At 64.2% G+C, this 56,313-nt stretch carries 57 protein-coding genes and 2 pseudogenes (1 of these 59 only partly in view); 16 read left to right on the plus strand and 43 right to left on the minus strand.

Annotated features, from left to right (window positions below; genetic code table 11):
* Nucleotides 1-870 (minus strand): TonB-dependent receptor plug domain-containing protein (locus HLH36_RS02695; RefSeq protein ID WP_182984976.1); only part of this gene is annotated, 870 nt, incomplete at its 3' end.
* Between the two features lie 399 nt (nucleotides 871-1,269).
* Here HLH36_RS02695 and HLH36_RS02700 point away from each other — a divergent pair.
* The 3 genes from HLH36_RS02700 (at nucleotide 1,270) to HLH36_RS02710 (ending at nucleotide 5,535) form a co-directional block, all read left to right on the plus strand.
* Nucleotides 1,270-3,132 (plus strand): pyrroloquinoline quinone-dependent dehydrogenase, encoded by a 1,863-nt coding sequence (locus HLH36_RS02700; RefSeq protein WP_182984977.1) that lies wholly within the window; start codon nucleotides 1,270-1,272, stop codon nucleotides 3,130-3,132.
* Nucleotides 3,133-3,227: 95 nt separating this feature from the next.
* The gene (locus HLH36_RS02705; RefSeq protein WP_246376374.1) at nucleotides 3,228-4,172 is read left to right on the plus strand and encodes a transporter; all 945 of its coding nucleotides are present in this window, start codon (nucleotides 3,228-3,230) and stop codon (nucleotides 4,170-4,172) included.
* Nucleotides 4,173-4,551: 379 nt separating this feature from the next.
* Nucleotides 4,552-5,535 (plus strand): helix-turn-helix domain-containing protein, encoded by a 984-nt coding sequence (locus HLH36_RS02710; protein WP_182984978.1) that lies wholly within the window; start codon nucleotides 4,552-4,554, stop codon nucleotides 5,533-5,535.
* Nucleotides 5,536-5,635: 100 nt separating this feature from the next.
* Here the strand turns inward: HLH36_RS02710 and HLH36_RS02715 are convergent, their stop codons facing one another.
* The 7 genes from HLH36_RS02715 to HLH36_RS02745 form a co-directional block, all read right to left on the minus strand.
* Nucleotides 5,636-7,039, minus strand: coding sequence for an FAD/NAD(P)-binding protein (locus HLH36_RS02715; protein ID WP_182984979.1), 1,404 nt, complete (start codon nucleotides 7,037-7,039; stop codon nucleotides 5,636-5,638).
* Entirely contained in the window at nucleotides 7,036-8,406 is a 1,371-nt protein-coding gene (locus tag HLH36_RS02720; RefSeq protein WP_182984980.1) for an LLM class flavin-dependent oxidoreductase, read from the minus strand. Before HLH36_RS02720 ends, HLH36_RS02715 begins: the two co-directional genes overlap by 4 nt.
* Nucleotides 8,407-8,417: 11 nt before the next feature.
* Nucleotides 8,418-10,574, minus strand: a complete 2,157-nt coding sequence (locus tag HLH36_RS02725) for a TonB-dependent receptor family protein (protein WP_182985346.1) — start codon at nucleotides 10,572-10,574, stop codon at nucleotides 8,418-8,420.
* 269 nt (nucleotides 10,575-10,843) lie between these two features.
* On the minus strand, nucleotides 10,844-11,377 hold the full coding sequence (locus HLH36_RS02730; RefSeq protein ID WP_182984981.1) for a flavin reductase: 534 nt from the start codon (nucleotides 11,375-11,377) through the stop codon (nucleotides 10,844-10,846).
* 25 nt (nucleotides 11,378-11,402) lie between these two features.
* Entirely contained in the window at nucleotides 11,403-12,581 is a 1,179-nt protein-coding gene (gene ssuD, locus HLH36_RS02735; RefSeq protein ID WP_182984982.1) for an FMNH2-dependent alkanesulfonate monooxygenase, read from the minus strand.
* Between the two features lies 1 nt (nucleotide 12,582).
* Complete coding sequence (locus HLH36_RS02740) at nucleotides 12,583-14,025, minus strand: LLM class flavin-dependent oxidoreductase (protein ID WP_182984983.1); 1,443 nt, start codon at nucleotides 14,023-14,025, stop codon at nucleotides 12,583-12,585.
* A complete protein-coding gene (locus HLH36_RS02745) occupies nucleotides 14,022-15,251 on the minus strand; it encodes an acyl-CoA dehydrogenase family protein (RefSeq protein ID WP_182984984.1) in 1,230 nt (409 codons plus the stop codon). Before HLH36_RS02745 ends, HLH36_RS02740 begins: the two co-directional genes overlap by 4 nt.
* Before the next feature lie 411 nt (nucleotides 15,252-15,662).
* Here HLH36_RS02745 and HLH36_RS02750 point away from each other — a divergent pair, with 411 nt between their 5' ends.
* Genes HLH36_RS02750 through HLH36_RS02770 form a run of 5 tightly spaced genes read left to right on the plus strand, consistent with a single transcriptional unit; the run spans nucleotide 15,663 to nucleotide 21,732 of the window.
* Complete coding sequence (locus HLH36_RS02750; protein ID WP_182984985.1) at nucleotides 15,663-17,318, plus strand: ABC transporter substrate-binding protein; 1,656 nt, start codon at nucleotides 15,663-15,665, stop codon at nucleotides 17,316-17,318.
* Nucleotides 17,315-18,265: an ABC transporter permease gene (locus HLH36_RS02755; protein WP_220792687.1), complete on the plus strand. Its 951-nt coding sequence runs from the start codon at nucleotides 17,315-17,317 to the stop codon at nucleotides 18,263-18,265. The genes HLH36_RS02750 and HLH36_RS02755 overlap by 4 nt, the downstream gene beginning before the upstream one ends.
* A complete protein-coding gene (locus HLH36_RS02760) occupies nucleotides 18,262-19,128 on the plus strand; it encodes an ABC transporter permease (RefSeq protein ID WP_182984987.1) in 867 nt (288 codons plus the stop codon). Before HLH36_RS02755 ends, HLH36_RS02760 begins: the two co-directional genes overlap by 4 nt.
* Nucleotides 19,125-20,723: a dipeptide ABC transporter ATP-binding protein gene (locus HLH36_RS02765; RefSeq protein WP_182984988.1), complete on the plus strand. Its 1,599-nt coding sequence runs from the start codon at nucleotides 19,125-19,127 to the stop codon at nucleotides 20,721-20,723. Before HLH36_RS02760 ends, HLH36_RS02765 begins: the two co-directional genes overlap by 4 nt.
* Nucleotides 20,724-20,754: 31 nt before the next feature.
* Nucleotides 20,755-21,732 carry an aldo/keto reductase gene (locus tag HLH36_RS02770; protein WP_182984989.1) on the plus strand — a complete coding sequence of 326 codons (978 nt, stop codon included), beginning with the start codon at nucleotides 20,755-20,757 and terminating at the stop codon, nucleotides 21,730-21,732.
* 46 nt (nucleotides 21,733-21,778) lie between these two features.
* On the opposite strand, the gene HLH36_RS02775 is transcribed toward HLH36_RS02770, so the two are convergent.
* Both HLH36_RS02775 and nagA read right to left on the minus strand, forming a co-directional pair.
* Nucleotides 21,779-24,172 (minus strand): TonB-dependent receptor, encoded by a 2,394-nt coding sequence (locus tag HLH36_RS02775; protein ID WP_246376378.1) that lies wholly within the window; start codon nucleotides 24,170-24,172, stop codon nucleotides 21,779-21,781.
* Between the two features lie 325 nt (nucleotides 24,173-24,497).
* Nucleotides 24,498-25,607 carry an N-acetylglucosamine-6-phosphate deacetylase gene (gene nagA / locus HLH36_RS02780; RefSeq protein WP_182984991.1) on the minus strand — a complete coding sequence of 370 codons (1,110 nt, stop codon included), beginning with the start codon at nucleotides 25,605-25,607 and terminating at the stop codon, nucleotides 24,498-24,500.
* A gap of 171 nt (nucleotides 25,608-25,778) precedes the next feature.
* Between nagA and HLH36_RS02785 the strand changes: the two are divergent.
* A pseudogene (locus HLH36_RS02785) lies at nucleotides 25,779-26,819 on the plus strand (L-idonate 5-dehydrogenase).
* Between the two features lie 147 nt (nucleotides 26,820-26,966).
* Nucleotides 26,967-28,682: a YbaL family putative K(+) efflux transporter gene (gene ybaL, locus HLH36_RS02790; protein ID WP_182984992.1), complete on the plus strand. Its 1,716-nt coding sequence runs from the start codon at nucleotides 26,967-26,969 to the stop codon at nucleotides 28,680-28,682.
* On the opposite strand, the gene HLH36_RS02795 is transcribed toward ybaL, so the two are convergent.
* From HLH36_RS02795 to HLH36_RS02805, 3 genes are all read right to left on the minus strand, one after another.
* Nucleotides 28,672-28,845 carry a hypothetical protein gene (locus tag HLH36_RS02795; protein WP_182984993.1) on the minus strand — a complete coding sequence of 58 codons (174 nt, stop codon included), beginning with the start codon at nucleotides 28,843-28,845 and terminating at the stop codon, nucleotides 28,672-28,674. The genes ybaL and HLH36_RS02795 overlap by 11 nt on opposite strands.
* On the minus strand, nucleotides 28,842-29,045 hold the full coding sequence (locus HLH36_RS02800; RefSeq protein ID WP_182984994.1) for a hypothetical protein: 204 nt from the start codon (nucleotides 29,043-29,045) through the stop codon (nucleotides 28,842-28,844). Before HLH36_RS02800 ends, HLH36_RS02795 begins: the two co-directional genes overlap by 4 nt.
* Before the next feature lie 540 nt (nucleotides 29,046-29,585).
* On the minus strand, nucleotides 29,586-29,882 hold the full coding sequence (locus HLH36_RS02805; protein WP_182984995.1) for a hypothetical protein: 297 nt from the start codon (nucleotides 29,880-29,882) through the stop codon (nucleotides 29,586-29,588).
* 444 nt (nucleotides 29,883-30,326) lie between these two features.
* Here HLH36_RS02805 and HLH36_RS02810 point away from each other — a divergent pair.
* From HLH36_RS02810 to HLH36_RS02820, 3 genes and pseudogenes are all read left to right on the plus strand, one after another.
* A pseudogene (locus tag HLH36_RS02810) lies at nucleotides 30,327-31,549 on the plus strand (B12-binding domain-containing radical SAM protein).
* Between the two features lie 92 nt (nucleotides 31,550-31,641).
* Nucleotides 31,642-34,053, plus strand: coding sequence for a heavy metal translocating P-type ATPase (locus HLH36_RS02815; protein WP_182984996.1), 2,412 nt, complete (start codon nucleotides 31,642-31,644; stop codon nucleotides 34,051-34,053).
* A gap of 37 nt (nucleotides 34,054-34,090) precedes the next feature.
* On the plus strand, nucleotides 34,091-34,297 hold the full coding sequence (locus HLH36_RS02820) for a heavy-metal-associated domain-containing protein (RefSeq protein WP_182984997.1): 207 nt from the start codon (nucleotides 34,091-34,093) through the stop codon (nucleotides 34,295-34,297).
* Between the two features lie 5 nt (nucleotides 34,298-34,302).
* Here the strand turns inward: HLH36_RS02820 and HLH36_RS02825 are convergent, their stop codons facing one another.
* On the minus strand, nucleotides 34,303-34,653 hold the full coding sequence (locus HLH36_RS02825) for an ArsC family reductase (RefSeq protein WP_182984998.1): 351 nt from the start codon (nucleotides 34,651-34,653) through the stop codon (nucleotides 34,303-34,305).
* Between the two features lie 147 nt (nucleotides 34,654-34,800).
* Between HLH36_RS02825 and HLH36_RS02830 the strand changes: the two genes are divergently transcribed.
* On the plus strand, nucleotides 34,801-35,466 hold the full coding sequence (locus HLH36_RS02830; protein ID WP_246376380.1) for a preprotein translocase subunit YajC: 666 nt from the start codon (nucleotides 34,801-34,803) through the stop codon (nucleotides 35,464-35,466).
* Between the two features lie 134 nt (nucleotides 35,467-35,600).
* On the plus strand, nucleotides 35,601-37,259 hold the full coding sequence (gene pgm / locus HLH36_RS02835; RefSeq protein WP_182984999.1) for a phosphoglucomutase (alpha-D-glucose-1,6-bisphosphate-dependent): 1,659 nt from the start codon (nucleotides 35,601-35,603) through the stop codon (nucleotides 37,257-37,259).
* A 42-nt stretch (nucleotides 37,260-37,301) separates the two neighbouring features.
* Here pgm and HLH36_RS02840 read toward each other — a convergent pair whose 3' ends face one another.
* Entirely contained in the window at nucleotides 37,302-38,324 is a 1,023-nt protein-coding gene (locus HLH36_RS02840) for an isoaspartyl peptidase/L-asparaginase family protein (protein WP_220792688.1), read from the minus strand.
* Nucleotides 38,325-38,484: 160 nt separating this feature from the next.
* Nucleotides 38,485-39,840 carry an 8-oxoguanine deaminase gene (locus HLH36_RS02845; RefSeq protein ID WP_182985000.1) on the minus strand — a complete coding sequence of 452 codons (1,356 nt, stop codon included), beginning with the start codon at nucleotides 39,838-39,840 and terminating at the stop codon, nucleotides 38,485-38,487.
* A gap of 280 nt (nucleotides 39,841-40,120) precedes the next feature.
* Between HLH36_RS02845 and HLH36_RS02850 the strand changes: the two genes are divergently transcribed.
* The gene (locus HLH36_RS02850) at nucleotides 40,121-41,395 is read left to right on the plus strand and encodes a phospholipase D-like domain-containing protein (protein WP_182985001.1); all 1,275 of its coding nucleotides are present in this window, start codon (nucleotides 40,121-40,123) and stop codon (nucleotides 41,393-41,395) included.
* Here the strand turns inward: HLH36_RS02850 and HLH36_RS02855 are convergent.
* The 27 genes from HLH36_RS02855 to rplD all read right to left on the minus strand — a co-directional run.
* A complete protein-coding gene (locus HLH36_RS02855) occupies nucleotides 41,392-41,958 on the minus strand; it encodes a cytochrome b (RefSeq protein ID WP_246376382.1) in 567 nt (188 codons plus the stop codon). The two genes, HLH36_RS02850 and HLH36_RS02855, sit on opposite strands and share 4 nt — an antisense overlap.
* The gene (locus HLH36_RS02860) at nucleotides 41,955-43,040 is read right to left on the minus strand and encodes a catalase family peroxidase (RefSeq protein ID WP_182985002.1); all 1,086 of its coding nucleotides are present in this window, start codon (nucleotides 43,038-43,040) and stop codon (nucleotides 41,955-41,957) included. The genes HLH36_RS02855 and HLH36_RS02860 overlap by 4 nt, the downstream gene beginning before the upstream one ends.
* Nucleotides 43,041-43,253: 213 nt before the next feature.
* Nucleotides 43,254-43,679, minus strand: coding sequence for a 50S ribosomal protein L17 (rplQ, locus tag HLH36_RS02865; RefSeq protein ID WP_182985003.1), 426 nt, complete (start codon nucleotides 43,677-43,679; stop codon nucleotides 43,254-43,256).
* 24 nt (nucleotides 43,680-43,703) lie between these two features.
* A complete protein-coding gene (locus HLH36_RS02870; RefSeq protein ID WP_114727510.1) occupies nucleotides 43,704-44,723 on the minus strand; it encodes a DNA-directed RNA polymerase subunit alpha in 1,020 nt (339 codons plus the stop codon).
* 120 nt (nucleotides 44,724-44,843) lie between these two features.
* Nucleotides 44,844-45,236 (minus strand): 30S ribosomal protein S11, encoded by a 393-nt coding sequence (gene rpsK / locus HLH36_RS02875; RefSeq protein WP_182966076.1) that lies wholly within the window; start codon nucleotides 45,234-45,236, stop codon nucleotides 44,844-44,846.
* 105 nt (nucleotides 45,237-45,341) lie between these two features.
* Nucleotides 45,342-45,719, minus strand: a complete 378-nt coding sequence (gene rpsM / locus HLH36_RS02880; RefSeq protein WP_114727509.1) for a 30S ribosomal protein S13 — start codon at nucleotides 45,717-45,719, stop codon at nucleotides 45,342-45,344.
* Nucleotides 45,720-45,945: 226 nt separating this feature from the next.
* The gene (locus tag HLH36_RS02885; RefSeq protein WP_182985004.1) at nucleotides 45,946-46,605 is read right to left on the minus strand and encodes an adenylate kinase; all 660 of its coding nucleotides are present in this window, start codon (nucleotides 46,603-46,605) and stop codon (nucleotides 45,946-45,948) included.
* Nucleotides 46,602-47,948, minus strand: a complete 1,347-nt coding sequence (gene secY / locus HLH36_RS02890) for a preprotein translocase subunit SecY (protein ID WP_182977371.1) — start codon at nucleotides 47,946-47,948, stop codon at nucleotides 46,602-46,604. The genes HLH36_RS02885 and secY overlap by 4 nt, the downstream gene beginning before the upstream one ends.
* A 181-nt stretch (nucleotides 47,949-48,129) precedes the next feature.
* Nucleotides 48,130-48,618 (minus strand): 50S ribosomal protein L15, encoded by a 489-nt coding sequence (rplO, locus tag HLH36_RS02895; RefSeq protein WP_182977372.1) that lies wholly within the window; start codon nucleotides 48,616-48,618, stop codon nucleotides 48,130-48,132.
* A 1-nt stretch (nucleotide 48,619) separates the two neighbouring features.
* Nucleotides 48,620-48,805, minus strand: coding sequence for a 50S ribosomal protein L30 (gene rpmD, locus HLH36_RS02900; RefSeq protein ID WP_114727505.1), 186 nt, complete (start codon nucleotides 48,803-48,805; stop codon nucleotides 48,620-48,622).
* Complete coding sequence (gene rpsE, locus HLH36_RS02905; RefSeq protein WP_182977373.1) at nucleotides 48,798-49,376, minus strand: 30S ribosomal protein S5; 579 nt, start codon at nucleotides 49,374-49,376, stop codon at nucleotides 48,798-48,800. Before rpsE ends, rpmD begins: the two co-directional genes overlap by 8 nt.
* A gap of 15 nt (nucleotides 49,377-49,391) precedes the next feature.
* Entirely contained in the window at nucleotides 49,392-49,754 is a 363-nt protein-coding gene (gene rplR / locus HLH36_RS02910; RefSeq protein ID WP_114727503.1) for a 50S ribosomal protein L18, read from the minus strand.
* Nucleotides 49,754-50,287 (minus strand): 50S ribosomal protein L6, encoded by a 534-nt coding sequence (gene rplF, locus HLH36_RS02915; protein WP_182977374.1) that lies wholly within the window; start codon nucleotides 50,285-50,287, stop codon nucleotides 49,754-49,756. Before rplF ends, rplR begins: the two co-directional genes overlap by 1 nt.
* 10 nt (nucleotides 50,288-50,297) lie before the next feature.
* Nucleotides 50,298-50,696, minus strand: coding sequence for a 30S ribosomal protein S8 (gene rpsH / locus HLH36_RS02920; protein ID WP_182949557.1), 399 nt, complete (start codon nucleotides 50,694-50,696; stop codon nucleotides 50,298-50,300).
* Nucleotides 50,697-50,708: 12 nt separating this feature from the next.
* On the minus strand, nucleotides 50,709-51,014 hold the full coding sequence (gene rpsN / locus HLH36_RS02925) for a 30S ribosomal protein S14 (protein ID WP_114727500.1): 306 nt from the start codon (nucleotides 51,012-51,014) through the stop codon (nucleotides 50,709-50,711).
* 104 nt (nucleotides 51,015-51,118) lie between these two features.
* Nucleotides 51,119-51,688, minus strand: coding sequence for a 50S ribosomal protein L5 (gene rplE / locus HLH36_RS02930; RefSeq protein ID WP_182985005.1), 570 nt, complete (start codon nucleotides 51,686-51,688; stop codon nucleotides 51,119-51,121).
* Nucleotides 51,689-51,698: 10 nt separating this feature from the next.
* On the minus strand, nucleotides 51,699-52,019 hold the full coding sequence (gene rplX / locus HLH36_RS02935; protein ID WP_182966062.1) for a 50S ribosomal protein L24: 321 nt from the start codon (nucleotides 52,017-52,019) through the stop codon (nucleotides 51,699-51,701).
* Nucleotides 52,019-52,387, minus strand: a complete 369-nt coding sequence (gene rplN / locus HLH36_RS02940; RefSeq protein WP_042059420.1) for a 50S ribosomal protein L14 — start codon at nucleotides 52,385-52,387, stop codon at nucleotides 52,019-52,021. Before rplN ends, rplX begins: the two co-directional genes overlap by 1 nt.
* A 14-nt stretch (nucleotides 52,388-52,401) precedes the next feature.
* Entirely contained in the window at nucleotides 52,402-52,680 is a 279-nt protein-coding gene (rpsQ, locus tag HLH36_RS02945; protein ID WP_182985006.1) for a 30S ribosomal protein S17, read from the minus strand.
* A 13-nt stretch (nucleotides 52,681-52,693) separates the two neighbouring features.
* Nucleotides 52,694-52,933: a 50S ribosomal protein L29 gene (gene rpmC, locus HLH36_RS02950; protein WP_114727496.1), complete on the minus strand. Its 240-nt coding sequence runs from the start codon at nucleotides 52,931-52,933 to the stop codon at nucleotides 52,694-52,696.
* 3 nt (nucleotides 52,934-52,936) lie between these two features.
* Nucleotides 52,937-53,353, minus strand: a complete 417-nt coding sequence (gene rplP, locus HLH36_RS02955) for a 50S ribosomal protein L16 (RefSeq protein WP_114727495.1) — start codon at nucleotides 53,351-53,353, stop codon at nucleotides 52,937-52,939.
* 56 nt (nucleotides 53,354-53,409) lie between these two features.
* Nucleotides 53,410-54,087 carry a 30S ribosomal protein S3 gene (gene rpsC, locus HLH36_RS02960; protein ID WP_182966057.1) on the minus strand — a complete coding sequence of 226 codons (678 nt, stop codon included), beginning with the start codon at nucleotides 54,085-54,087 and terminating at the stop codon, nucleotides 53,410-53,412.
* A 3-nt stretch (nucleotides 54,088-54,090) separates the two neighbouring features.
* Complete coding sequence (gene rplV / locus HLH36_RS02965) at nucleotides 54,091-54,495, minus strand: 50S ribosomal protein L22 (RefSeq protein WP_114727493.1); 405 nt, start codon at nucleotides 54,493-54,495, stop codon at nucleotides 54,091-54,093.
* 1 nt (nucleotide 54,496) lies between these two features.
* The gene (gene rpsS / locus HLH36_RS02970; protein WP_176638763.1) at nucleotides 54,497-54,775 is read right to left on the minus strand and encodes a 30S ribosomal protein S19; all 279 of its coding nucleotides are present in this window, start codon (nucleotides 54,773-54,775) and stop codon (nucleotides 54,497-54,499) included.
* 12 nt (nucleotides 54,776-54,787) lie between these two features.
* A complete protein-coding gene (rplB, locus tag HLH36_RS02975) occupies nucleotides 54,788-55,618 on the minus strand; it encodes a 50S ribosomal protein L2 (RefSeq protein ID WP_182966055.1) in 831 nt (276 codons plus the stop codon).
* Between the two features lie 16 nt (nucleotides 55,619-55,634).
* Nucleotides 55,635-55,931, minus strand: coding sequence for a 50S ribosomal protein L23 (locus tag HLH36_RS02980; protein WP_174787951.1), 297 nt, complete (start codon nucleotides 55,929-55,931; stop codon nucleotides 55,635-55,637).
* 35 nt (nucleotides 55,932-55,966) lie between these two features.
* Nucleotides 55,967-56,313, minus strand: partial view of a 50S ribosomal protein L4 gene (gene rplD / locus HLH36_RS02985; protein WP_182966053.1) — the 3' portion only. The gene runs 268 nt beyond the window's last position; 347 of the gene's 615 nt are visible here — the last part of the coding sequence; the start codon falls outside the window, past its right edge; it ends in the stop codon at nucleotides 55,967-55,969.

The raw sequence follows: 56,313 nt of genomic DNA on the forward strand, positions 1-56,313 counted from the left end.
CGCCATCTGGTTCGGCGCGGTAAACTGCGCCCTGGGATCGGCGCGCAGCAATTCCACCGGCGAGGTTCCCGGCCCGTTCAGCACCGAATTGGCCAGGTCGAGGCTGCCATGTACTTCCGTCGCCTGCCCCTTCCAGCCAAGGTCCGCATACAGGCTCTGGATGTCGGTACTTTGCAGGTCCCGCCAGCCCTCCTCATGCACCTCCCGGCCGGCGACATAAAAACCCCAATCGCCCCGGCGCGCGGCATAATCGCCCTGGGCCACGATCCGTCCGAACGAACCGCCGGACAGATCGGCCTCACCACCGGCGGCGGTATTGAATGCGTTCTTCATCCGGACATTCAGCGCACCGCCCAACGCGTTCAGGCCGAAGACGGGGTTCGGCCCCTCCACCGCCACCCGCTCGATCGCCAGATCCGGGATCAGGTCCCAGTTCACCGTGTCGCCAAAGGCCTGGTTGAAACGCACACCATCAAGATAGACCGCGACACCCTGCGACGTGCCCTGCAACGGCGACGCCTGGAAGCCGTTCATGACGATGGTCGGCTGATACGGATTCCCCGCCGGCGCATTGAGGCTGATACCCGCCAGACGGCTGTCCAGCGCATGCAGCATGTCGGCGGTCCCGGCCCCTTGCAGGTCACGCGCGGTCAGGATGGCGGTCGCGGCCGGCAGACGGTCGCGGTCGATGCCGGAACCGGGCAATGGCGAGGTTCCGATGACGGTGATGTCCTCCGCCTGCACGCCGGCGGACACGCCACCCGGGGCCGCTTCCGGCGCCGTCTGCGCCAGCACCGCGCGGGCGGGCAGAAAGCAGAGCGTGACCGAGGCCAGATACAGGACCTTCCGTCCGATCCTTTTTTCAAACATTCCTTATTACCCGATGCATTTCTAAATATGATAAAATGATCACACCGGCATTTTGCCATATCCGCCTTGCAAGCCGGCACGGAACGGCTGGCTTGGCTTTCCATCCTTGCACGATGTCGATTCGACCTCGTATCATTTCTTATCGTGTCATCAACAAATAGTGGGACCGGGTCTTTTCGTTAATCGCCGAACCCTATTCGAAGACCATTCCGATATCAGCTTTCCAGGTTTTCATAGTCACCATCCTTCACTTTCATCCATATCTGCCGGCATCACGTTCTTGTGTCTGAATTGATTTCTCATTCGAAGTAGAGAATTCCGCTTTCGATCTGCCGACACCTTGTTTGGCGGTCATTTTCCGCGTTGGTTTCATCACCAGTCGCAGGAAAGTCCAGAGAAATGTACATTTTTTCTAAAAGCAGCATGTCCACCAGAAAAAAGCTTCTAGCGACCGCCGCCGCGGCACTCATTAGCGGAGGAGGCATCGGAAGCGCACTAATCTACAAATATTGGTTCGATCTCGTGCCGCCGGCCGGACTCGTCATCAACTGGTTCCGGACGATCGGGCAAGCGCCCGGAACATTGGCAACCGAAACTGCATCGTCATCCGCCCCCGTATCCGCCCATGCGGATTCCACTGTGACGGAAGCCCTTCTCAAGCCCGACACGTTGGTGACGGAAACCGCCCAGGAGACAGCGTCGCCAGGCGCCACACCGGAAACGACGGAGGACTGGCCCAGCTACAATAAAACACTAACGTCCCAGCGCTTTTCCAGCATGACCCAGATCAACACAACCAATGTCAAAAATCTGAAAGTTCAATGCACGTACGATACCAAAGAATATACCAGCTTCGAAACGGGTCCCCTCATGGTGGACGGCGCTCTGATCGGTACAACCGAACATGACATATTTTCGCTCAATCCAGCGAATTGCCACGAAAACTGGCGCACGCACGAGGAATTTCCGGCTGCCTTGTTGCGGGTCAACCGTGGCGCCGCTTATGCGGACGGCATGCTCTACCGTGGCACATCGCATGGCGACGTGATCGCCTACGACTTCAAAACCGGAAAGCGGCTGTGGACAACGAATATCGGCAATGGCGCCGCCGGCGAGTCGGTTCCGGCAGCGCCGATCGTGTGGGGCGGGCGGGTCTATATCGGTAACGCCGGCGGCGACGTGAAGGGCGTAAAGGGCCGGATGTATGCGCTCGATGCCAAGACCGGCCATATTATCTGGGAATTCTACATGGTCCCCAGGGAGCCGAATGATCCCACCCGTGGCCCACAAGGCAAGACACCGCTCGACCTCTCGACGTGGAAGAACCCCCCAGGCATGCCGATTACCGGAGGCGGCACCTGGACATCGTATTCCCTCGATCCCGATACGGGCGAATTGTACATTCCCGGCGGAAATCCGGCACCCGACTACGTTACGGCCACGCGCGAGGGCAAGAATCTCTTTTCCGATTCCATCGTGGTGCTGGACGCCGCGACTGGCGAATATAAGCGTCATTATGAGCTTTCAAAAAAAGACTGGCATGACTGGGATGCCTCCAATCCTCCTGTCCTGCTTCAGACCCGGAACGGCAGGAAGCTTCTCGCCGTAGCGCCCAAGAACGGCTACCTGTACGGTTTCGACATAGCGACAGGCGGGCTCCTGTACAAGACTCCGGCAACGAGAATCGAAAATGCTGACGCTCCCTTCGAAGTCGGCAAGACAGTTCATTTCTGCCCCGGTTCTGTCGGAGGCGATGAGTGGAATAGCCCAGGCTACGATCCCAGGACCAATCTCGTCATGGTGGGCGAAGTCGAATGGTGCGGCAGCGTGACCGCACAGAGCGATGCACAACTGAAAAAAGTCAGCCCTGGCGAGCCATGGTCCGGAATGGACACCCATAACCCGTACCATATGTTCAGCGCACCGGATTCGGCGGGACAGTGGGCAGGATGGCTGTCCGGCATCGACGCAGACACTGGCGCATGGAAATGGCGCGTCAAGACCAACTATCCGATTCAAAGCGGAATTACGCCCACCGCGGGCGGGCTGACTTTCTTCGGCGACATGGGAGGCTATTTCTACGCACTTGATTCAGAGACCGGAAAGAAGCTCTGGGGCCAAAAGATCGATGGCGCCATCGGCGGCGGCGTGATCACCTATACCTTTGACGGGTCGCAGAAGATCGCCGTAGCAACTGGCTTCACCTCCATCCTCTGGCCGACCGTTCCGACCACGGGAAAGATCGTCATTCTCGGTCTGTAATCCCTCCCCGCCGGCCTGATCCCGCTGTTCCGCGGGATTCCAGGTCCAATAATAGGCGGCCCCTTCCGTGGCGTTGCTGAAAGTTGGAGATAACGATGGCATGCCATCTCGATATCGATACGAGCCGAAGAAGAAGGGATGCTCCCATGCACGCTCTACGTGCCAGACGGGGGAAGTGCGGCCTGCTGTGGCTTGCTGTCTCGTTAGCCGGCACGTACGAATTCCCTTCGGCCAGAGCGTCCGACATCACGCTCGATGTCATCGGACCGCATGAATACGAACTCCCGATCGATTTCAACAAGCCCTGGGATATCCTGGTACAATATGTCAATGGAAACGCTGCCGGGTCCGTCTACAATACCATGGGACAGAGACAGGCGCGGGGCGGTTCCCATACATGGCAGGGCATGTCGAAATGGGTACATTTCTGGAAATTCAGAGGCATCCCCAATGTTGGCTTTGGGTGGGAACTTATTCAGGTCGAAAACTATGTTTTAGCTGATGGGACCAATTACGGAGGCCTCGGTCCTACGATCTCGGGACCAGTTGTCTGGTTCAAGCCGAACAGGAAGAGCACGTTCGGAATGCAGGCGTTCATGCAAACTCCGTCCGGCACGCGCGATGCATTGTCTACCAATTACTGGTCGGTCAATCTCAACCTCGTATTTGATTATGAATGGAAAGATTTCAGCTTCGACGGTGATGTGGGAACGGTTGTCGGGGCGACTCTGCATGAGACAGATCGACACAGCTACACACCCGGCACGACCTTTTACACCAACCTTCGCTTCAGTTGGAAAGCCAGCAAGGTCGCCGAGCCATTTTTTGCCCTCGACTGGCAGAATGCCGGCGGCCTGTACGATCATACTGCCGGAAACTGGGTTTCGGATTCCAGCAGCCGCGAAATCGCGCTTGGCGTGGGAATGATGTTTCCTCTGACCCGGTCGCTCACCTTTACCACGCGCTATTCCCATTCCGTTGACGGACGGAACGTTCCCGAAACAAATGCATGGTTCGGAAAAATTATCTACGTTTTCTAACGACTATCCGCCCACAGTGGTTCATGGATCGGTCCCTCGTTTTATGCTTTGGCGGACGTCCTTATCCGATCAGCCGGCACCGGCTGATCGGAGGATGCTCCCATTACGATAAATATCCACCACTATCCGGACCTTCCCTTTCTTCTTTCGACATTTCAATACCGTACACACATTCGGCATTTCGCAACGAATTCTGCAGACTGGCGATGGCGTAAATACATGAAACATCAGATGGAATCCGCGAGATGGGATGCAACGATGAAGAGAGGCACCAGATATTCTAACGAGAGTTTGAAAAATCAGACATTGGCCACTCTTAAAAATAGCATATATAAGCATGCACAATAATATATACAGCTCGGCATTCTGGCGGTGCGGCATGTTCGATAACGCTCTGGAAGACAAAGAATCGCTCTATCGCGTTGAAGAAACTCGCGAATGGGAGGTAGCCCGTTCGTTCTGCGGCCTGACATACGCGCCTCTTGAGGCCATTCCCCTGATCAAGGGATCAAAGCCGAACGCTGTTCTTAAACGCCTGCAATGTAATGATATTACGTTCAGCCGTTTCTGCTTCGGCACCCCTACGCGAGTGGAAGATTTCGATCCAAAGGCAGGGAATATCATTGTCGTCAATACATTGCGCGGCAATGTTCGCCATCCTCTCACAGGTCAAACCCATGCCGATACAAAGGCGGGAGAAAGCTATGTCGTCGACAGCAGCCGAACGGATTATTGGAATATCGCAAGTGGGGATGATCTTCAGCTTAACCTGACCATACCGCATAGCTTGATGGAGGCGATTTCAGAACGATGGTACGGCTTCATTCCCGGCGACGATTTCTGGAAAAGGCGCATTGTCTTTGGGGGAAAAAGCTCCGCCTGGCTTTCCCTTCTGAATTATACGATCCAGTCGGTATCCACGCTTTCGGAGCCAGACGAACTCATCGCCAGGAAGGCCAACGAGCTGCTTTGTATCGACCTGTTGCATAATTGGGCAAAAGGAGCGGGACTCTGCCTTGAAAGCGGAGCACGTTCCGCCGCACCGCACTACGTACGTGACGCGGAAAAACTGATGACCCTACAGGCAAAGCAGAATCCGACCATTCTGGATATTGCCGCCCAACTGAGCATCAGCGCCCGCAGTCTGTCTGCTGGCTTCCGAGAGTTCCGCGGCATAACGCCCCATAGCTACATGCAGGCGAAAAGGCTCGAAGCATTGCACGAGGCCCTGGTCGAGGCGGCTCCGGGCGAGACAGTCTCCTCGATCGCCAGATCCTTCGGCTATGTCAATATGAGTGCGATGGCCGTTGCCTATCGCAAGCGTTTTGGGCGCAATCCCCTCCATACATTGCGTCGCAGATAAGAATGCCCCCGGAGCGCTTTTGGTCCTGAGAACAGGTCCACATCTCACCTTGACATGCCCAGGCTGTTCCGCTGCGGCCCTATTTCACCACGACCTGACATCATCCGATTAGGTAGCGACCGGCCTCCTTCCCCACCCCCAGAATGGCCGCCGCAATCCTCTCCGCATTCGCCGTCACTTCCGGCAACCCCATCAATTCCCCAAACGCCCCCCGCGACAACGGCCCGGCGACGAACAGGCTCGCCACCACGTCCCCCGCCGCCGACACGGCATGTCCCTCCCGATCGGTCTCCACCCCCAGTCCCACCGGGTCGGCCCGCAGCACCCCCCGCCGGGCCAGACCGGCCAGAAAGGGCTGCGAGGACAGGATATGCGCATGATCCGGCCCGGTAGTCGTCACCACCCCGTCGAACGATACGACTTCCGGCTCCCCGCCCCGCGGGCGCAGCGTCACGGCAAATCCCTCCCCCTGCCGGGCAGAAGCCTCGATCCGCCCGGCCAGCACATGCAGCGTTCCCTCGGCAATCCGCCGCTGCAGCACCCGCTCCACCTGCGGCGCGATACGAAAGCGCCGCGTATCCCAGAACGGCCGCACATGCCGCACCAGCCGCCGCCGCTCCACCACCGGCAACGCCGCCCAGATCGCCCCGGCCTGCCGCCGCACGGCGTTGAAAATGGTCTGCCACGGCCGGTCGGGATCGTCGCGCAACGCCTGCCGCACCCGGCGCAGCACGCCGCGCGCCGTCGGTGCCGGATCGGTGGAAAAATCCCCCCACGCATCGGTCACATCGCTCAGATCCGCCTGCGACACCTGCCCCCGGCGCGACAGCGCCACGATCTCCCCCCGATGCCCAGCCGCATCCAGCGACGCCACCACATCCGCCATGCTCAACCCGGTGCCCACGATCAGCACCCGGTCATCGGCCCCGATCGCCTCCAGCGCCCCGACCGCCCAGGGATCGACGACCAGCCCCTCACACCCCACCAGCCCGGCCAGCGCCGCCGGCGGCGCCGGCGCGGGGTGCGAGGTCGCGATCACCACGATCTCGGCCTCTTCCCGCGCGCCATCGTCGGTCGCGATCCACCATCCGCCCTCCGGCCGGGGCGCGACCTCCGCCACGCGGGCCCGCCGATGCACCACCTGCCCGCCGGCCAGGCGCGGCGCCAGCCGCGCCGCCACATAGCGGCCGAACACCGACCGCGCGGGATAGGCCGCCCCGTTGGGCAGCACGGCATCCGGGTCAGCCTCCAGCGCGCCATCCGCCCGCAGCCAGGCGTGGAAATCATCCGGCACCGCCGTCGTCAGGCTCATCCGCGCGGCCGGCACATTGATGCGGTGGCGCGGATCGCGCGCGCCATACGCCACACCCTGCCCCAGCGCCTCGCGCGGCTCGAACACCGTCACCGGCGGCAGGCCGGCCGCCTTGTTCGTCAGATGCCACGCAATGGCGGCGCCGCTGAAGCCGCCGCCGATAATGGCAATCCTGGGCAATGTCTCGCTCATGCCGTCTCCGTACGACGCACGCGGCCGGCCGGATGGTCCGCCCCCAGCCGGTCCCCGCGTCCGAACAGTTTCTCACGCAGGCTGCCGGGACGATAGGCCCGCTTGTAGATGCCGCGCCGCTGCAATTCCGGCACCACGAATTCCACCACATCGGCAAAGCTCTCGGGGGTGACGGCATAAGCCAGGTTGAACCCGTCGACACCGGTGCGGACAACCCACTCCTCCAGCAGGTCGGCAATCCGCTCCGGCCCGCCGACTATGGTGGTGCCCATGCCGCCGATCGCCGCATGCTCGGCCAGTTCGCGCACCGTCCACACCTTGCCGGGGTCCTGCACCGTCAGCGCATCGACGGCGGAATGGATCGCATCATTGCGGATATGCCGCACCGGATCATCCGGCGCGTAGCGCGAGAAATCGATCCCCGTCCACCCCGCCAGCAGGGTCAGCGCCCCCTCAAGGCTGACATGGCTGCGATACTCCCGCCATTTCGCCTGCGCGGCCTCGTCATCGGGGCCGGTAATGATCGTCAGCAGCGAGAAGATCAGCGGATCGCCCGCATGCCGCCCTTCCTGCCGGGCCCGCGTCCGCAGATCCGCGACACTCCCCGCCACCACTGCCGCCGAAGGCCCGGCCACGAACACGCATTCCGCATGCCGCGCGGCAAAGGCACGGCCGCGGGAGGACGCCCCGGCCTGATAGAGAACCGGCGTGCGCTGTGGCGAGGGCTCGCACAGATGAATGGCATCCAGCCTGAAATATTCGCCTTCATGCACGATGCGATGCACCTTGGCCGGATCGGTGAAGATCCCCCGCGCCGCATCGCGCAGCACCGCATCGTCCTGCCAGCTTTCCTCCCACAGGCGATAGACCAGATGCAGATATTCGTCGGCAATGTCATAGCGCGTGTCATGCGCCACCTGCCGTGCCTGCCCCGTACCCCGCGCCGCGCTGTCCAGATAGCCGGTCACGATATTCCAGCCGATCCGCCCCCCGGTGAGATGATCCAGCGTCGACATCCGCCGCGCGAACGGATAGGGCGGCTCGAAAGACAGGGTAGAGGTCAGGCCGAAACCCAGATTCTCCGTCACCGCCGCCATGGCCGAAATCAGCATCGCCGGATCATTGACCGGCACCTGCGACGCATTGCGCAGCGCGGCGTCCGCATTGCCCCCATACACATCATACACCCCCAGCACGTCGGCCAGGAACAGCCCGTCGAACAGGCCGCGCTCCAGCAGCCGCGCCAGATCGGTCCAGTAGCGGATGGTATTGTACGTCCCCGACCGGTCGCGCGGGTGTCGCCACAGGCCGCTGGCCTGGTGCGACACGCAATTCATATCGAAGGCATTCAGCCGGATCTCGGTCATGGCCCGGCCCCTCAGTTGAAGCCCAGCGACAGGCCGGCAAACACGCCCAGCCCATCACCCGGCTGCATCACCGCCAACTGCTTGCCCGCCGCGATATAGCCGGGCACGACGATGGCCGCGTAATGCGTGTTGGCAAGGTTATTGACGCTGAGGAAGACCTGCCGATGCTTGCCCGGCCACTCATAGCCGACATTCAGATTGTAGATGTGATAGGACGGCGCGAAATAGGTCTCGTCATACGCGGCCCCGACCTTCGACGACACCTGGGCGTTGAACCCGGCATAGAATCCGGTCTTGGTGTCGAGATGAATCTCGCCCTGATAGAAATGTTCCGGAATGCCCGGCAGGCGGTTGCTGCCGAACACCGCATCATGGCGGAAGCGGAAATCCTGCCACGTATAGGCCTGCCGCAGCGACAGCGTATTGCCCGCCCATGCGTACAGCGTGGTTTCCAGCGAGGCCTCGACACCCTGATGCGTGGTGGGCGACGCATTGCCGTAGATCGAGGCCCCGATGGCCTGCGATGCCGGCGTCATCACCGACAGCAATTCGTTGCGCACGTCGGAATGGTAGTAGGTCAGGCTCCACTTGTTCCGCCACGCGTGCCCGGTGGTGCCGATCTCATACGTCGTGGCCGTCTGGTTGCGCAGCTTGCCGGCGCCGGAATTCATGCCCGCCTGCGGGATGTTGCCGGTAAAATACGGACCGGCATAATTCAGGTTCCAGTCATTGGGCGGCTGAATGCTGCGGCTGACATTGCCATACAGCTCCACATGCGGGCTGATGACGTAGCGGAACCCGCCACGCGGCACAAAATTGACCGATGATTCCTTGAAGTTCGCCCCGGCCGCCGTATACGGATACGGCACGCCCGACGATTTCTGGATAAACGCCACCGCGGCCGCCGTCGTCAGCCAGAAATCATGGAACAGTTCGGTATTGTTCCGAAGATGGAAATAATTCTCCGTCCCGCCATAGGTCACATGCCGCAGCACCTGCCCCATCGGCAGTCCCGCCAGATGCCCGGTCGCGACCCGCACCCGATTGGTCTGCCACGCCTCCAGGTCCGACGTGTCCATGAATCCCAGTTGCGTATCGCTCTTATGCCCGGCCAACACGTCATGGCGCGTATAGTTCAGTGTCGCGGCCACCGTCTTGTAACCCCAGATCTGGCTGAAACTCGTATTCTGGATGTCGATCGGCGCGTCCTGGTAATCGAACCCCAGTTCCAGCTTCGACCGGTCGTCGATCCGGATCGTGGTCATGTTGCCGTAGAATTTGCTGCCTGGCTGGATACGCACCGAATGCCAGGCCCGATAGGGCGCCTGCGCCTGCTTCGGATTTGCCAGAATCTGGTCCCGCGTCAGATAACCCGGATACCCGTTCCGGGTCTGCCGGTAGCGGAAGAAGAAGCGCGTCGAAACCCGGTCGTTGAAACGATAGCCGAAATTGGCATTCACGCCGAAACTGTTCGCCTGCGTCTCGGTCTGGTACCCGCCCCGGTAGGAATTGGTCACGCTGATATAATAATCGGCCTTGCCGATCACCTTGCCCGAGCTGAGCTGTTCCTTGTTGTAGCCGAAACTGCCGGCCTCGACGCGCGCCTGATAGGTCTGCGCATCATAGCCGGTCTGGGTCACGTAATTGATGCCGCCGCCCAGTTGCAGCCCGCCATAATCGAACGCATTCGCGCCACGCAGCACTTCCGTATAGCGCAGCCCCAGCGGCTCGAACAATTCATAGGGCGTGCCGGCAGGCGTGGTCACGGGCAACCCGTCGAACATCATCAGGATGCCCGAGCGGAAATAATTGGTGCCGACCTGAATCCCCGACCCACGGATCGAAAGCCGCAGCCCGTCCCCCCCGCCCGAGGACTGGGCGAACACGCCGGGCTGAAACGCCAGCGCGTCCGCGTTGGTCAGGTTCCGCCCGCGCAGCACCTGCTTGGCATCGATCACCGTCGCGGCCCCCGGCAGACTGTCCAGTTGCGCCCGTGCCTGATCGGCGGGGGACAGGCGATGGGTCGCGACAACGATATCCTCGCCCTTCACAGGGGTCGCCGCCGGCGCCGTTTTCCGAGCGGGCGCCGCATGGGGCGCATGGTCCGCGGCCCGGCGCGCATGGCCGTCGTCAGCCCATGCGCTGGCCGCCAGCGGGCCGGCCTGCATCAGGGCCAGCGCCGATGGGCCCAGCAATAACCTGGCGGATTGCGAAAACCGGCCCGCCCGCCGGGGCCAGGCGGAACGATGCGAAAAGGAACGGGGCATGATACTCGATATCCAGACTCTGAAGGAATGATCGCAGGATTTCGAATTTACGCACTCATTGTCGTCGTTATTTCTCTTGCGACAAAAAGCACATATCTTCTTTGTTTCTTTTTATATTCGCGATTTTTATCGTGGATTACGGACGCGCGCTGTCCGCACCAGGCCTCCGGTCAACAGGATGCCGGCAACACGGCATAGCGCCGGGCAAACCACACCAGCCCGTCCGTCTGCTCGCCCGCCAGATGCACATCCAGCACCTGGGCAAACACCACCGTATGCGTGCCGGCTTCCACAACCCGCTCCACCCGGCATTCGAAGGTCGCCAGCGCACCGTCCAGAAGCGGCGCCCCGGTCACGCCCCGCTGCCAGCGCGCGCCGGCAAACCGCTCATCCATTGTCTTCGACCGGCTGCCGAAGGCCGAGGACAGCGCCTGCTGCGCCCCGCCCAGCACATTCACCGCCAGCACCCCATGATCGAGAACGTGCGGATGCGCGCTGGTGGTGCGATTGATGCAGACCAGCAGCGTCGGCGGCGCGTCCGACACGCTGCACACGGCCGTCGCGGTAAAGCCATGCCGCCCATTCCCGCCATCGGTGGTGACGATGGTCACGGCCCCGGCCAGCAGCGCCATGCCGTCGCGGAAACGCTGCGCGGATTCGGCTTCAAGGGCGCCAGGCACCGGCGCCTTTACGGAAATGTTCATGTCACGCGATCCTTCGGGTCAATGTTCAGGCCGCGCGATGGCTGGCGCCGCCGCCGGGCCGATGATCGCCGGCAATCGTCTCGCCGAACGGCCCCATATTGCTGATCGAAGCTGCCCCCCGCACCGGATGCGCCGTCGGCAGCAACGGCAGCACCAGTTCGCCGAACTGATAGGCTTCCTCCAGATGCGGATAGCCAGAGAAAATAAAACTATCGATGCCCAACCTGCGATATTCGTCGATCCGTTCGGCCACCGTCGCCGGATCGCCCACCAGCGCGGTGCCCGCGCCGCCGCGCACCAGCCCCACGCCCGCCCACAGGTTCGGACTGATTTCCAGCCTGTCGCGCCGGCCGCCATGCAGGGCGCTCATGCGCGCCTGCCCCACGGAATCCATCCGGGCAAAGACCTTCTGCGCCTCCGCAATGGTCGCATCGTCCAGATACGAGATCAGCCGGTCCGCCTCCGCCCACGCCGCCTCGTTCGTCTCCCGCACGATCACATGCAGCCGGATGCCGAACGACACCTGGCGCCCCTGCGCCTCGGCCCTGCGCCGCACATGCGCGATCTTCTCGGCCACCTGCGCCGGCGGCTCGCCCCAGGTCAGGTATTTGTCGATATGCGTCGCCGCCACCTCCACCGCCGCCGGCGACGACCCGCCGAAATAGAGCGGCGGCCCGTTTTCCTGAAAAGACGGGAACAGCAGGCGCCCGTCCTCGATCCGGAAATGCGGGCCCGCGTGATTCACCGTCTCCCCCCGCAGCAGGGCGCGATAGATCTCCAGGAACTCGTCGGTGATCGCATACCGTTCGGCATGGTCGGCAAAGAACCCGTCGCCGGCATTCTCCTTCGGGTCGCCGCCGGTCACGATATTGATCAGCAGCCGCCCCTGCGAAATCCGGTCCAGCGTCGCCGTCATCCGCGCCGAAAGCGTGGGCGATTGCAGGCCCGGCCGCACCGCGATCAGGAATTTCAGCCGTTCCGTGCTCGGCGCCAGCGCCGACGCCACCACCCAGCTATCCTCGCAGCTACGGCCGGTCGGGATCAGCACCCCGTAATAGCCCAGCGAATCCGCCGCCCGCGCCACCTGCTGCAGATAGGGCAGGTCGACCGGCCGCCCGCCCTTCTGCGTGCCCAGGTAACGGGAATCGCCATGCGTCGGCAGAAACCACAGGACGTTAATCTTCTCGGGGATCGCGACACTCATGTCAGGATGCCTTGTTCTGGATCAGGTCTGGAAAAAGCGGCGGTGTCGGCGTGGCCAGCGCCGCCGGGTCGCGATAGCGCCCGGCGGCATGCCGGGCCGGCAGGCGCGCCTGCCCGGCACCGAACAGCCGCTCGCGTAATGTCTCGTCGGGCGCATAGGCGGTGCGATAGCGCCCGCGCGCCTGCAACTCCGGCACGATCAGGTCGATGAAATCCCGCGCGGTGTCGAAGGAATGGTACTGGCGCAGATTGATGCCGTCGATGCCATCCACATCCAGCCAGGATTCGATCGCATCGGCCACCCGCCCCGGTTCGCCGGCAATGAAATAGCGCCCTTCGTCGAACCGGCCGATCTGCTCCAGCGCGCTGCCCACCGTCTGCTCGGGCCGGAACCGCCGGCCCATATTGCCGAAGCGCGCACCCTCGCGCTTCAGCACGCTCTCGATCGTATCGTTCGGGTCATAGCGACGCAGATCCACTTCCGACTGCGCATGGATCAGCGCGCCTTCCAGGCTGTAGAATTCCCGATAGGCCCTCAGCTTTTCCTGCGCCGCCCGCTCGGTCGGCCCGGTGATGATGCCGGCCTGCACGATAAAGCGGATATCGTCTGGCCGGCGGCCAAAGGCCTGCGCCCGCCTGCGGGTGGCCGCGATGTTGCGGCGCACATCCTCGGTCGTCTGTCCGCCGATAAACACCACTTCCGCATGGCGCGCGGCATATTCCAGCCCCGCCGCCGATCCGGTGGCCTGAAACAGCACCGGCGTGCGCTGCCGCGACGGCTGCACCAGATGCGGCCCGGCCACCTGGAAATGCGCACCGTGATGATCGATGGCCCGCACCCGCGACGGATCGGTAAAGATGCCGGCCGCCCGATCGGCGACGATCGCGTCGTCGTCCCAGCTTCCCTCCCACAGCTTGTAGAGCACATCGATATATTCGTCGGCGATCACATAGCGCTCGTCATGCGGGATCTCGTCCTCCAGCCCGAAATTCCGCGCGGCGGATTGCAGGTAGGAGGTCACGATGTTCCACCCGACGCGCCCGTTCGTCAGCACGTCCAGCGTCGCCATGCGCCGCGCGAAGGCAAAGGGCGGCTCATAGGTGGTCGAAAAGGTCACGCCGAACCCGACATGTTTCGTCACCGCCGCCATCGCCGGCACCAGCATCAGCGGGTCCAGGTTCGGGATCTGCACCGCCTGCCGCAGCGCCGCCGCCGTGCCGTCGCCAAACCGGTCATAGGTCCCGACCACATCGGCCAGGAACACGGCATCGAACAGCCCGCGCTCGGCAAGCTGCGCCACCTCGGTCCAATACGACAGTTCGGAAAAACGATGGCGGTTATTGCCAGGTGCGCGCCACATGCCATGCACGATATGACCGACGCAGGCCATCTCGAACAGGTTGACGTGCAATTGCCGCCGCGCGGGAGTCTCCTGCGTGCTCATGCCGTGCGCTCCGTCGTCGGCGAGGCAGGCCGCCAGATCGCATCCAGCGCCGTGCCGTTCAGTTCCAGGTCCCCCAGCGCCCGCGCCCGCTGCACCGCCGGATTGTGCGAGGCCAGCACACGCGCATTGCGCCAGTGCCGGTCCAGCCCCAGCGAGGACGCGGTGGCCGAAGCCCCGCCGACCTCGAACAGGCGCGTCGTCGCCTCCAGCGTCTGCTCCAGCACGATCTGCTGCGCCTGGAAGGCGATGCGCTCCGCCTCGTCATAGAGCGGATGTTCCGTCACGCCGGCATCCCACGCCTCGGCGCCACGCTCCAGCGCGCGCGCCACATCCTCGACCAGCGCCGAGGTCGAATAGGCCAGCGCCGACAGCCGGCCCACCACCTGCTGCACCAGCGGATCATGGCGCTGGCTGACCTTGCCCGGCACGCCGAAGGTCCGCGTGCGCGGCCGCACGAACGCCACCGCATCGCGCAGCGCCGCCCGGCCGATCCCCGCCAGCGTCGCCAGATGGAACAATTGATAATAGGCGGTCAGGAAACTGCTGCTCGGCACAAGGTCGAAGGACGACCGCGCCAGGATCTGCCCGTCCGACACCGCAACCCCGTCGAAGCGCGTGGTCCCGCTGCCGGTCAGCCGCTGCCCGAACCCGTCCCAATCGTCGTCCCGGGTCACGCCGGGCGCCGTGGCCGGCACCGCCAGACGCACGCGCTCGCCCGCCTCGTCGGCCACGACGATAATCCAGTCGGCATAGAGCGTGCCGGTCGAATAATATTTGGTCCCGTCCAGGCGCCAGCCCTCACCCTGCCGCGTCAGCGTGGTGCTGGTGCCCGTACTGTCGGTCAGTTCCGCCATCGCCGCGCCGAACAGCGCGCCATCCACGATGCGCGCGTACCAGGATGCCGAGCGCGCCCGGTCGGGCTCGTGCCGCAATCCCTCGATAAAGGCGAAATGGGCCCGCACGATCTGCGGCAGGTTGGAATCCGCCGCCGCCAGTTCCGTCAGCAGGCGAAAAATCTCGACCAGCCCCACCCCTGCGCCACCGGCCTCGCGTGGCACCCGCAGGGTCCCGAACCCCACCTCACGCAGCCATGCCACCGCCTCGTAGGGAAGAACGCGCCCTTGCTCGCGCGCCACCGCGCCCTTGGCGATCCGCGCGAACACCTCCCGCAATCCCCCCTCCGTCGGGGCGACCGGGGCCGGCGCATCCTGTGTCAATGCGTCCATCGTCTTCCGGGACCTTCCGCCATAAACAACGACTTTTTTGCGTAATTAATTTACGCATGGCGGAGGATTATAAACGATTCACAATGTGTCAATACACATATCACGAAATCGCTATCGACACCGACGATGGTGTCATATAACAAACTGAAATATAATACTTAAATTATTCTTATCACTTTTTTCTTCCGCCCCCTTCCATCCCTTCCTCATCCATTTCAGATCGGCAGCGGCACCAAGGGAGCATACTCCTTGTCGCAGGACATGCACCTGCCACCCCCACAACCCCGCCCCAAATTACACACAAAAACATGATATATTCCACTTGAGATTGCCGAATAACACGATAGAAATCGTCAAAGTCCGATGGAACTGACGATATTGCGGGGCGCCCAAGCCCTTGGAAGCCTGTCGATGCGCCCCTTGCCCTTCCCCGCCCTGCCACGCCGCGCATTATGGCTCGGGGCTGCCGCACTGCTGCTGGCCACGACAGGCTGCCGCCGCCATCAATCCCGCACCACGGCGCACGAACCGGTCCAGGGTGGCACCCTGATCTACGCAACCGACCGCGAGCCGATCTGCCTCGACCCGCACGTACAGGGCGACATGCCGCAGGTTTTCCTTGCAGAACAATATCTTGACTCACTGGTGGCGATGGACCGATCAGGCCACATCCTGCCGTGGCTCGCCACCGCCTGGACGGTGTCCGATGACGGGCGGACCTACACATTCCACCTGCGCCACGACGTCACCTTCACCGACGGCACGCCCCTGACCGCCGAAGCCGTGCGCGCGAACCTCGACCACATGGCCGACCCGCACACCCAATCCAGCACCGCCGGCGGCTACATCAAGCAATATGCCGGCACCGACATCATCGACACCTACACCGCCGCCGTGCACCTCAGGACCCCTTACGCCGCCTTCCTCGAAGTGCTGGCACAGGGCTTCCTCGGCATCGAATCCCCCCGCGCCCTGGCCCGCCCGCGTGACGAAAACTGCCAGAATCCAGTCGGCTCAGGCCCATTCCGCATCATACGCTGGGACCATCAGAGCCAGATCGTCCTGGCACGCAACCCGGCCTATCACTGGGGGCCGCCCACCGCCCTCCATACCGGCCCGGCGCGGCTGGACGGCATCGAATGGCGGATCATCCCCGAAGCCTCGGTGCGCTTCGCAGCCCTGCAGGCCGGCGAGGTCGATGTCATCGACTCCCTCCCGCCCGAAGCCGAAACCCCGGCCCAGCGCAATCCGGACCTCTGGCTGCTGATGGCCGACCGGCCCGGCAACCCGACCAACGGCACGCTGAACATCAAGCGCGTACCGTTCGACGATATCCGGGTGCGCGAGGCCTTCATCCGCTCCGCCGACATCGACGGCGCGCTGGCCAGCGTCTTCTTCCATCACTACCGCCGTGCCGGCGGCCCGCTCAGCCCGACCACGCCATTCTATAGCCCGGCCTTCGAGCATCACGCCGACTACGACCCCGACCGGGCGCGCGCGCTGCTGGACCAGGCCGGCTGGACCGGCCGCACCGCGGAGGGCATCCGCACCCGCGACGGCCGCCCCCTGGTGGTCCACATCCCGCTCAAAGCCTCGCTCTCCGCCGCCGAACGCACGCTGTGGGAACAGGTACAGGCCACCGCCCGCGCCACCGGCTTCGACGTCAGGCTGGAAAACGGCGACGACACCACAATCCTCGAACGCGAGGGGCATTGGGATTACGACGTTCGCATCGGCTACTGGAACACCAACACCGCCGACGTGCTGCGCATCGTCTTCTCCTCCGCCTTCCTCGGCGCCGCCGGCGTCGGCGGCCACCACCAGAACGAGGCCGGATTCAGCGACCCCGCCTTCGACCGGATCGTGAACGACGCGCTGCTGACCACCGATCCTGACAAGCGGCGCGCGCTCTATCTGCAAGCCCAGACCATCGCGGCACAGAATTTCCTGCAGATCACGACCTATCCGCAAAGCACCCGCCTCGCCTTGTCGCGCGCGGTACACGACGTCCGGCTCGAACCGTCGCTGAACGTGACCAGCCTCTATGATTCATGGGTGACGCGATGACCCACCTTCTCCACCGCGCTGTCCCGCGCTTCCTCGGGCGCCTGCTGGGCGGCCTTCTCGTCCTTCTGGCAGCCGCCAGCCTGACCTTCGCCTCCCTGCACCTCACGCCGGGCGATCCGGTCACCGCCATTCTCGGCGGCGCATCCGCCAACCCGACGCCGGAGGCCATCGCCGCCGCCCGTCACGAATACGGGCTGGATCGGCCGATCATGGTGCAGTACGCCCTCTACATCGCCCGCATCGCGCGCGGTGACCTCGGCCAGTCCTTCTCCCAGCATATGCCCGTCATCGCGGTGCTGCGCGCCCAGGCCCCCCCGACACTGGCGCTGATGGCGTCATCCCTGGCCGTGGCGTGGCTGCTGGCGCTGCTCTCGGTGGTGCCCACCGCCCGGCGCGGCGTGGCGGCGGCCATCGCCTCGACGCTGGAGACGATCGGTGCCGGGCTGCCGCAATTCTGGCTCGGCATCCTGCTGCTGTGGGGGCTGGCCTTCGAATGGCGGCTGCTGCCGCCGGCCGGCAATCACGGCCTGCCGGCGCTGGTGCTGCCTACTCTATCCCTGGCCATCCCGCTGGCCGGCTTCATCGCGCAGGTGATGCGCGAATCCTTCGATCTGGCGCTGGACCAGCCCTTCATCCTCACCGCCCGCGCACGCGGGCTGGGCGATGGCGCGGTCCGACTGCGCCACGCTTTGCGCCACGCGCTGCTGCCCTGCGTCAGCCTCTCGACCTGGGCCGTGGGGGCGCTGGTCGGCAACGCGGTCGCGATCGAGATCATCTTCTCGCGGCAGGGGCTGGGGCGCGAGCTGTTCCTGTCCGTCGCCACGCACGACATGCCGCTGGTCTCGGGCATCGTCCTGTTCATCGCGCTCACCTACATCCTGGCCGGCGTCGCCGCCGACACACTTTATGTCCTCATCGACCCCAGACTGAAGGGAACGCGCCCATGACGAGCCTGTCCCTCGCCCCCTCCATGGCCCGCCTGCCATCCCGGCGCCGCCTGCCGCGCCCTGGCCAGCTTGGTCCGGTGGCCGCGATCCTGTTCCTGATGCTGCTGGCCATCGCCGCCCTGGCCCCGCACCTGCTCGCCCATGCCGACCCGCTGGCCATCGCCCCGCGCGACGCCTTCCAGGCCCCTTCAGCCGCCCATCCGTTCGGCACCGACCAGTCCGGCCGCGACATCCTGGCGCGGGTGGTCTATGGCGCCCGGCAGTCATTGGCGCTGGGCTGCGGCGCCATCACGCTGTCGCTGAGCATCGCCACCATTCTGGCCCTGATCGGCGGTCTGGGCGGCCGGCTTGCCGAACAGGGCGTGCGCTGGCTGATCGATATCCTGTTCGCCTTTCCCGTGCTGGTGCTGGCGCTGCTATGCACGGCCACGTTGGGCAGCGGCATCGGCCCGCTGATCGTCGCCATCGGGGTGGGCAGCGCGGCAGGCTATACACGCATGGTGTTCGGCCAGGTGCTGTCGGTGCGCGACGCGGGCTATGTCGAGGCCGCGCGGGCGCTGGGCCACGGTCCGGCGCGGATCGTCGTCCGCCATATCCTGCCCAATGCCTTCCGCCCGCTGGTCGTCACCGCAACCATGGGGATCGGGCAGACCGTCGTGTGGTCGGCCGCGCTCTCCTTCCTCGGGCTGGGCGCGCCGCCGCCGGCGGCGGAATGGGGCACGATGCTGTCGATGGGCCGCGATTTCATCGCCGAAGCCTGGTGGATGACCTTCTTCCCAGGCCTAGCCATCGTGCTGACCATGCTCTCCACCACCGTCGCCGGCCGCGCCCTGCAACGCGCTATCGAAGGACGCGGGCCATGACGCTGGAAGTCGAAAATCTCTCAGTCTCCTTCCCCACCCCCACCGGCGAGCATGTGGCGGTGCATGACCTGTCCTTCTCCCTGCGACCGGGGCGCGTGGTGGCACTGGTCGGGGAATCCGGCTCCGGCAAGAGCGTCACCGCCCGCAGCCTGATCGGCCTCGCGGGGCCGACGGCCCGGGTATCGGCGCAGAGATTGTCGCTGGGCGGGCAGGATCTCCGCCGCCTGTCGCCGCGCGACTGGCGCGCATTGCGGGGCCGGGATATCGGCATGGTGTTGCAGGATGCCCTGGTGGCGCTGGACCCGCTGCGCCCTGTGGGGCGGGAAATCGCGGAATCCCTGTCCGCGCACAAATGGGGCGCACGGGCCGGACGAAACCAGCGCGTGCAGGACCTGCTGGAACAGGTCGGCATCCCCGAACCGGCACTGCGCGCCCGCCAGCGCCCCGGCGAACTGTCCGGCGGCCTGCGCCAGCGTGCCCTGATCGCCAGCGCCATCGCGCTGACCCCGCCCTTGCTGATCGCGGACGAACCGACCACGGCGCTGGACCCGTCGGTGCAGGCGCAGATCCTGCGCCTGCTGGGCCGGCTACGCGAAGGCGGCACCGGCCTGCTGCTGATCAGCCATGATCTGGGCTTCGTCTCCCGCCTGGCCGACCATGTGGTCGTGCTGCACAATGGCATGGTGGTGGAACAGGGCGAGACCGCGCGCGTCCTAGGTCGTCCCGTCCATGCCTATACAAGGACGCTTCTGGACGCCGACCCAGTGCGCCACCCGCCCCGCATCGTCACACCGCAAGGCACGGATACGCCACCGCTGCTGACGGCCCACGACCTGTCGCTCAGCCGTCGTGGCCCGGACGGGGTGGCACGACGCATTCTGTCCGATGTCGGATTCAGCCTTCACCCGGGCCGCACGCTGGGCCTGATCGGGGAATCGGGCTCGGGCAAGACCACCATCGCCCGCATTGTCATGGGCCTGACCCAACCCGATACCGGGGGGGTGACGTTCATGGGTGAGCGGTGGGTCCGGGGCGGGCGCCATGGAGTGCCGGAAGGGGCGCGCCGCCCGCGCCGCCGCGCGATGGCCATGATCTATCAGGACCCGCTGGGCTCGTTCGACCCACGCTGGACAGTACGCGAGATCCTGGCGGACGCGCTGTCGGCAGGCGGCGACCCCTCCGGTGATCGCGACCACGCCATTGCCACCCTGCTGGACCGCGTCCGCCTGCCCCCCGCCATCGCCGCACGACGACCGGCCGGCCTGTCGGGCGGACAGCGCCAGCGGGTGGCGATCGCGCGTGCGGTGGCGGTACGCCCGGCGCTGATCGTCTGCGACGAACCGGTCTCGGCGCTGGACGTTTCCGTGCAGGCCCAGGTGCTGGACCTGCTGGAGGAATTGCAGCGCGAGCTGGGCATGGCCTATCTGTTCATCTCGCATGATCTGGGCGTCATCCGCCGGATGTGTGACGATGTGCTGGTGATGCAGGCCGGCCGGATCGTCGAGGGCGGCCCGGCGGCGCAGATCCTGACGGCCCCTCGCCACGTCTTCACCCGCACCTTGCTGGACGCCGCGCAAGACCTGTCCGCCGCCTGACCGGCGGCGCAACCGAGAAGGAACCTCCGGCATGGATTATATCCGACTGGGCCACACCGGCCTGCAGGTCTCGCGCCTCTGCCTGGGCTGCATGACCTACGGCCTACCCGATCGCGGCAACCATTCCTGGACGCTGGACGAGGAGCGCAGCCGCCCCCTGATCCGTCAGGCGCTGGAAGCCGGGATCAATTTCCTCGACACCGCCAACAGCTATTCCGACGGCACGTCCGAGGAAATCGTCGGCCGTGCGATCCGCGATTTCTCGCGGCGCGAGGATGTCGTGCTGGCAACCAAGGTCTTCTTCCCCACCTGCCCCGGACCGAACGGGTCGGGCCTGTCCCGCCGCGCCATCCTGGCCGAGATCGACAACAGCCTGCGCCGCCTGGGCACCGATTACGTCGATCTGTACCAGATCCATCGCTGGGACCCGCATACGCCGATCGAGGAAACGCTGGAGGCCCTGCACGACGTCGTGAAGGCGGGCAAGGCGCGCTATATCGGCGCCTCGTCGATGTTTGCCTGGCAGTTCGCCAAGGCGATCTATACCGCCCGCCTGCATGGCTGGACCGAATTCGTCAGCATGCAGAACCATCTGAACCTTTTGAACCGCGAGGAAGAGCGCGAGATGCTGCCCTTCTGCCGCGATCAGAAGATCGGCATCCTGCCCTGGAGCCCATTGGCGCGGGGCCTGCTGGCACGCGACTGGCGCGAGCGTACCACACGGCAGGAAACCGACAATGTGCTGCATAATCTGTATAACCACACCCAGACCGCCGACCGGATAGTGATCGACGTGGTCGGCCGCATCGCCCAGACGCGCGGTGTGCCGCGCGCCCAGGTGGCCCTTGCCTGGCTGCTGCAAAAGCCCGGCATCACCGCGCCCATCGTCGGCGCATCGAAACCCGACCATCTGGACGACGCGCTCGCGGCACTGGACCTGAGGCTGGACCATGCCGAAATCGCGGCGCTGGAAGAGCCCTACATCCCCCACCCCGTCGCCGGCTTCTGAAACCTGCCAGAACATCCGCGCCGGTGGCGATCCGGCGCGCGCTTTCCTAAAAGCCGGTCGTGGCCGTTACCATCATCGCGAACGTGCTGGCGATCAGATAAGCCGGGGCGCCGGAGGAATCGATCATGTTGCCGCGCACACCCATGGTCGGGTTGGTGTTGTTCGACAGGCTCTGAATGCCCGACCGGTAATGCCAGCTTGCCAGATTATACATGTTCAACTGGATCTGCGGATGCTTCAGCCGCCACATATCCGGCAGGCGATAGCCCAGCGTCATGTCGATCTGGCCATGGGCCGGCAGGGACTCCTGATCCATGAAATCGGAATATTGGCGCCCGATCCAGCGATACATGAAATTGCCGAAGATATGGCTGTCATCGTAGCTCAAGGCAGCGCTGGTCGTCCATTCAGGGGCCATCGGCGCCCGCTTGCCGGCGGTGGGCAGGTAATCGAGCGCGCCGTTATCCGCCGTCGCGGGCAGATTGTTATCGGTCCGGGCATAGAGATACTCGCCCGACATGTACGGGCTGAAATGATGCCATGGGCGCAGGCCGAATTCCACATCGGCGCCGCGCACGGTCTGGCCGCCGGCATTCATCGAAACACCGGCGAAGGAGCTACCATTGACGATGGTATTGGTGGTGATGTTGCGGTTGGTAAAATTGTAATTGAACAGATTGATCGTCAGGTTGTACAGGCCGAAATGCCGGTAGCCGAGTTCCTCGGAAATTGCGAATTCCGGCTTCACCGACCCGCCGATACCCATCGTGTTTCCCGGCACGCCCGAGAAATAGGAATTGGTCGTCGGCATACGAAAACTCGTCGCCACGTCGAAAAAGACCTGATCATGGTCGTCGATCATGTAGCTGCCTGACAGGCGTGGCAGCGGCGTGGCGTAATTCGTACTCACATCATAGGGCACCGCATTGTCGTAATTGTTGGTACCCGCGCGATTCATCATGACATATTTGAACCCGGCATTCAGCTTCAGGCGGTCGTTCAGCCATGAAGTGGAATCGCTGACATACAATCCGACGGATTGCGTGATCATGTGATAGTTCAGGAACAGATTATATTCATACCCGTTCGGAAATTTCAGTCCGTAGGAACCCCATGTGTTCGGCGGATCGCCGTTCGGCCCCAGCTGGCTGATATTGGTCACCTCGGCATCATCGTAATAATCGTAGAACGCGCCTAGGCTGAGCGTCTGATGGCGGCCCACCTTGTAATCCAGATGGCCGGTGATGCCCGGATGATATTCCCGCATCAGGTAATACCCGTCACCATGGAAGGATTGCGTTCCCGAATCGTCATAAGCCAGACCCGGATAAGGCAGGACCAGATTCTCGTTCTGTCCCGTGGAAGGATTGTAATTGTTGACCGGCATGTCCCACTGACCCATGCCGCTGCCGCCGCTGCCCCAGTACAGATAGGGCGTGATATGCAGCGACAGGTTACGCGTCAGCGTGAAATGCATGGGCGCCACCAGGATCAGGCTGCGCCAGTCGCCGACCTCGGTCTGCCAGTAGCTGCCGGCCTCGTTCGTCTCGAACGGATTCGCGGTGTAATTGAAGCTGTTGCCCGATTGCCGCCATTGCTGCGCCGTCACCGGAGCATAGACCGGCTGATTGTTCTCATTATAGGCCTCGACGAAGGAAATTGAATTTCCCTGTCCCCACTCCTTCATGAATTTCGAATCGATATGCCGCCTCTGTCCCCGGCCAGGACCACGCCAGGTGCCATAGGTCGCGTTGGAATAGGAGATATAGCCACGTAAGCCTGTATTGAGGATATCGCCTGTATTCATGCGGATGAATCCACGATTCGTCTTGTGCGATCCATAGGAATAATCGACCAGCCCGCCGAAATTGTGCGACGGATCGACCGTCCGGATATTCATCTGCCCGCCGGTGGCGCTGACCAACGGTGCGTTGATGTCCGATGTGCCCTGGGAGAGCTGCACTTCCTGATAGTTCTCGGTGTCGCCCCATTGCGAGGTATAGGGATCGTAGGCCGAAATGTCGGCGATCGGCGCGCCGTCGTACAGATAGCCGAGTTCCGACTGGTTCATGCCGCGCACATTGACCGATGTCTGGTCCGACAGGCCGAACGGGTCGGATGAGGCGATATTGGTACCCGGCGCGAACTGAATCATCTGCGCGGCCGAGGTGATGGGTGCCAGCTTGGCGATGAAGTCACGCCCGACGGTGGTGATGGCCTTGGCCTCGGTCTGCTCGCTCATCATTCCGCCGCCGGGCGCCCGGCCTGTCACGCCGTCGGCGCTCTCTACGGGATTGCTGCCGGTGACGGTAATGGTCTCCGTCTTCGGGCGGGGGGCTTCCACCACCGGGCGCTTCGCGGGCTGGTCCTGCCCGGCCACCGCCGTCTGGGCCCAAGCACGCGAGGTACCATTGGCGGAAAGCGCCGTACCGGCGATCAACAGAGAGAAAACAAACCTCGACGACAATCCAATCCCCTTCCCAGCTTCCAGCAGGACGACACGATCCCCGCTTTATGACGAAATCCGACGCCCTTCGCGTCGCCACATCGCGACCCGACGGCGAATAAACTTCTCTGTGTCCGCCTGGAAACACTCTCGGTCCGGCCGCCGCGCGCATTCGGGCAGGCACGCAGAGAGCGCTTGAAAAGCCGGTCTGCCTGGGGTTTCCGAACATCGAGGTGAATGCGGGCTCATGGGCCATGAATACCGAAGCACCTGGTAAGCCGCGTCGGGTCGCCGGCTGAGCGGCTTTGCAAGCACTCTTTCAGGTGCAGCGTTGGCCGGCTACCCAGACTTCCCTTACCGTGAAATCGCCATCCATGACGACGAAATCGGCCCGCAGGCCCGGCACCAGCGCCCCGCGATCGGTCAGGCCCAGATAACGCGCGGCATTGTGGCTGACCAGCTTTGCCGCATCGACCAGACTCGTGCCCGCCGCCAGCGCATTGCGCAGGGCGGCGTCCAGCGTCAACACGCTGCCGGCCAGCGTGCCGTCGGGCAGGCGGGCAATGCCTTCGCTGATCATCACTTCCTGCCCGCCCAACTGGCTGGGGCCATCGCCCAGCCCAGCGCCGCGCATGGCATCCGTCACGAACAGCAGGCGCTCGCCCATCAGCCGGTGCGCCAGGCGGAAGCTGGCGGGGTGAACATGATGCGTGTCGAAGATCAGTTCGGCATGGCCGGCGTCGCTGCACATCAGCGCGGTGGCCGGGCCTGGGCGGCGTCCCTCGATCCCGCCCATCGCGTTGAACAGGTGCGTGGCGCCCACGGTGCCCCCGGCGGCGCAGATCCGGCAGATTGCCTGTTCGGTCTGTTCGAAGCCGGCGACGGTATGGCCGATGCTCACCCGCACGCCGGCGGCAGCGAACGCGGCGATCGCGGTTTCGGCATGTTCCAGTTCCGGCGCCAGTGTCACCACCCGTACCACGCCGGTCGCCAAGGCCTGGGCGACATGATCCGGGTCCGGCGCGATGGCGAAGGGCGGCTGTGCGCCCAGCCGGTGCGGGCTGACGAACGGGCCCTCGAGATGCGCGCCATGGATCGCGGGGCCGCCCGGCAGCCCTGCGTGCCGCACCTCGGCCACCGCACGTAGCGCATCCATCACATCCGACCAAGGACGGGTGATGGTGGTGGGCAGGATGGTCGTGGTGCCGTGCGCCATGTGGAAGCGTGCCAGGCGGCCGATTGCCGCGACGCCCTCCATCGTATCGGCCCCGTCGCCGCCATGGACATGCGTGTCGATGAAGCCGGGCAGGATGTAGCGGGTGGCCTCATGCGCCACCGGTCCGGATTCGATGGCCCGGATCGCTCCGTCAAACGTCACGCGCCCCGGGGCCAGCCGGTCCGGCAATACGAGCGTCCCATCGAGGATCATTGGCCATTCCTTTTCCGGCAGATCACGTGTGCCACCGCCGGGCATCCGGCAACCCTGTCCGGCGTTAGCAACCGTATGGACCGGCTGCAAGCCATCACGGGGCGCGATCGGCTGGATCCGCTACGCTCGCCCCCCCCGCATGTTCTCTCCCACGCACAGAGTATTGCTGCGATGTCCGATATTTCACGCTCCACTGAGGCTCTGGTGATCCACGACAGGGAGGATCTGCGGCTCGACACGGTGTCGGTGACCGAACCCGGACGCGGCGAGGTGACGGTGCGGGTCGCATGGGGCGGGATCTGCGGCTCCGACATGCATTATCTCAAACATGGCGGGGTGGGCGCGTCGGTTCTGCGCGAGCCGATGATCCTCGACCATGAACTCTCGGGCTTTGTCGAACGGCCCGGCCCCGGCGTCAACGAACTGGCGCCGGGCACCCCGGTCGCGATTCATCCAGCTCTCCCCTGTGGGAACTGCCCCGAATGCCGGCGGGAGTTGCGCCATCTGTGCCGCGAGACGCGCTTTCTGGGCAATGCCGCCTTCCTGCCGCACACAAATGGCGGCTTCCGGCGCCTGATGACCGTCACCGCCAGCCAGGTCTACGCGCTACCGCAGGGTCTGGACGTGCGCAGTGCCTGCCTGGCAGAGCCGCTATCGGTGGCGCTGCATGCCATTGCCCGCGCCGGAGACGTGCGTGGCAGGACCATCTTGGTTCAGGGCGCCGGTCCCATCGGGGCGCTGATCGTGGCCGGCCTGGCGATCGCGGGAGCCGGGGCGGTCGTCGCTACCGATCTTCAGGATTTTCCGCTCTCGATTGCCCGCCGGATGGGCGCCACATCCGTCATCAACACCGCATCAGCTCCTTAATCTTGCGGAGCATGACATCGTGTTCGAAGCCTCGGGCGCCGCCAGCGCATTGCCGACGGCCATCGCCTGCACCGCCAAGGGGGCATTCTGGTCCAAGTGGGCATGTTCCCGCCCGGCAATGTCGGTATCCCCCTGGGCCAGATCACCGCGCGCGAACTGGATTATCGCGGTTCATTCCGGTTCGATACCGAATTTGGCACGGCCCTCGACCTGCTGGCCGCCCATCCCTGGATCGCAGACGGGCTGGTGACCCACAGTTTCGGGCTGACGGCGTTCGACGAGGCATTCGCAACATCCCTGAACCGGCATCAATCCTCGAAAGTACTGTTTGACATGAACGGATAGACCGGAAAACGCTTCCGGCGGTGCCTGTTCCGAAACGTCAGATATGCGCAGATGCGACCACGGCATCGCAAAAACATCTTAAAAAAAGAGAGTGCTCCCGGATCGGGGACAAGCCATTGTCATGGCCTCAGACAGGAGTCTCCGGCCATGCCGCATGCCAGCCCACTGATCACGATTCTGGTCATCGGCCTGACATTGGCCTTTCTGCTGGGGATGGTGGCCACCCGGCTGGGGATCTCGGTACTGGTCGGCTATCTGCTGGCCGGCGTGATGGTGGGGCCTTTCACCCCCGGCTTCGTTGCCGACCAGGGGCTGGCGCCGCAATTGGCCGATGTCGGCGTCATCCTGCTGATGTTCGGTGTTGGCCTGCACTTCTCGGTCAAGGATCTGCTGGCGGTCCGGGCGGTCGCCCTGCCGGGCTCGATCGCGCAGGTCGCGCTGTCGACCGGTGCCGGCATGGGGCTGGGGCTGCTGATGGGCTGGGGCGTGCCGACCGCCCTGATCTTCGGTCTCTCGCTCGGCGTCGCCAGTACGGTGGTGCTGATGCGCGCGCTGGAAGAGCAGCGGCTGATGGAGACCGAACGCGGCCGACTGGCGATCGGCTGGCTGGTTATCCAGGACGTGATCACCGTGCTGGCGCTGGTCATGCTGCCCGCCCTGATGCCGTTGATGAAGAACGGCGCCACGCATGCCCCTGCCCTGCTGGACCTCGCATGGACTCTGGGCCTGACGCTGGGCAAGGTCGCGGCCTTCGTGGGGCTGATGCTGCTGGTCGGCCGCCGCGTCATCCCTGCCGCCCTGCATTACGTGGCGCGAACGGGCTCGCGCGAACTGTTCCGGCTGGCATTGCTGGCAGTGGCGCTGGGCGTGGCCTTTGTGGCGTCGGGCTTCTTCGGCGTGTCGTTTGCGCTGGGGGCCTTCGTGGCCGGCATGGTGCTGAGCGAATCCGCCCTGAGCCAGCACGCGGCCGAGGAAACGCTACCGCTGCGCGACGCCTTCGCGGTGCTGTTCTTCATCTCGATCGGCATGCTGTTCGATCCCTCGGTTCTGCTGCGCCATCCCGGCATCCTGCTGGCCGCGCTGGCGGTCGTCTGCGTCATCACGCCGATGATCGTCTTTGCGATTCTGTGCCTGCTGGGGGAGCGGCGGCAGACGGCCCTGACGATGGCGGCAGGACTGGCACAGATCGGCGAATTCTCGTTCATCCTGACCACGCTGGGGGCTGATCTGGGACTGGTGGATTCATCGACACGCTCGCTGATTCTCGCGGTTTCGATCTTGTCGATCCTGATGAACCCGCTGGCATTCCTGATCGTCGGGCTGCTGACGCCATGGGCGGAACGGCGCGATACCGCGCGGGCCGGCACGACGGCACCTGACGCAGCGGCCCATGCCGCCGGACCGCTGCGCAACCATGCCGTCGTGGTCGGCTATGGCCGGGTCGGCGCGCTGGTGGCGGAGGGACTGCTGCGCCGGCACTGGCCGCTGCTGGTCATCGAAACCGGGGACAGCGCGATATCGGCCGTACGCGCTCAGGGAGGCGAGGCCATTCTGGGCAATGCCGCCGATCCGGCCATTCTGGCCGAGGCGAACATCGCGGTGGCACGATTGCTGGTGGTGGCGATCCCCGAGGCTTTCGAAGCCGGACAGGTGGTCGAACAGGCGAGGACGGCAAACCCGAAGATTACCATCATCGCCCGCGCGCATTTCGACAGTGCGGTCGATCATCTGCGCCAACTGGGGGCGGATGTCGTCATTATGGGTGAGCGCGAAATCGCCCATGCGATGCTGGATTATGCCCTGCATGACATGAAAACGCAGTCTCCGCCCGCCCCACCCCCGACCGGGACCTTCAGGAGGTGAACAGAACCGCCGTCGCCTCCGAAAGCGTCGACATATCCATGGCCCCTGCCCCAGCCAGGACCGCCAGGATGCCGACGCAGAGCAGAACGATGACAAGGGCATTCCCGCCCTCCGCCCCGCAGGATTCGGACGGAAGCACCACCCGGTCGCAATGGTCACTCATGTAGCCGCCGGGCCGCCCTGACCCGCGCGGAACTGCCGGGTCACTGTCCGCAGCAGCACCGCGAGGTCCGGCGAGGTCTCGTTATGCAGGGAACGGACCTTGTCATGGGCCGCGTAGAAACGCCGCGCGTTGAAACCATCCACCAGAATGGCGGCACCGACGAAAATACCGTCGACTTCGATGATCGTGGAACTCAGCATGGCGGAAAGCCCCTGAACCTTGATATGCAGGCTTGCTCCGGCCTGCTTCATAACGTGACAGGCGGCCCTCAGGCGGGGCCGCTACAGTCCTCGGGACATCGCTCCCCGATCCAGATCCGTTTCGTCATGCCCGCCGCATTCAATATTCCACCACACAAAATAGTGTGTATTTCATAATACAACATCAGTCACCGAGTCAATTGGACCCACCTTGACCACACGTTGTTTTCAACACGTCTGGAGAGCACTGCCATAAGCTGAATGGATGGCGGGCGCCCGATACCGGAAACAATCGCGGCACACTTGGTCAGCGGGCAGGCAAAGCCGCCCGACCAGGCTGTTTTCAGGATCGCGATGCGGGAGATTTCTGGCGCCGGACCGGCGGGTATCTTGCGCTCTCGGCGCATGCCTTGTCTGGGGGGAGCCGTTCGGGCGCGGAAGGGGCGATCGGCATCAGGAACGCACGGTCGCCACTATCATATCCGTAAGGGGCAACGACCTGTCCCGCAGGAGGCGGCTTCTTCCGAAACCGCCGGATCGTCAGCGGGTGTAGCTGTAGCCGTACTGGTCGGCCAGGGCCTGCAGGTCCGGAGCGCCACGCAGGTTCAGCGGCAGGGGCTTCGGGTTCTTCGTGCCGAAGACGAAATTATGGTCCGTCATGCGCTGGCAGGTATTGGCCGCCAGTGGGAAGCTCAGCTTCAACTCCGCGCCCATCTGGGCCCGCAGGCAGGAGATGTCGGTATCCGTGGGGCGCCGCCCGATTTCCGACGAACACCCCGCCAGGAGGATCGCGGCACCGGCAACCCAACCAAGAGCCATTCCGTTCTTATGCTTCATTCCGACCGCCGCAGCCCCTTTTCGGAGCCGTCCATACCGTGATTCGCGCCCGATACCGCCTGAAAGGAACGATATCGAGACACTTTGTTTCCAGTCAGCTTGCCATGGATCGTCCGCCCGCGATAGGGCGCCGGGTGCATGACAGAATGGCATGGCCCGTTCACGTCTTCATGAATTCATCGCCAACTTGTCGACCATGCAACAATATCCAACCGCATTCCTCCCAGAAATCCAGCACTAATCGGATTCGACCTGCCACGGGATGGGAGTCATCCCCCTGCATGCATAGGTGTCATTACCCACAATTCGGATGACGGACCCGGCTCCTTCTGAAAAAAATATTGGGGCCCAGGACAGGCCATTGCCCAAGCGAGCCGCCGTATCCTTCGGCATGGCCGCCACGTCATTCCGCCACGCTCGGGTGGCGAAAAGCGAGGTGTCGGAATGAGAATACTCGCCGTCCATCCCAGCGCGTTGATGTACACCAAGGCCTTCCTGCGACTGGAGCCGCTGGGCCTGGAGTTGGTGGCAGGCGCGGCCCGACAGGCCGGGCATGAGGTGAGGATCATCGACCTTCAGGTGGAAAACCATCGCGACTATTGGCGCATGATCGAGGTTTTCCGGCCGCACGCCGTCTGTTTTTCCGGAAACTATATGGCCAACGTGCCGGAGATCGTCGATCTGTGCCGCGAGACGCGCGCGCATGCCGACCGTTTTCCTGTTCGTCGGCGGTCATTCGGTCTCGTTCATCGCCCGCGACATCCTGGAACTGGCCGAGGGCGCGATTGACTGCATCCTGAAGGGCGAAGGTGACACCAGCGTCGGGCAGTTGCTGGACACACGGCAGGAAGGCGGCGACATCACCACCGTCCTGAGCGTGGTGACATTGACAGGCGAAGGGCCGCCGCCGATCTTCGTCCCGTCACTGGACGCGATCCGCCCGGCGCGCGACCTGCTGCGCTATCGCCGCAAATATTTCATCGGCACGCTCGACCCGGCGGCCTCGATCGAAGTGGACGAGGAGGGGCTGAAACATTTCCGCAAGCGCGTGTCGCTGGACCGGAATTTCGAAGCCCTGGAATCGCCCGCTCGCTGGGCCTGATCGTCGCGATCAACATCATTGCCGATCCGTCCTGGGACCGGAAGCGCTTCGAGGTCGTCCGGCAATGGTGTCTGGAGATCCCAGACATCGTGAACATCTCGGTCACCACACCCTATCCCGGCACCGAGATCTGGCACCGCGAGGCACGGCGGTTGACGACGCAGGACTATCGCCTGTTCGACATTCAGCATGCGGTGCTGCCCACGACCCTGAAGCTGGAGGAATTCTACGAGGCATTGGTCAAAACCCAGCAGGTGCTCAACCAGAAACATCTGGGCTGGAACGCGATCAAGGACACGACGGGCCTTGCGCTTCGCCTGGCGCTGCGCGGACAGACGAACTTCCTGACCATGATCTGGAAGTTCAATGCGGTCTTCAATCCCAAGCTGCAATTGGCCGATCACCGACGCAAGCCGCGCTATGAAATGCCACTGCAACCCGAGGCCGAGGATAAGGTCGACCGCAAGGCGCTGTATGTCCACAACCCACCGGGCGCCGCAGCCGCGCCATCGATGATGCGACCGAGATTTTCGTAGATGAATCCCGGGCTGCCCCTGTCGATTAAAAGAGCCGGTTGACGGGACCTGTCTGGCGCCACACCTTTTACGTGGCATCCGTCCATGGACGGGCGCATGAACAGGAGACCGCATCGCGCCCATGACATCCGCGCACCCCCTCACCCTTCCACTGGAAGGCATGACCTGCGCCGCCTGTGCCACGCGCATCGAAAAAGTGCTGAACCGCCTGCCAGGGGTCACCGCGTCGGTCAATTTCGCCGCCGCGACCGCCACGGTGGAGCGCGCGGACCAGACCACGCCGGTCGATGTGATCGTCGGCACGATCCGCAAGGCAGGTTTCGACGTACCGACCCGCCATATCGCCCTGGCGATCACAGGCATGAGCTGCGCCGCCTGCGCCACCCGCATCGAAAAGGTGCTGAACCGCCTGCCGGGGGTCACGGCGCAGGTCAGTTTTGCCGGCGAGCGGGCAGAGATCGATTATCTGCCCGGCCTGGCCGATCCGTCCACCGTGATCCGACAGGTGGAAAAGGCCGGTTACAGCGCCGCCCCGCCCCGCGACTCCAACGATGTGGCCCAGGACGATGCAGCCCGCAGCCGCACCGCCTGGCGGCGGCAAGTGGGGCTTTTCGCGCTGTCACTCGTCCTCACCCTGCCGCTGTTGGCCGGCATGGTGACGATGGCGGCCGGCTGGCCCGACCTGTTGCCGATGTGGACGCAATGGCTGCTGGCCACGCTGGCACAATTCGTCTGCGGCCGGTCGTTCTATCGTCAGGCGTGGAACGCGTTGCGCGGCGGCGGTGCCAACATGGATGTGCTGGTGGTGCTGGGTACCAGCGTCGCGTGGCTGTCCAGCACTACGACCCTGCTGCTGGGCTTGTCCGGGCCGTTCTATTTTGAATCGGGCGCCACCGTCATCACCCTGGTCCTGCTGGGCCGCCTGATGGAAAGCCGAGCCCGCCACCGCACGCGCGAAGGGGTCGAACGACTGATGCGCCTGCAACCGCAGATCGCGCATGTCGTGGTGGACGGTACCGTCGAAGACCGACCGGTGGAGAGCCTGCGCGTGGGCGATGTGTTCGTGGTCCGTCCCGGCGAGAGCATCCCCGTGGACGGCACGATCCTGGACGGACAGTCCGACATCGACGAATCGATGCTGACTGGCGAACCCGTCCCTGTGGCCAAGGGCACCAACGATCCGGTCTCGGGCGCCACCATCAACCGCGACGGCGTGTTGCATGTCCGCGCCCGGCGCGTGGGAGCGGACACGACCCTGTCACGCATTGTCCGCATGGTGCAGCAGGCACAGGGCAGCAAGGACCCGGTGCAGCATCTGGTGGACCGGGTTTCTTCCGTCTTCGTGCCGGCGGTAATGGTTGTCGCCGCCATTACCTTCACCGCCGGCTGGGTGCTGACCGGCCATCCGGCCGGCGCGCTGACCGGCACGATCGCCGTCCTGGTCATCGCCTGCCCCTGTGCGCTGGGGCTGGCGACGCCAACGGCAATCATGGTCGGGACCGGCCTGGGCGCACGGGCCGGGCTGCTGTTCCGCAATGCCGAGGCGCTGGAACGCGTCCACAGGATCACCACCCTGGTAATGGACAAGACCGGTACCTTGACCGAGGGCCAACCGGGCGTGACCGACATCGTGCCGGCCCCTGGCGTGCCCATCGCGGCCTTGCTCTCCGCTGCGCTGGCGCTGGAAGAGAATTCCGAACATCCGCTGGCGCGGGCCATCGTTGCCCATGCCCTTGCCGCCGGTGCCGTCCCGGCCCCGGTCCGCGCGGTTCGAGCCCTGCCCGGCCGTGGCATCGAAGGCCAGAGCGGGGAGGCGTCCGGCGGCACCCTGCGCCTGGGCTCGGCCCGTTTCCTGACGGAAGCCGGCTGTGACCCCGACAGCGCCACCGTCGAGCGACTGGAACAGGAGGGGAAGACGGTGATCGGCGTCGCGCGCGAGACCGGTCTGCTTGGCCATATCGCGCTTGCGGACCAGATCCGGCCCGATGCCGCCGAAAGCCTGGCCGCGCTACGCGCACGCGGCATTCGCCTGGTGATGCTGACCGGCGACAATCCGCGCACCGCTGCTGCCGTAGCCAGCCGGCTGGGGCTGGATGACGTGATCGCCGGTGTGCTGCCCGAGGGCAAGGCACAGGAGATCGCGCGCCGCCGCGCGCCGGGGCAGCTTGTGGGAATGGTAGGCGACGGTATCAATGACGCTCCGGCGCTGGCGGCGGCAGATATCGGCATAGCCATGGGCAGCGGGTCGGACATCGCGCTGGAGACCGCCGACGTGGTGCTGATGCGCGGCGAACTGCGGGGGCTGGTCGATGCGATGGACCTCTCCCGCGCGACCCTGGCCAAGGTGCGGCAGAATCTGTTCTTCGCGTTTGTCTACAACGTCATCGGCATTCCGCTGGCGGCATTGGGCTGGCTGGACCCGGCTCTGGCGGGGGCCGCGATGGCCGCCAGTTCGGTCTCGGTGGTCTCGAACGCCCTGTTGCTCAACCGCTGGAAGCCGTCCTTGCGCCAACCCGGGCCCGCGCATAGCTGAAAGACATGGCGACCCGCCCCCATAAGGAGACAGGACAATGGAAACGCTCACGCTGAACATCACGGGCATGACCTGCAATGGCTGCGTCACGTCGGTAAAAAACGCACTGGAACGGACCGACGGCGTCAGCGCCGCCGATGTCACGCTGGAACCCGGCCGCGCCAAGGTCAGCTACGACCCGGCCTTCACCTCACCCGCCGCCCTGCGCATGGCCGTCGAGGACGCCGGGTTCGAAATCGCCTGATTTTCTCAAAAAAGGGCGGCGTAGGCTTCGGGTTTGAACCCCACGGTCAGCGCGCCGTCCACATCCAGCACCGGCCGCTTGATCATGGAAGGCTGGGCCAGCATCAGTGCGACGGCTCGTGTCTCGTTCAGATCGGCCTTGTCCGAATCGGGCAGCTTGCGGAAGGTAGTGCCGGAACGGTTCAGCAGGACCTCCCACCCGACCTGCCGGACCCAGCCTTCGATTACCGGGCGCGCGATGCCGCCGGCCTTGTAGTCATGGAATGCATAGGCCACGCCATGCGCATCCAGCCAAGCCCGCGCTTTCTTCATCGTGTCGCATGATTTGATACCGTAAATCGTGACCGAGCGTACCATGCCGCCTTCCCTCTCCATCCCACCGGAACCGGGCCGGCTGCCGCTGGTCGTGGCGGACCGCGCCTGCCCGGCATCGACACTTTGAAAACAGTCTCTTAATATCACTTTCAAAGCCGCGCCAAATCGGATGAGAGAGCAGGAACAGACATGATGGCACCCCGAAACACGCGTCACCTCCTCGACCGCCTGTCGCGGTCAGCGCGGCTGCTGCCCGTCGCAGCCCTGGCGCTGGCCATGCCACTGCGCGCCCATGCCCAGGCCTCGGTCATCACCGGCAACCAGGTCACCCAGGCAACGGTGGAGACAATCGACCCGGCCTCGGGCGAGGTCCTGCTGCGCGATGCCGATGGCGGGCTGATTACGGTCGATATGCCCCGCTCGGTGCACAACCTTCCCCATATCCAGCCGGGCGACCGGATCAATATCCGTTTCTTCCAGACCATCGGCGCCGACGTCGTGCCCGCCGACGCGCCCCCGCCGGAATCGACCGTGACCTCGGCGCATGGCGTGACCAACCGCCACCCCCATGGCATGATGGTCTCCTTCCGCCGCAAGCGGGTGCGCATTGCGGCGGTCGATGCGGCGCATAACGTCGTCACGACCATTGGCCCGGCCGATGCCACCCAGACGATCACCGTCCACACCAAGGCCATGCAGGCCCTGCTGCCGACCCTGAAGGTGGGCGACACTGTCGACGTGACGACGATGGACGCCGTGTCGTTCGAAGTCCTGAACCGCATCATCACGCCGTCGACCACCGTGCATGAGGGCACGGGCACCACTGGCGCATCCGGCGCCCCCACGGGCCGCTGAGCGCACGTTTTTTCCAGCGCCTGCCGTCACGCACCGCATCCCGGCGCTCCGGCAGGCGTTTTGATCGCGCTCCATAATGATGCCACGCCTGCATGGGACGGAGGCACAGCGCCCACAGGGAAGGAAACACAGGAATGGTGACGATCAACCCGCTGGCCGGCAAACCGGTTCCGCTCTCGCGTCTGATCGATGTCGCGAAACTGACGGCGGCCTACTACGATCTGAAGCCCGATCCGGCCATTGCCGCGCAGCGCGTCGCGTTCGGCACCTCCGGCCATCGTGGCTCGCCATTCCATACCAGCTTCAACGAAGACCATATCCTCGCCGTCAGCCAGGCGGTGTGCGACTACCGGGCCTCGGCCGGCATCGACGGACCGCTTTTCATCGGTATCGACACCCATGCGGTCTCGAAACCCGCCCTCGCCTCGGCGCTGGAAGTCTTCGCCGCCAACGGGGTGGAAACCTTCATCGACGCGCAGGATGGTTACACCCCGACGCCGGTGATCTCCCACGCCATCCTGACCTACAACCGGGGGCGCAGCAGCGGCCTGGCTGACGGCGTCGTTATCACCCCGTCACACAATCCGCCGGAAGACGGAGGCTATAAATACAACCCGCCCCATGGCGGGCCGGCCGATACCAACATCACGAAGATCGTCGAGCGCGCGGCCAATGATTTCCTCGCTGCCGGACTGGCGGGCGTGCGCCGCATCCCGCACGAACAGGCGCTGCGCGCCGCCTGCGTGCATCGGCACGACTACATTACCCCCTATGTCGCGGACCTGGGCGCCGTGCTGGACATGGAGGCCATCCGCGCCTCCGACGTCGCGATCGGCATAGACCCGCTGGGCGGGGCGGCCGTCGCCTACTGGCAGCCGATCATCGAACACTATCGCCTGAACGCCACGGTAGTCAGCACCGTGGTCGACCCCACCTTCTCGTTCATGACGGCCGACTGGGACGGGCAGATCCGCATGGACTGCTCATCGCCCTATGCCATGGCACGCCTGATCGAACTGGGCAGCCGTTTCGATGTGGCCTTCGCCAACGATACCGACGCCGACCGGCATGGCATCGTCGCCGGCACCGACGGGCTGATGAACCCGAACCATTATCTGGCCACCGCCATCGACTATCTGTTCGCCAACCGTCCGGGCTGGAGCCCTCAGGCGGCCGTCGGCAAGACGGTGGTCAGCAGCAGCCTGATCGACCGCGTCACCACCCGGCTGGGTCGCAGGCTGGTCGAAGTTCCCGTGGGTTTCAAATGGTTCGTAGATGGGCTGATCGACGGGGGATTCGGCTTCGCGGGCGAGGAAAGCGCCGGCGCGTCGTTCCTGCGCAAGGACGGCACGGCCTGGACCACCGACAAGGACGGCATCATCCTTGGCCTGCTTGCTGCCGAGATCACCGCCCGTACCGGCCATAATCCGGGCGTCGCCTATCGCAGGCTGACCGCCGAGTTCGGTACGCCCTATTACGCGCGGATCGACGCCCCCGCCACGGCGCCCCAGAAGGCGCTGCTGAAATCGCTGACGCCCGAGCAGGTCGGGCTGCACGAGCTGGGCGGCGAACCCATCCGCGCCACGCTCACCCGCGCGCCGGGCAACGACGCCGAAATCGGCGGGCTGAAAGTGGTGGCGGACAATGGCTGGTTCGCCGCCCGCCCCTCGGGCACCGAGGATGTCTACAAGATCTACGCCGAGAGCTTCGTCAGCGACGATCATCTGCACCGCATCCAGGATGAGGCAACGACCGCCATATCCGCCCTGTTCGCGACCAACGCGGCGCCGTAATGCAAGCGGGGTGAGGCGCCAGCCTTGCGGCTGGCGTTTCCCCTATTTCTTCCCGTCGCCGAAGATCGCGACATGCGACACACCATCGCGCCCTACCCAGGCACGGTACATGCCGCTGGTGTTGAAGGGCATCGCGATATCGCCCTGGGCATCGACCAGGATCGCACCACCATCGCCACCCAGCGCCGGAATTTCGTGGTTGATGACATCCTGCGCCGCATGATCCAACGCTTCATGCATCGCGGTCACGCGCATGCAGATCTCATGCGCGGCGACGGTGCGGATATAGAACTCGCCCCATCCCGTCCCGGACATGGCACAGCCGGCATTGGCGTAGGTCCCGGCCCCGATCAGCGGCGAATCGCCCACCCGGCCCCATAATTTGTCGGTCATGCCACCAGTCGATGTTCCGGCGGCCAGATGGCCCTCGCGATCCAGCGCGACCGCGCCGACAGTGCCGAAATGCCGGTCGGTCGTCTCGTCGGCATGCTGGCTGTGCGCAGCGTCCTCCTTGAGTGCCTTCTGCAGTTGGTCCCATCGATGCTGGGTCCAGAAATAGGACGAATCCACCAGCGGAATCTTCTGGGTCTGGGCGAAAGCCTCCGCCCCTGCGCCGATCAGCAGCACATGCTTGGACTGTTCCATGACCGCGCGGGCCAGCGTGATCGGATTGCGTACATGCTGCACGCCGGCAACCGCTCCCGCCTGGAGCGTCGCGCCGTCCATGATCGCGGCATCCATTTCGTTATGCCCATCATGGGTAAAGACGGCGCCCTTGCCGGCATTGAAGTTCGGATCATCCTCCAGTACCCGGATAGCCGCAACCACGGCGTCCTTTGCCGGCTGTCCGGCCTTCAAAGCCGCGTATCCAGCCTGCAACGCGCGCGCCAGCGCCGCCTTCACGATCTGCTGGCGTTCGGCAGACATGTCGGCCTTGATCACCCCGGCGCCGCCATGGATCACCATCACCGGCACCGTATCGGCCCGCGCCTGTCCACCGGACCACAGGCAAGCCGCCAACACCCCGACCGCCATTACCTTCGGACCGATTCTTCTTCCGTTCATTTGTTACCTCGCTGTTTGACGGCACGGTATCATCGGAACCGAAACGAACAAGGGTCTCGTTCTTTTTTGAAAAAAGCACCCCAAAACCTCTGATCCATTCAGGAGGCTTATGCCGGGGACATACGATGGCCCGGAACGAATAAAGTCTTTTTGCTTCTCTTCATCCGTCCAACCGCTGGATGCGCCGTGCCTCCCGCGCATGATCGCGCAGGATGTCGCCAAGATTGGCCAATAGCGGCACCCCGTCCGATACCAGCACCTTGCCATTGACGATGGTGGTGCCCGCCACGGCGGGCGCGCAGCGCAGCCACGCCTCGACCGGATCGCTCAGCGCGCCGGCGGCCGCAACCTCGGACATCGACCAGACGACCAGGTCGGCGCAGGCGCCGGGCCGCAAATGCCCGATCTCATCCTCCCAGCCCAGACAGGCGGCGCCGCCGCGCGTCGCCATGTCCAGCGCGTCACGCGCCGACATGGCATGCGGACCATGCCGGAATCGTCCCAGCAGCATTGCCATGCGGGTTTCCAGCCACATCGACGCATGGTCGGTCGACGCCGAACCGTCGCAGCCCAGCCCGACGCGCATGCCACGCCGCCGCATGTCCATCGCATCGGCCGTGCCGCCGCCGATCATCATGTTGGAGCATGGACATTGCGCCGTGCAGACCCCGGCATGGGCCAGCCGGTCGACCTCGTCATCCGTCGGGTAGATATAATGCGCGACCCATGAACGCGGACTGGCCCAGCCGACACGCTCGAAATATTCCGTCGGCGTGCAGCCATAGATTTCGGCGCAATAACTGTCCTCGTCGGGATCTTCCGCCAGATGGGTATGCAGGCGCAGATCGTGCTTGTCCGCCAGGCGCGCGGATTCCACCATGATCCGTTCCGACACGCTGAACAGCGAACAGGGCGCCAGCGCCACCCGCCCCATCGCGCCCGGTGTGGGGTCATGGAAGGCCGCCACCAGCCGTTCGCTGTCGGCCAGGATCGTGTCCTCGTCCTGCACCACCGACGCGGGCGGCAGGCCGCCATCCTCGACCGAACGCGTCATCGACCCGCGTGTGGCATGGAAACGGAACCCGATATCCCGCGCCGCGCGAAACTGCGCGTCGATCAGGAATGGCCGGGGATGGACATACATATGGTCCATCGAGGTCGTACAGCCACCCATCAGCAGTTCGACCATAGCGACGGAGGTCGACAGATAGACCGATTCCGCGTCCAGATCGGCCCAAAGCGGATACAGGCCCTTGAGCCATTCGAACAGCGTGCCGTTCGTCACCGGCGCATAGGCCCGGGTGAGGTTCTGGTACATATGGTGATGCGCATTGACCAGTCCGGGCGTGACCAGCCGCCCGTGAGCCGAGATCACAGACTTTGCCGCCGGCACATCCTCGGCCCCATCGCCGACGGCATGGACGCGGCCGTCCTTGACGGACAGCCAGCCATTCGCGACTTCCCAGTCGCGGTCAATATAAAGATAAGCATCCCTGATCAGCAGATCGACCGTCATGACGGCTCCCCCGGTACCGAATGTCAGGGCGGTGACCACCCTGTCGCGATGAAGCCCTGTCCCGGAGGTGCGAAGTCCGGATCGTCATCAAGTTCGGTACTGAACGGGCGAGGATCAGAGGTTTTTACCAGCGGGCGGCCGCAATGGCCAGACATTCCAGCACGCTTTCACACACCCAGTCCACGGCCCGTCTTGTCGTGCGCGCGATCGCATGGTCAGAATGCCGGCCTCTGAAGAAGTAGCGCGGCACCGCTGCCCGGGACATAATGTGGAGCAGGATATGGCCGACAGATTTCCGACCCTCAGGTTTCGGTACAAGACCAGCCTTCTTCTCGCTCTTCTCGGATCCTTCTCTCTACCCTTCCGCCCCGCGCAGGCTGAAAGTGCAGCCCCAACCTTCCAGATCGTCGAGAGCGTGCCGGAAGAAACCATCTATGGCGAACCGGGTATCCCGCGTACCCAGCCGGTATGGCTGGACATGATCCGCCATGCCAGCCGAACGATCGATGTGGGGCAGTTCTATATCGCCGATCGTCCCGGCCGCGCGATGTCGGCGGTCCTTCAGGCGCTAATCGCGCGCGCCAATGCCGGCATTCACATCCGTCTGATCGTGGATGACAGTTTCCTGAAGGAAACCGCACCGGTGCTGGAGCGGCTGAAGCCCATCCCCAACATCCAGATCGAGACCCTGCCCACCCATCGTCTGACGGGCGGTGTGCTGCATGCCAAGTTCATGGTCATCGACGGACGGCAGGTCTTCGTCGGCAGCCAGAACTGGGATTGGCGGGCGCTGGAGGAAATCCATGAGATCGGGGCCGCGATCGACGATACCGCCATTGCCGGAAGCTTCGAGACGGCATTCGGCACCCTGTGGGCGCTGGGGAGCGGCCGCACCCTGCCCGAGACGCGCATGCAGCCGCCAGCCGACCGGCCGGTCGCGACCCAGTTCGCCCCCGTTACGCTGCGCGATCCGGGCGGCGAAAGCGTGATCGCCTTCCCCGCCTTCAGTCCGCCGATGATGATGCCGGTTACACTGACGGCGGAAGAACCGTCATTGATCACGATGATCCACGCAGCCCGGCACGTCTTCCGCCTTCAGGTGCTGACGCTGAGCGCCCTGAAACATTACGGGCCGAAAGGATACTGGCCCGAACTGGACACGGCCTTGCGCGATGCGGCCGCCCGTGGGGTGTCGGTGCAGATCATCGTGTCGAACTGGGCATTGAACGAGCCGATGCAATCCTATTTGAAGAGCCTGGCCACAATGCCGAACATCGAAGTGAAATTCAGCACCATTCCACAGGCCAGCACAGGCTTCATCCCGTTCGCCCGGGTCGAGCACTGCAAATACGCCGTTGCCGACGACGATACCGTCTATATCGGCACCGGCAACTGGGAATGGAGCTATTTCAACACCACCGTCGATGCTTCGATCTTCGTCCACGGCCACAACCCGGCTGCAACCCTGAACCGGATCTTCACGCGCGACTGGACAGGCCCCTACGTCACCACGATCGCGCCCGGCGCACATTATACGCCCATCAAGCCGGGCTAAGAGGCGGAGTCGTCCGCCGTCCTGTTTCCCCTGCCACCTGTCATGCTGGGCAGAACATCGTCGCGCAGCAGCAAGCCGTGCATCAGCGCCGCTGCGAGATGGACCAGGACGACACCGAACAGGATGAGCGCCAGCCATGTATGCAGCCGGCGCAATGCCGCAAACAGGGCCGGATCGTGCGGCAGGATGGGCGGCAGGACAAAGCCCGGCCACATCACCACCGGATAGGCCCCAGCCGACAACATGCCCCATCCCACCAGCGGCAGCCCGATCATCAGGGCATAGAGCACGATATGCGACAGCCGCGCCGCCAGGCGCAGGATCGGTGGCAGCGTGTTCGGCAATGGCGGCACCCGGATCAGCCAGCGATTGACCAGCCGGACCACAGCCAGCAGCAGGATGCTGATCCCCAGCGGGCGATGCAGATCGACCAGCCGGTGATAGGCCGGCTCCACGGTCGTCACCATGATGATGCCGATGAACAGCATCGCCAGAATCATCACGGCCATCAGCCAGTGCAGGACACGGGCGAAAAGGGAGAAATGCTCGACCGGATGCATCATGGTTCTCCCGGCCGGATATCGGCCCGGCTGATTGCGCTCGCTGTTTTCGGCTCTCCCGACCGCAGGACAAAGGAGCGGGCATAGACCGCCGATCGCGCGGCGGGGATGGGATCGTCGGAAGGTGCGATTCCCTCGGGTAAGATCAGCGGATCGTACGTAATGCCCTTGCAGGGGCCGCCATCCTCGCTCTCCGCCCGAACCAGTGTCAGGATTCCGGCATCGACCTGCCGACGGCCGGCCGGCCAGGCCACGGTCGGATCGGCCGTGACATCCCCGGCCCCTCCGACGGTCACGACCAAGTGCCAGCGCAGTGGCCCATGTGCCAATGCTTCGATCAGATCATGAAACAGGTAATCGCGCCCCGCCCCGGGGCCGGCGGGCGGACGCGCCGCCTGCTCGGGAACCATAGCCCACCGCACGGGGGTGATCGTGCCCTCCCCATTGATGAAGGCGAAACTGTCGAGGCTGTTATAGGTATCGTCCGCGAAGCCCGAGGTCAGGATGCGCGCCTTCAGCAACGCCAGCGCCTGCTGCGTTTCGGGATGCCGTGCCAGAAAGGCTGCCATGCGGGACGGATCGGGCCGATGCGTCTGCGGTTCGGGACGCGATGCCAGCAGGAAATCATTGAAATCGGCCGCATTGCGGACGGGAAAGACGGGAATATCGTTGATCCCCATGCGCCATTCGCCACCATGCACCGGCATGATCCACAACGCGAGGCTACGGACCTTCTCCGGTTCGTCATCCTGAAAGGGCATCCCGCCGGCCAGCGCGAACCGGCCGACGACCGGCGAACGACTCCTGGTGAACAGCGCAGCACGGGAAAACGATACCGCCTCCCCGCTGCCCTCGAACCAGCCCGTCACGCAGACGCCCTTGGCATGGTTGCGCCGAAAGCCCGGATGCGGCCCATCGACCAGCCCGAATGTTCGCATGAACGTCCCGGCGGTCAGACGGCCGGGTACCAGCCATCCGGCCGCCAGAGCGAACGCCAGCACAAGCAGCGTGGGCGCCGCGCATACCGCCGCCAGCCGGAGCCATCCCCCTTTCTCCGCCAGCGTCTCGCGTATAGCTGCCATCATGATGCGTGCTTCCCTGCAATCTGAAGGCAAACGCCGCCGCAGGCTCATTATCCCTGTGGAGACAATTTATTTTCGCTGTCCAGCCGCCCGGTTTGAGGCTCCGTAAGGCATGCGCTCATGTCCGACAGGAAACTGTCCGCCTGTCCGATCCGTTCAGACATAAAAAAACCCGGCCGGGAGGCCGGGTCTTTTCATCAAGCCGGGGCGCTGAACTTACGCCGCCAGCCCTTCGTCCGAAACGACTTCCGGACGCGGGCCGCTATCCTGGCCCTTGGCGGACACATCGCGGTCCACCAGTTCGATCACCGCCATGTCGGCAGCGTCGCCATGACGGATACCCGCGCGGAGAACGCGAGTATAGCCACCATTGCGGGCCTTGTAGCGATCCGCCACGGCCGCGAACAGCTTGGAGACGATCACGTCGTCACGGAGCTGCGCATAAGCCTGACGGCGGGCGTGCAGATCGCCGCGCTTGCCGAGCGTGATCAGCTTCTCGACCACCGGGCGAAGTTCCTTCGCCTTGGGCAGAGTCGTGGTGATCTGCTCGTGCTTGATCAGCGCGACAGCCATGTTGCGGAACATGGCGGCGCGATGGGTGGAGGTAACGCCGAGCTTCCGGCCGGCAACACCGTGACGCATGATAAAGTCTTCCTGTCTTTCCGGTCAGAAGGGCTCGTCGAGCCTCTTGGCCAGGTCTTCGATATTTTCCGGCGGCCAGGCCGGGACGTTCATACCAAGGGACAGCCCCATCGAGGTCAGGACTTCCTTGATTTCGTTCAGGGACTTGCGGCCGAAATTCGGCGTCCGCAGCATCTCCTGCTCGGTCTTCTGCACCAGATCGCCAATATAGACGATATTGTCGTTCTTCAGGCAGTTGGCACTGCGGACCGACAGTTCCAGTTCGTCGACCTTGCGCAGCAGGTTCCGATTGAACGGCAGATCGTCCTGCGGCTCTTCGGTCCGGACCGGGCGCGGCTCGTCGAAATTGATGAACAACTGCAGCTGATCCTGCAGGATTCGAGCGGCCAGGGCCACCGCATCCTCGGGCGTCACCGCGCCATTCGTCTCGACCGTCAACAGAAGCCGGTCATAGTCGGTCACCTGGCCCACGCGGGTCGGCTCGACCTTGTAGGACACGCGCTGCACGGGCGAGTAGATGGCATCCACCGGAATCAGGCCGATCGGCGCGTCCTCGGGGCGGTTCGCCGCCGCGGGAACATAGCCCTTGCCGAGATTGACGGTGAATTCCATCCCGAACTTCACGCCCTCGTCGAGGGTGCAGATCACGAGATCGGGGTTCATCACCTCGATATCGTGGCCGGTCTGGATCTGGCCCGCCCGCACTTCGCCCGGTCCGGTGGCCGTCAGCACCATGCGCTTCGGGCCCTCGCCATGCATCCGCAGCGCGAGCTGCTTGATGTTCAGCACGATGTCCGTCACGTCCTCACGGACGCCGGCTACCGACGAGAACTCATGCAGCACGCCGTCGATCTGGATCGCCGTCACCGCCGCCCCCTGCAAGGAGGACAGCAGCACGCGCCGGATGGCATTGCCGAGCGTCATGCCGAAGCCACGCTCGAGGGGTTCCGCCACCACAGTCGCTGTGCGCAACGGCTGCCCGCCCGGCTCGACTTCCAGCTTCTCCGGCTTGATCAGAGATTGCCAGTTTTTCTGGAGGACCAAGGTGATGGCCTTTCAAAACTGATCTGCACCAAGGCAGATAGCACCCGTACGAACGGGTGCCGGATGACACTCAACCCCGCCGACGCAAGGGCCGGCGGGAAACGAATCCGAGCCTGACGATCAGACGCGACGACGCTTGCGCGGACGGCAGCCGTTATGCGGAACCGGCGTCATGTCGCGGATCGAGGTGATCGCGAAACCGACCGCCTGCAGCGCGCGCAGCGCGCTCTCGCGCCCCGAACCCGGACCCGACACTTCGATCTCCAGCGTCTCCATGCCGTGCTCGCGCGCCTTGCGGCCTGCGTCCTCGGCCGCGACCTGCGCCGCGTACGGGGTGGATTTGCGCGAGCCCTTGAAGCCCTGGGCACCGGCGGAAGACCACGCGATCGCGTTGCCCTGGGCATCGGAGATCGTGATCATCGTGTTGTTGAAGGTGGAGAGCACATGCGCCACCCCCGAGATAATGTTCTTCCGCTCTTTCTTCCGAATACGCGGAGCAGCAGCCTTCGCCATAGTCTTCCTGGTCCTGTCTGTTCATCAACGCGAGCCGCGCCGGATGCCCCTGGAAAATCGTAACCGGGGGCACCCCACACTGGCCGCGAATGCGGCTGGAGCCGCTTAGCGGGTAGCCTTCTTCTTACCGGCGATCGCCACCGCCTTACCCTTGCGGGTACGGGCGTTGGTGTGCGTCCGCTGGCCACGAACCGGCAGACCGCGACGGTGACGCAGGCCACGGTAGCAACCCAGGTCCATCAGACGCTTGATGTTCATCGCCACTTCGCGACGCAGATCGCCTTCGACCCGATATTCGCTGTCGATCAGCTCACGGATCTTCAGGATCTCGTCGTCCGACAGCTCGTTCACCCGGCGCTCGGCCGGAATCTCGAGCTGCTGGCAGATCTGCTCGGCCTTGGTCGGGCCGATGCCATAAATATAACGCAGGCCAATCGTCACCCGCTTGTTGGTTGGGATGTTCACGCCGGCAATACGCGCCACGCCACTTACTCCTCGTCCGCCCGCGTCACTCGGGCCCTTAAGATCGTCGCCGGGGCTTTTCCACACCACCGGCTAGCCGGAGCGTCGTGAACGTGCCGGCACCGCCGGTCAACCCCATCATCAATCGGATTCGTGATCTCTGCTCTTCGTGCCAGCAGGACACGGGAGCCGATACCTTGAGGGCGCGCAATATACCTGCGCGCCCTTGAGAGTCAATGAATAACGATCACTTCTTCGTGATGCCATCCATGATTTTGAAGACCTGTTCCGTCACCGTGTCGATGTCGGCCATGCCGTCCACCGGGTACAGGCGGCCTTCGGCCTCGTAATACGGCAGGATAGGCGCTGTCTGCTCCCGATAGGCCGCCAGCCGCGCCGCCACGGTCTCCCGCCGGTCATCTTCGCGGCGGACGAAATCATGCCCACCGCAGACGTCGCAGGTACCTTCGACCTTCGGCTTCTTGAACAGGTCGTTATAGCCGGCCCCGCAGGTCCCGCAGGTAAAGCGGCCCGCGATCCGATCCGCCAGCGCGTTTTCGTCGACTTCGAGAAAAAGCACGACGTCGATTCGCGCCCCGCGCCGCTTGAGCATCGAATCCAGCGCCGCCGCCTGCCCCGCCGTACGGGGGAATCCATCCAGGATGAATCCCTTGGCGCAATCGGGCTGCGCGATCCGCGATTCGAGCATCGCGATGATCACATCATCGGGAACAAGCTGTCCCGAGTCCATCAGCGCCTTCGCTTCCTTCCCGATCGGAGTCCCAGCCGCGACCTCGGCCCGCAGCATGTCTCCGGTCGAGATCTGGGCGATCCCGTAGCGTGCCTCCAGCCGCTTGGACTGGGTTCCCTTGCCGGCCCCCGGGGGGCCAAGAAATATGACGTTCACCGTCCTCTGCCTTTCCCACGCGCCCGCCGCATCAGCCCCTGGTACTGGTGAGCCACCAGGTGGGACTGGATCTGCGTCACGGTGTCGATGGTCACCGACACGATAATGATCAAGCTGGTCCCGCCGAAATAGAACGGCACGTTATAGTGACTGATCAGGACCTGCGGCAGCAGACACACCGCCACCAGATAGGCAGCGCCGATGGTCGTCAGTCGTGTCAGGATCCGGTCGAAATAAGCCGCCGTATTCGCACCCGGCCGGATGCCCGGGATGAAGCCACCCTGCTTGCGCAGATTGTCGGCCGTCTCCTGCGGGTTGAACGTCACAGCCGCATAGAAATACGAAAAGAAAACGATCATGGCGGCATAGAACAGCATGTAGAGCGGCTGCCCCTGCCCCAGTTCCTGCCCCAGGAACGAAAGCCATCCAGGCATCGACGCGCTGTTCATGAACCCCGCGATCGTCACGGGAATCAGCAGCACCGAGGATGCGAAGATCGGCGGAATCACACCGGCGGTATTCACCTTCAGCGGCATATGGGTCGAGTCGCCGCCATAGATGCGCTGGCCGACCTGCCGCTTGGGATACTGGATCACCACACGGCGCTGCGCCTGCTCCATGAAGACGATGAAGGCGATGGTCACCGCCGCCAGCACCAGGAACACCAGCACGAAGAACGGCGACAGCGCGCCCGTATAGCCAAGCTGGAACAGGCTCGCCAATGCATGCGGCAGGTTGGCGACGATACCGGCGAAGATGATCAGCGAAATGCCGTTGCCCACCCCGCGCGAGGTAATCTGCTCGCCCAGCCACATCAGGAACATCGTGCCGCCCAGCAGCGTCACCACGCAGGAGACGATGAAGAACAGGCCGGGCGCGATTACCGCCGAACCGGCGGCGCTGTGCATGTTCTCCAGCCCCACGGCGATGCCATAGGCCTGGAACAGCGCGATCAGCACCGTCAGGTAGCGTGTATATTCATTGAGCTTGCGCCGCCCCTGCTCGCCTTCCTTCTTCAGGTTTTCAAGCGAGGGAATCGCCGAGGACATCAACTGCACGATGATCGATGCACTGATATACGGCATGATGTTCAGGGCGAAGACGGTCATGCGACCGAGCGCGCCGCCGGTGAACATGTCGAACATTCCCAGGATACCGCCCTGGTGCTGCGCCAGAAGCTGGCCCATGACCGTCGCGTCGACGCCGGGAACTGGAATGTAGGTCCCCAGGCGGTAGACGATCAGCGCCCCCAGGGTGAACCAGATTCGTTTCTTCAGTTCCGTCGCGTTGGCGAAGGAGCTGAAATTCAGATTGGCAGCCAGCTGCTCGGCCGCGGAGGCCATGCGCCCGTCCCTTTCAACAACAACAGCGTCACCGCACGAAACGGGACGCTGTCATGACACATCTGCAAAGACTGTAAGGCGTCACCTTGCGTCAGCGCAAGAGACAACGCCGGCAGAACACATCCTGTCGGATGGCGCCGGCCCGGGATGGCATGGCAGGCACGCCATCCCGGAACCGTCATCAAGCCGAAGCCGCGGCCTCGTCCTGCGCACCGGCGACCCGGACGGTCCCGCCGGCCTTCTCGACCGCCGCGATCGCGGTGGCGGAGGCGCCGGAGACTTCGATGGTCACGGCGCGGGCAAGCTCGCCCTTCGCCAGCAGGCGGACGCCGGCGAACTTGCCGGAGCCGACCAGGCCGGCCGCGCGCAGAACATCCTCGGTCACAGTCGCACCGGCATCGATCTTGCCGGCCTCGATCGCCTGGTCCAGCGCGCCCAGATTCACCGGGGCGAAGACCTTGCGGAAGATGTTCTTGAAGCCGCGCTTCGGCAGACGGCGATACAGCGGCAGCTGACCACCCTCGAAGCCGTTGAGGGACACACCCTCACGCGCCTTCTGGCCCTTCACGCCCTTACCCGACGTCTTGCCCTTGCCGGACCCGATGCCGCGACCCAGACGCTTCTTGCGGTAACGCGAGCCCGCGTTATCGCGCAGTTCGTTGAGGTTCATCTCAATCCTCCACCTTCACGAGGTGGGCCACCTTGGTGATCATGCCGCGAACCGAAGGTGTATCCTCCAGTTCCCGCGTGCGGCCGATCTTGTTCAGGCCCAGCCCGACCAGCGTCGCCTGCTGGCCCGGCTTGCGGCCGTTGCCCGATGCCACCTGCGTGACGCGGACGGTCTTGCCTTCAGACATCAGCGCTCACCTCCGCGGCACCAGCCACCTCGCGGCGACCCAGGATGTCGGACACCTTCTTGCCGCGACGGTTGGCAACCGAACGCGGGCTGGCGCAACGCTCCAGCGCGGCGAAGGTCGCCTTGACCATGTTGTGCGGGTTGCGGGTTCCGAGCGACTTGGCCACCACGTCGTTGATGCCCAGGCTCTCGAACACGGCGCGCATCGGACCACCGGCGATGATACCCGTGCCGGCGTCAGCCGAACGAAGCACCACCTTGCCAGCGCCGAAATGACCGGTCACGTCATGATGGAGGGTACGGCCCTCCTTCATCGGAACGCGGATCATCGCGCGCTTGGCCCGATCGGTCGCCTTGCGGATCGCCTCCGGCACCTCGCGGGCCTTGCCGGCACCGAAGCCGACACGACCCTTCTGGTCACCCACCACGACCAGCGCGGCAAAGGCGAAGCGACGGCCGCCTTTTACGACCTTCGCAACGCGGTTGATCGTGACCAGCTTGTCGACGAGATCGTCGCCCTCGCGCTCACGCTCGCGGCCACCCCGGCCGCCTTCTCTCGGTTCACGTGCCATTGCGTGCCCCTTTCCTCAGAAGGCGAGACCACCCTCGCGGGCAGCCTCCGCCAGGGCCTTGATACGCCCATGATACAGATACGAACCGCGGTCGAAAACGACCTGCGTCACACCGGCCGCCACCGCGCGCTCGGCAACCAGCTTGCCAACCGCCGTCGCCGCGTCGGAATCGGCACCGGTCTTCAGCTGCTCGCGCAGCGCCTTGTCCAGGCTCGAAGCGGCGGCAAGGGTACGCCCGGCGGCATCGTCGATGACCTGGGCGTAGATGTTCTTGCCTGACCGGAACACCGACAGGCGCGGACGCCCGCCGCCCTTGCGGCGAAGCTGGAAGCGCAGACGCTGACGCCGACGCTCCCGCAGATCCTGCTGCGTGCTCATTACTTCTTCTTGCCTTCCTTGCGACGGATGGTCTCGGTGTCGTAGCGGACACCCTTGCCCTTGTAAGGCTCGGGCTTGCGGAAGCTGCGGATATCCAGCGCAACCTGACCGACCCGCTGCTTGTCCACGCCCTCGACCACGATGGCGGTCGGACGCGGCGTCGAGATCTTGATGCCCGGCGGAATCGCATAGACGATGTCATGCGAATAACCGAGGTTCATGACCAGGTTGCTGCCCTGCACGGCGGCGCGATAGCCGGTGCCGGTCACTTCCAGAGTCTTGGAGAAGCCCTCGGACACGCCCTTGACCATGCTGGCCACCAGCGCGCGCGTCGTGCCCCACATCATACGGGCCTGCGCGGCGCTGCCGACCGGACGGACCGCGACCTTGTTGTCGGCGATCTCGGTTTCGACATGCGAAGACAGCGGCAGCTTCAGCTCGCCCAGCTTGCCCTTGGCCACGAACACGCCATCGACGATCGAAACCTGGACGCCCGACGGAATCTCGACGGGATATTTGCCTACACGCGACATGTATCCCTCCTCAGAACACGCGGCAGAGGACCTCGCCGCCAACATTGGCAGCGCGGGCTTCCGCATCGGACAGGACGCCACGCGGCGTCGACAGGATCGACACGCCGAGGCCGGCATAGACCCGCGGCAGTTCCTTGATCTTCGAGTAGACCCGGCGGCCCGGCTTGGACACGCGGTGGATCTCCTTGATGACCGGCTCGCCATCCAGGTATTTCAGCTCGATGCGCAGCTGGGCAATGCCCTTGCGCACCTCTTCCTGGGCGTAACCACGGATATAGCCCTCGCGGCGCAGGGCCTCGAGAACATTGGCGCGCAGCTTGGAAGCCGGCGCGACACAGGCCGCATGACGCGCGCGCTGCGCGTTGCGGATCCGGGTGAGCATATCACCCAACGGATCAGAAAGTGACATCGTTCCCTGCCCTTACCAGCTCGACTTGACCATGCCAGGGATCTGGCCACTGGAAGCCAGATCGCGCAGTGCGATACGGCAGAGTTCGAACTTCCTGTAATTGGCGCGCGAACGCCCGGTCAGCTTGCACCGCAGACGCACGCGAACGCGCGAACCATTGCGGGGAAGCTCTGCGAGTTTCAGAGTTGCCTCGAACCTGTCCTCGACCGGAAGCGTCCGGTCCATGACGATGTTCTTGAGCGCAATCCGCTTAGCCTTGTCCCGGGTTGCCATGCGCTGACGCTTGGCATTCCGGTTAACGGCGGAGATCTTGGCCATGCCTTGTTCTACCCTCCGGAACCTGTCGGGCCATCCCGACGGTTTTCCAAACAACGTGTCTAATAGGTCTTCTGACCTCTGGGCGGAAGCCCCAATCGCCGCGATTAAGCAGCGAAGGGCAGATCAAACGCCTTCAGAAGAGCCTTCGCTTCCGCATCGGTCTTCGCACTGGTGACGAAGATGATGTCCATGCCACGGATATCGTCGACCTTGTCGTACTCGATTTCCGGGAAGACGATCTGTTCCTTCAGCCCCATGGCGAAATTGCCGTGGCCGTCGAACCCCTTGTTGCCGGGCAGGCCGCGGAAATCGCGGACGCGCGGCAGCGTGATGGTCACCAGACGGTCGAGGAATTCGTACATCTGGGCGCGGCGCAGGGTCACCTTGCAGCCGATCGGCAGGCTCGCACGGATCTTGAAGCCGGCGATCGCCTTCTTGGCGACCGTCTTGACCGGCTTCTGTCCAGCGATCAGCGTCAGCTCGGCAACGGCGGCGTCCAGCTTCTTCTGGTCGCCCGCGGCCTCACCGACACCCATGTTGATGACGATCTTCTCGAGATGCGGAACCTGCATCACGTTCTTGTAGCCGAACTCTTCGCGCAGCTTCGCGCGCAGCTCGTCCTGATAACGCTTCTGCAGACGCGGCACCGAGCGGGTGGCTTGTACTTCAGACATCCACGCCTCCTCAGCCTTCGATGACTTCGCCGGTCGCCTTGGCGACGCGGACCTTGCGGCCGTCTTCCAGCACACGGAAACCGACACGCGTCGGCTTGCCGCTCTTGGGATCGACCAGCTTCAGGTTCGACAGGTGGATCGGCATCTCCTTCTCGATGATGCCCCCCTGCTCACCCATGCGGTTCGGGCGCGTGTGGCGCTTGGCCACCGCGGCACCGCGCACCACGGCCTTGTTGTCACCGGGCAGAACCGACAGCACCTCGCCCCGGACGCCCTTGGACGAGCCGGTGGTGACGACGACCTGGTCGCCCTTCCTGATACGCGCGGCCATTACAGCACCTCCGGCGCCAGCGAGATGATCTTCATGAACTTGCGCGCACGCAGCTCACGCACGACCGGCCCGAAGATGCGGGTGCCGATCGGCTCCTGCTGCTTGTTGATCAGGACGGCCGCGTTCCGGTCGAAGCGGATGGCACTGCCATCGGGACGACGCACGGGGTACGAGGTGCGCACGATCACCGCCTGGTGAACGTCGCCCTTCTTGACCTTGCCGCGCGGGATCGCTTCCTTGACGGACACGACGATCACGTCGCCGACCGAGGCAGTCTTCCGCTTGGAACCGCCCAGCACCTTGATGCACTGCACCTGACGCGCGCCCGAATTATCGGCGACGTCCAGGTTGGTCTCGGGATGGATCATAACCTATGCCCTTCTTACGCCTGCGCGCCGGACTCGACGCCGGCGGCGCCCAGCGGGGCACCGTTACGGACGATCACGGTCCAGGTCTTGCGCTTGGAGATCGGCTTGCATTCCTCAATGCGCACCGTGTCACCAACCTTGCACTCGTTCAGCTCATCATGCGCCGCATACTTCTTCGAGCGGCGGATGAACTTCTTATACAGCGGGTGGATGACGCGACGATCGACAAGGACGGTCACCGTCTTGTCCATCTTGTCGCTGGTCACCCGTCCGCTCAGGACGCGCCTCGGCATCGCCCGTCTCCCTTCAGGACTTCGCAGCCGACGCGTTCGCGCCGGCTGCACTCTTCTTCAACGCCTCGGACGCAATCGTCTTCAGACGGGCGATCTCACGACGCACCGTGCGAACACGCGCCTGTCCCTCATTCTGGCCGGTCGCGCGCTGGAACCGCAGGTTGAACTGCTCGCGCTTCAGGTCAATGAGAAGCGCCTCCAGTTCTTCCGCGGTCTTGGCACGCAGATCGGCCGGCTTCGTTGCCTTTGCCATATCTCACGCCTCTCCGATGCGGGTCACGAACTTGGTCTTGATCGGCAGCTTCGCAGCGCCCAGCGCCAGCGCTTCACGCGCCAGTTCCGGCGAAACGCCTTCGATCTCGAACAGGATACGACCCGGTTTCACACGGGCCACCCAATATTCCGGCGACCCCTTGCCGGAGCCCATACGCACTTCGGCGGGCTTTGTCGAGACCGGAAGATCGGGGAAGATCCGAATCCAGACGCGACCGGCACGCTTCATCGCACGGGTGATGGCCCGGCGGGAGGCCTCGATCTGCCGGGCGGTGACCCGCTCCGGCTCCAGGGCCTTCAGGCCGAACGCACCGAAATTCAGTGTCGTTCCGCCCTTCGCCAGCCCATGAATGCGGCCCTTGTGGGCTTTGCGGTACTTTGTCCGCTTGGGAGAAAGCATTGTTCTAAATCCTCACGCGCCGCCTGGCGCCGTTCTAGATCCTTAGGTCCCGCGTCTTAGCGCTGCGGGGCCTGCTCGGCGGCGCGACGATCCTGCGCCAGCGGGTCCTGGGCGAGGATCTCACCCTTGAAGATCCAGACCTTCACACCGCAGGTGCCGTAGGTGGTCTTCGCCGTGGCCACGCCATAATCGATGTCCGCGCGCAGCGTGTGCAGCGGCACCCGCCCCTCGCGATACCACTCGATACGCGCGATCTCGGCGCCACCCAGACGGCCGGAGCAGTTGATCCGGATACCCTGGGCGCCCAGACGCATCGCCGACTGCACGGCGCGCTTCATGGCGCGGCGGAAGGCCACGCGGCGCTCCAGCTGCTGGGCAATGTTTTCGGCCACCAGCGTCGCGTCGATCTCAGGCTTGCGGATCTCGACGATGTTCAGCGCAACGTCGGTCTTCGCCATACGGGTCAGATCCTTGCGCAGGACGTCGATATCCTGGCCCTTCTTGCCGATCACGACACCCGGACGGGCGGCATAGATCGTCACGCGGGGCTTCTTCGCCGGACGCTCGATCACCACGCGCGACACGCCGGCGCCCGACAGCTTGCGGCGCAGGTGCGAACGCAGCTTCAGGTCGTCATGCAGCAGGCGCGAATAGTCCGCGCCGGCATACCAGCGGCTGTCCCAGGTGCGGTTGATGCCGAGCCGCAGCCCGATCGGATTGACTTTATGTCCCATGGATCAGGCCGCCTTCTGCTCGGTTGTCTCAGCCTCGGCCGAACGCTCGGCCACGACGATCTTCAGATGGCTGAAGAACTTCTCGATCCGCGAAGAACGGCCACGGCCACGCGCATGGAAGCGGCGCATGACGATCGACTTGCCAACCTCGGCCCGCACGACCACCAGCTGGTCGACGTCCAACTGGTGATTGTTCTCGGCGTTCGCGATCGCGCTCTGCAGGGTCTTCTTGACATCCTGCGCGATGCGACGCTTCGAGAACGTCAGCGTCGCCACGGCCTGCGCCGCCGGCTTGTTGCGAATCAGCGCTGCGACCAGGTTCAGCTTGCGCGGGCTCACGCGGATGTTCCGCGTGACGGCCTGCGCCTCGGTTTCCGCGAGCGTGCGCGGATGCTTCGGCTTGCTCATATCAGCCCCGCTTCGCCTTCTTGTCCGAGGCGTGACCCGTGAAGGTCCGCGTCGGCGAGAACTCGCCGAACTTATGCCCCACCATGTTTTCCGACACCTGCACGGGCAGGAACTTGTGCCCGTTATAGACGCCGAACGTCAGACCGACGAACTGCGGCAGGATTGTCGAGCGACGCGACCAGATCTTGATCACTTCGTTACGGCCCGACGCGCGCGACGCATCGGCTTTGTTCAGCAGATACCCGTCCACGAACGGGCCCTTCCAGACGGAACGTGCCATCTTCTTTGCCCCTTACTTACCGGTCTTCCGGCGACGGATAATCAGACTGTCCGTACGCTTGTTAACCCTGGTCTTGTAACCCTTGGTCGGCTTGCCCCACGGCGTGACCGGATGACGGCCGCCCGACGTGCGGCCTTCGCCACCACCATGCGGATGGTCGACCGGGTTCATCACGACGCCGCGGTTATGCGGACGACGACCCAGCCAGCGGCCGCGACCGGCCTTGCCCATATGCTGGTTCATGTTGTCCGGGTTGGACACCGCGCCGACCGTCGCCATGCACTCGCCGCGCACGACGCGCAGCTCGCCCGACTGCAGCTTGATCTGCGCATAGCCGGCATCCTTGCCGACCAGCTGCGCATAGGTCCCGGCCGAACGGGCCAGCTTCCCGCCGGCGCCAGGCTTCAGCTCGAGATTATGCACGATCGTGCCGACCGGAATGGCCGACAGCGGCATCGCGTTGCCCGGCTTGATGTCGACGCGCGCGCCGGCAACCACCTGATCGCCCACCTTCAGGCGCTGCGGCGCCAGGATGTAGGCCAGCTCGCCGTCCTCGTACTTCACCAGCGCGATGAAGGCGGTGCGGTTCGGGTCGTATTCCAGACGCTCGACCGTGCCGACCACATCGAACTTGCGCCGCTTGAAGTCGACGAAACGATAGGACTGCTTGTGGCCGCCACCGATGAAGCGCGAGGTGATGCGCCCATGGTTGTTGCGTCCGCCGGACTTGTTCTTGCCTTCGGTCAGCGCCTTGACAGGCTTGCCCTTCCACAGCTCCTTGCGGTCGATCAGGACCGTGTTGCGCAGGCTGGGGGTGACCGGATTAAAGTGCTTCAGTGCCATGTCTTGCTACCCCGCGTCAGACCAGCTTCGCGGTCAGGTCGATGGACTGACCCTCGGCAAGCTGCACAAACGCCTTCTTCACATCGGAACGCTGGCCCGGGCGACCCTTGAAGCGCTTCGTCTTGCCCTTCTGGACAAGCGTGTTCACGCCCAGGACCTTCACGCCGAACAGCCCCTCGACCGCGACCTTGATCTCCGGCTTCGTGGCGTCGATCGCGACCTTGAAGACCACCTGGTTCTTCTCGGACAGCGCGGTCGCCTTCTCGGTGATCAGCGGCGCACGAACGATGTCGTACATCGTCTCACGCGACATGCGCTCCGCCTTCTTGCGGATTGCGAGCACGTTGGTCATGCCAGGCGCTCCTTCAGGCCTTCGACGCCGGCGCGGGTGATCGCGAGCACGTCGTGGTTGAGGATGTCGTAGACGTTCGCGCCAACCGTGGGCAGCACGTCGATCTTCGGCAGGTTGCGGGTGGCGCGACCGAAATTCTCCTCGACCGTCGCATCGACGATCAGGGCGGACTTCCAGCCCAGCGCCTGGACCTTGGCGGCCAGTTCAGCCGTGCGGCCCGACGACGTGGCGGCGTCCAGCACCACCAGCTTGCCTTCGGCGGCCTTCTGCGACAGCGCGGAAATCAGGCCCAGACGACGCACCTTCTTGGGCAGGTCGTAGCCATGATCGCGCACGACCGGCC

Origin of the sequence: Gluconacetobacter aggeris (assembly GCF_014174395.1) — a bacterium.
Taxonomy (GTDB): Bacteria; Pseudomonadota; Alphaproteobacteria; order Acetobacterales; family Acetobacteraceae; genus Gluconacetobacter; species Gluconacetobacter aggeris.

Bases quoted from the DNA above. Each gene is read 5' to 3' on its own strand.
- HLH36_RS02700 (WP_182984977.1), top strand. From the start codon at position 1,270: ATGTACATTTTTTCTAAAAGCAGCATGTCCACCAGAAAAAAGCTTCTA.
- HLH36_RS02705 (WP_246376374.1), top strand. From the start codon at position 3,228: ATGGCATGCCATCTCGATATCGATACGAGCCGAAGAAGAAGGGATGCT.
- HLH36_RS02710 (WP_182984978.1), top strand. From the start codon at position 4,552: ATGTTCGATAACGCTCTGGAAGACAAAGAATCGCTCTATCGCGTTGAA.
- HLH36_RS02715 (WP_182984979.1), bottom strand. From the start codon at position 7,039: ATGAGCGAGACATTGCCCAGGATTGCCATTATCGGCGGCGGCTTCAGC.
- HLH36_RS02720 (WP_182984980.1), bottom strand. From the start codon at position 8,406: ATGACCGAGATCCGGCTGAATGCCTTCGATATGAATTGCGTGTCGCAC.
- HLH36_RS02725 (WP_182985346.1), bottom strand. From the start codon at position 10,574: ATGCAGGCCGGCCCGCTGGCGGCCAGCGCATGGGCTGACGACGGCCAT.
- HLH36_RS02730 (WP_182984981.1), bottom strand. From the start codon at position 11,377: ATGAACATTTCCGTAAAGGCGCCGGTGCCTGGCGCCCTTGAAGCCGAA.
- ssuD (WP_182984982.1), bottom strand. From the start codon at position 12,581: ATGAGTGTCGCGATCCCCGAGAAGATTAACGTCCTGTGGTTTCTGCCG.
- HLH36_RS02740 (WP_182984983.1), bottom strand. From the start codon at position 14,025: ATGAGCACGCAGGAGACTCCCGCGCGGCGGCAATTGCACGTCAACCTG.
- HLH36_RS02745 (WP_182984984.1), bottom strand. From the start codon at position 15,251: ATGGACGCATTGACACAGGATGCGCCGGCCCCGGTCGCCCCGACGGAG.
- HLH36_RS02750 (WP_182984985.1), top strand. From the start codon at position 15,663: ATGCGCCCCTTGCCCTTCCCCGCCCTGCCACGCCGCGCATTATGGCTC.
- HLH36_RS02755 (WP_220792687.1), top strand. From the start codon at position 17,315: ATGACCCACCTTCTCCACCGCGCTGTCCCGCGCTTCCTCGGGCGCCTG.
- HLH36_RS02760 (WP_182984987.1), top strand. From the start codon at position 18,262: ATGACGAGCCTGTCCCTCGCCCCCTCCATGGCCCGCCTGCCATCCCGG.
- HLH36_RS02765 (WP_182984988.1), top strand. From the start codon at position 19,125: ATGACGCTGGAAGTCGAAAATCTCTCAGTCTCCTTCCCCACCCCCACC.
- HLH36_RS02770 (WP_182984989.1), top strand. From the start codon at position 20,755: ATGGATTATATCCGACTGGGCCACACCGGCCTGCAGGTCTCGCGCCTC.
- nagA (WP_182984991.1), bottom strand. From the start codon at position 25,607: ATGATCCTCGATGGGACGCTCGTATTGCCGGACCGGCTGGCCCCGGGG.
- ybaL (WP_182984992.1), top strand. From the start codon at position 26,967: ATGCCGCATGCCAGCCCACTGATCACGATTCTGGTCATCGGCCTGACA.
- HLH36_RS02795 (WP_182984993.1), bottom strand. From the start codon at position 28,845: ATGAGTGACCATTGCGACCGGGTGGTGCTTCCGTCCGAATCCTGCGGG.
- HLH36_RS02800 (WP_182984994.1), bottom strand. From the start codon at position 29,045: ATGCTGAGTTCCACGATCATCGAAGTCGACGGTATTTTCGTCGGTGCC.
- HLH36_RS02805 (WP_182984995.1), bottom strand. From the start codon at position 29,882: ATGAAGCATAAGAACGGAATGGCTCTTGGTTGGGTTGCCGGTGCCGCG.
- HLH36_RS02815 (WP_182984996.1), top strand. From the start codon at position 31,642: ATGACATCCGCGCACCCCCTCACCCTTCCACTGGAAGGCATGACCTGC.
- HLH36_RS02820 (WP_182984997.1), top strand. From the start codon at position 34,091: ATGGAAACGCTCACGCTGAACATCACGGGCATGACCTGCAATGGCTGC.
- HLH36_RS02825 (WP_182984998.1), bottom strand. From the start codon at position 34,653: ATGGTACGCTCGGTCACGATTTACGGTATCAAATCATGCGACACGATG.
- HLH36_RS02830 (WP_246376380.1), top strand. From the start codon at position 34,801: ATGATGGCACCCCGAAACACGCGTCACCTCCTCGACCGCCTGTCGCGG.
- pgm (WP_182984999.1), top strand. From the start codon at position 35,601: ATGGTGACGATCAACCCGCTGGCCGGCAAACCGGTTCCGCTCTCGCGT.
- HLH36_RS02840 (WP_220792688.1), bottom strand. From the start codon at position 38,324: ATGAACGGAAGAAGAATCGGTCCGAAGGTAATGGCGGTCGGGGTGTTG.
- HLH36_RS02845 (WP_182985000.1), bottom strand. From the start codon at position 39,840: ATGACGGTCGATCTGCTGATCAGGGATGCTTATCTTTATATTGACCGC.
- HLH36_RS02850 (WP_182985001.1), top strand. From the start codon at position 40,121: ATGGCCGACAGATTTCCGACCCTCAGGTTTCGGTACAAGACCAGCCTT.
- HLH36_RS02855 (WP_246376382.1), bottom strand. From the start codon at position 41,958: ATGATGCATCCGGTCGAGCATTTCTCCCTTTTCGCCCGTGTCCTGCAC.
- HLH36_RS02860 (WP_182985002.1), bottom strand. From the start codon at position 43,040: ATGATGGCAGCTATACGCGAGACGCTGGCGGAGAAAGGGGGATGGCTC.
- rplQ (WP_182985003.1), bottom strand. From the start codon at position 43,679: ATGCGTCACGGTGTTGCCGGCCGGAAGCTCGGCGTTACCTCCACCCAT.
- rpsK (WP_182966076.1), bottom strand. From the start codon at position 45,236: ATGGCGAAGGCTGCTGCTCCGCGTATTCGGAAGAAAGAGCGGAAGAAC.
- secY (WP_182977371.1), bottom strand. From the start codon at position 47,948: ATGGCCTCCGCGGCCGAGCAGCTGGCTGCCAATCTGAATTTCAGCTCC.
- rplO (WP_182977372.1), bottom strand. From the start codon at position 48,618: ATGAACCTCAACGAACTGCGCGATAACGCGGGCTCGCGTTACCGCAAG.
- rpmD (WP_114727505.1), bottom strand. From the start codon at position 48,805: ATGTCTGAAGGCAAGACCGTCCGCGTCACGCAGGTGGCATCGGGCAAC.
- rpsE (WP_182977373.1), bottom strand. From the start codon at position 49,376: ATGGCACGTGAACCGAGAGAAGGCGGCCGGGGTGGCCGCGAGCGTGAG.
- rplR (WP_114727503.1), bottom strand. From the start codon at position 49,754: ATGAGCACGCAGCAGGATCTGCGGGAGCGTCGGCGTCAGCGTCTGCGC.
- rplF (WP_182977374.1), bottom strand. From the start codon at position 50,287: ATGTCGCGTGTAGGCAAATATCCCGTCGAGATTCCGTCGGGCGTCCAG.
- rpsH (WP_182949557.1), bottom strand. From the start codon at position 50,696: ATGTCACTTTCTGATCCGTTGGGTGATATGCTCACCCGGATCCGCAAC.
- rpsN (WP_114727500.1), bottom strand. From the start codon at position 51,014: ATGGCCAAGATCTCCGCCGTTAACCGGAATGCCAAGCGTCAGCGCATG.
- rplE (WP_182985005.1), bottom strand. From the start codon at position 51,688: ATGTCTGAAGTACAAGCCACCCGCTCGGTGCCGCGTCTGCAGAAGCGT.
- rplX (WP_182966062.1), bottom strand. From the start codon at position 52,019: ATGGCCGCGCGTATCAGGAAGGGCGACCAGGTCGTCGTCACCACCGGC.
- rplN (WP_042059420.1), bottom strand. From the start codon at position 52,387: ATGATCCATCCCGAGACCAACCTGGACGTCGCCGATAATTCGGGCGCG.
- rpsQ (WP_182985006.1), bottom strand. From the start codon at position 52,680: ATGCCGAGGCGCGTCCTGAGCGGACGGGTGACCAGCGACAAGATGGAC.
- rpmC (WP_114727496.1), bottom strand. From the start codon at position 52,933: ATGGCAAAGGCAACGAAGCCGGCCGATCTGCGTGCCAAGACCGCGGAA.
- rplP (WP_114727495.1), bottom strand. From the start codon at position 53,353: ATGCTTTCTCCCAAGCGGACAAAGTACCGCAAAGCCCACAAGGGCCGC.
- rpsC (WP_182966057.1), bottom strand. From the start codon at position 54,087: ATGGGACATAAAGTCAATCCGATCGGGCTGCGGCTCGGCATCAACCGC.
- rplV (WP_114727493.1), bottom strand. From the start codon at position 54,495: ATGAGCAAGCCGAAGCATCCGCGCACGCTCGCGGAAACCGAGGCGCAG.
- rpsS (WP_176638763.1), bottom strand. From the start codon at position 54,775: ATGGCACGTTCCGTCTGGAAGGGCCCGTTCGTGGACGGGTATCTGCTG.
- rplB (WP_182966055.1), bottom strand. From the start codon at position 55,618: ATGGCACTGAAGCACTTTAATCCGGTCACCCCCAGCCTGCGCAACACG.
- HLH36_RS02980 (WP_174787951.1), bottom strand. From the start codon at position 55,931: ATGTCGCGTGAGACGATGTACGACATCGTTCGTGCGCCGCTGATCACC.